We start from the raw sequence: 52,181 nt of genomic DNA, 5'->3' as shown, positions 1-52,181 counted from the left end.
AGTGATGTTCTACGGGCAGATCCAACGATGAGAGTTGATCCACCGCGCCGGGATCTAACGGATGGTTAGCGCGATAGGCTGCGAGTGCTTTATCTATAAATGAGAAACCATTGGTTTCAATGTCAAGAGCACGCTCTCTAGCATCCTGAGTGACAGCCAGCAAGTACTCGTACGCTTCGGTGAGTGGTGCGCTCCATAGGTCTGCGACGGGTACGGCGTTGGGGATGCAGTTTTTTTCTACAGGCACTCGTACGAACGTCGTGTGAGTGTTGGGATCTTGGAAAAGGCAACTCTTTGGAAGATTCGCGATCTCACCAACTCTCAAACCGAGCGCCATTCCAAAGCAGGTCGCCTCAAGTCGAATTCTATCGAAGCCCGCAGTTGGCTCCAAATGTGGGTTCTGCTTGATCAACCACCTGGCTTGTGCAATCCCTTTGTGCAAGTCAGAAGAGTATAGATTTTCTTCTCTTTGCTGAAACTCTCGTGATGTGAGTTCAAGCGCACTATGAGTCGGGTTGGGTATCCCAGTTTGCCATTTGATAAACCTATCGACGAATCGCAGCAGTACTCCATCGACCATTACGCTAAGTTGGTTGAGGAAATCAACAAATGCCTTGAGGGCATTTGCTCTATGGTAAATGGTAGAGTCTGAACGTCCATGCCTGATCGAGTCTACGGTGCGGTCGAAGACTTTGCGCGTTATGTCGCTCCACTCAATGTTTTCGCTATCCATTACTGCGGATAGATGCCTAATCGAGGCCATTCTGCCGATAATCAGCTCTGCTGACGGATGTGCCAGAATTTCTTTAACTATAAAGCAGCGCGCAAGCTTGCCAATCACTAGCGGGAGAGGGGGTTGGTCTTGATTTCGCCTGTTGAGAGGATCGAGTGATGTGAAGGGAATATTACTCGATCGATACTGCCATACCTTGCCCTCGAAATCTCCTGCTACTAATCCGTTGGCCTTGAGGTCATTAAATTGTTGCTCTGCATGTTTGTATCGGTCGTCTAAGACCATCATTGATATGCTCATTCTTTCAACTCCTTCACAGCAATGATTACTGACTTAGCGCCGTGAATTGCTGCTTCGACCTGTTGGGCCATAGCGCCAGTGGAATTGCTCCCGAGCATCTGCTGGAATTTAGTGATGTCTGCTAAAGCCCCTTCATGATTAGCATGACGGCTAGGTCTGAATTTAGGGCATGCATAGCAAGTGACCGTCGGGTGGTAAGGACATGGCTCTTCAGAATTGCATGATCCTAAGCCACTTATTGGCCTTAGCGCGGATCTGTCAGGGATTTCTTCCATGAATTTGCCGCACCACATCTGCACGGCTGCATTGATCTCCGGGCTTGCCATGTGGGTCGTATTTATGAACTCTTGCAGCTCAAGGTTGTAATGGAAGTAGTGCTTTATAGAGTTCAGATTTGAATGATCTAAAGCTTCAGCGACCTCTTCAGGGGATGCACCGGAAAGAACCATTGAAGTAGCCTTGGTCCTGCGCAGTCGGTACGCGGTGATCCGCATGAAGGGCTCTGTTTTTTGTATGGGTCGATGAGGGTCTGGTAACTGGAGTATCCAAGTGAGAGATGTTAGCGCATAACTTATTCTATGGTTGTCGAGATGTAATGTGAATGGTGTCAGCTTGGGGTTGGTGAGGAAGCGTAAAAGGCGGTTTTCGGTTGTGTACGCCGAGGGAAACAACGGCGTAGGAAGTACTGGAGTGCTTATTCCATGCCTGGCACATATCGCGTTGATTTCCTTCGATGCGGCATTGCATTGGGTCTCAGCTAAAGTGCACTGAAGTTCTACTGCCTCTGCAGTATCGTTAGCGATGTAACGTTTTACCAGGTTGCTCGGATGCCTCCTGAGCCTTGAACGTCTAATTCCTTTAACACTCGGCACCTTTACAAAGGGGCCGCCCTCATCGATCCCGAAGTCAGTAATCTGCATTAGGGCCAACTGTATAGGGCGAAGAGCCCAGTCGCGACAGAGCAAAAAAAGCGTGCGTTGGGCATGAGTGATGAGCGGATTGTTGGCAAGCTTCATCTCAATGTTCGCGAGTTGTACGCGAGTGAAAGGGCCAAAGTCATCATCTCGCATCGTGACTAAATGCCTGTTATCATGCGCCTTTACTGTAAGCTGTGATAGTTCAAGGCTGTCATGTTCGTTGAAGCCTGGGACTTCTTCATCCAAGCACCATCGATAAAATACTCGAAGAGCAACTAGCTCCTCATACCAGCTTGATGCTTTTAATCGAGTGCATTCACGTACAGCAAATGTCGATAACCTATTGCCAATAGTATCCGCGTCATTTCCCGAAAATTTATGCTGGGCCAGAAGCCGCTGGACGACAATCAGAGGCCTAAGGTCGATGTGGGTTTGGAGTCTGTCGATGAACCACCCTCTGAGTAGCCACTCAACTAACAAGTTAGAATGTAGGGGCTTGCTCCACGCAATATTCATCGGAGCACACCCGACAATCTCTACCGTTATTCTCTCAACCCACGCATCATTGTTGTGAATTGTTATAGCCTGACCGAAGGTGGATTTGACTGTGGAAGGAAAGGCATCGGCCTCGATGCCGAAGCGACATTCAATCTCGGCTACGAGTTCGGCAGGCGAAATTTTAATCATCTTCATTGCCTCGAAAATTTGAGCTGTCTGAGCTTCTGATTATTTCGCCGAGCCGATCAGATATGGCCTGTCGAGAGTAGCGCTGAACACTTTCGCTGCTGGGGCTCCATCCGCCCAGATACGCCAGAGCATCTTTTACATTAATGCTGTTGGCGCCACTTTTTTCAAACTTTTTGCGAGCTATATTTGCCCCTGTCGCCCTCAAGCCGTGCGGATGAATTCGTGTTGAAAAGTTTGGCAAGCCGAGGCTGGCTGCAACGGTACGAAGAATGGTGTTTACGGTTCGCGCAGATAGCCGTCTCCCGTCACGGGAACTCACGAATAGGGCTGTACAAGGTCTTTTTGGTTTGATCAGTTTAGGGCGATGATCGGAAATGTATTCGTTCAGAACCGCGGCTACCGATGCGGTTATGGGGACTATCCGACCGCGCGTCTTGAGACTAGCCCCGTCCAGTCTCCGCTCCCTGTTGATATCGCTTGGGCGCTTGATGCGTATTGTAGGTGAGGGACCAAGGTCAACGTCGTCGAGTTCTATGAGAACCACTTCGCCACGCCTGGCAAGTGTTTCAAGCATTACTAAGAACAGACAGTAATTGCGTGCCTGTATCTGTTTACTTTGGAATGGGTTCCTAAAGTCATCAGGACTGAGCACCCCTTTGAATAAGGCTTGTCCGCCGGAGTCAAGTGGCGTTGCTGGTAGCGGCGGTTCTGATTGATATGCAATCTTGGTGATTTTTTTTTGAAGATTTCGCAGATTCTTGGCTTTGTTTTTTTCCGCTTGGCTTTGCTCAAGTAGACCTAGTCGATTGAGCTCAACGTAGTGCTCGAAGGAGAAATCTATGAATGATTTGACAGCTTCGAGTCGTCGGGTGCATGTCGATTGGCTCGCACCCGCACCGCGTTTGGTGGAGCAGAGGCGTTCGGCCAGCGATGTCAGTTCCGCTGAGCTGAACACCGCTAGGCGCTCAAGCTTCGCTTCCAGTGGAGAACCTCGGCTGAGAGCCCACTCGTACGCGATAGCGATGTCACGTAGGTAATTTTCGACGGTATTGAGACGCGATCTGTGGAGCAAATCCTCCGCCCAGAGGTTTGCTAGGATCACTGGAACCCCCTGCACCAGCAGGTATGGCCTGAGGCCGCTGGAGGCAGTACGAATCATTCGGATCTCGCAGAAAGGGACGTCTGGCATCGGTAGCTCCAGATCTGCAACGTTTCCGAACATATACCATAATTGCCACAACCACCCCTCAGGCAACAGTGAACCGAGCCAGGACGATGTGCATTTGACCCTGTCGTTGAAGCGGGGACTGGGGCTGATCGATGTGCGGGTGCTGGATCACATCATCATCGGTGACGGGGAGCCGTTGTCGATGGTTGAGCAGGGGTGGGTTGTGGCTTAGGCAGGTCAATGCTGCCATGGCTGCTAGGTGCCTGTCTTGAGGGCTGTAGCGCCTGAGAGATCGAGCGCCGCCCGCGCGGCGCTCGATCTCCCAGGCGCCACCCCTTTCAAGGTAGGCACCTCCAGGGCTTACTTGGTCACCGACACCTTGCTCAAGTCCAGCCGCCCGAACGGGTTCACCTGGTATCCCTCAACCCCTTGGCGGAGCAGGGTGGCCGCCGTCGGGTGCGCCAGTGGCACCCACAGCGCCTGTTGCTGGATCAACGCTTGCGCCTGCTGGTACAACCGGCTGCGCACGCTCTGGTCGTTGGTGGTGCGCCCGGCGCTGATCAACTGGTCCAGGCGGTTGTCGCAGAACCGTGCGAAGTTGGTCCCCGACTCGACCGCCGCACAGGAAAACTGCGGGCTGAGGAAGTTGTCCGGGTCACCGTTGTCGCCTGCCCAACCCATGAACAGCAGGTCATGCTCGCCGGCCTTGGCGCGGCGTATCAGCTCGCCCCACTCGATCACACGGATTTCAGCCTTGATGCCGATCTTGGTCAGGTCAGCCTGCAGCATCTGTGCGCCGAGGCTGGGGTTGGGGTTGAGCAGGCTGCCCGACGGGCGGGTCCAGATCGTGGTGCTGAAGCCTTCACCCAAGCCAGCCTTGGTCAGCAACGCCTTGGCTTTCTTCAGGTCCAGCGGGTAGCCGGGCAGGTCCTTGGCGTAGCTCCAGGTGTTTGGCGGGTAGGGGCCGTTGGCGGCCACCGCGGAATCTTCGAACACGGCCTTGAGGTAGGCCTGCTTGTCGAAAGCCAGGTTGATGGCCTGGCGCACTTCCGGTTTGTCCAGCGGCGGGTGCTGGCTGTTGATGGCGACGAAGGCGGTCATGAACGCCGGAGTGCTGGCCACCTTGAGGTTGCCGTCCTTGCCCGCTTCGGCAATGTCCAGTGGCTTGGGTGACAGGGCGACCTGGCACTCGCCGCGCTTGAGCTTCTGCAGGCGCACGTTGGCGTCGGTGGTGATGGCGAAGATCAACGGGTCGACCGCCGGCTTGCCGGCGAAGTAGTCCGGGTTGGCGCGGTAGCGCACCACGGCGTCCTTCTGGAAGCGCTGGAACACGAAAGGCCCGGTGCCGATCGGCTGGCTGTTGAGCTTCTCCGGCGTGCCGGCCTTCAGCAGCTTGTCGGCATATTCGGCGGAATAGATCGAGGCAAAGCCCATGCTCAGGGTGGCCAGGAAGGTGGCGTCCGGGTGGCTGAGGGTGAAGCGCACGGTGTTCGGCGTCGGTGCCTCGATCGCCTTGATCAGGCTGCCCAGCTGCAGCGATTGGGCATGCGGGTAGCCGCCCGGTGCAGTCTTGTGCCAGGCATGGGCCGGGTAGAGCATGCGCTGGAAGCTGAATAGCACGTCGTCGGCATTCAGCTCGCGGCTTGGCTTGAAGTAGGGGGTGGTGTGGAATTTCACGCCATCGCGCAGGGTGAAGTCATACACCATGCCGTCGACCGACACTGCCCAGCTGGCCGCCAGGCTCGGCACCACCTTGCCCTGCGCCGCGTCGAACTCCACCAGGCGGTTCATCAGCACGTCAGCCGTGGCGTTGGTGGTGGTCAGCGAGTTGTACTGCACCACGTCGAAGCCTTCGGGGCTTGCCTCGCTGCAAACGCTCAGCGGGGCGGCCTGGGCAGCGCCGGCAGCGAACAGGGCGCCGGCGGCGAACAGAGAGTTGAACAATAAGGAAAGGGCGGCTACACGCATGGTGGCTCCTTGGCTGTCAGTGGCCCATCTGCCAGTGCAGTCTGGAAAAGGCTTACCCTAGTGCGCCTGCCGGCAAATGACCACACCCTTTTTTACAAATCTGGCGACGAGCGGTCGACGGCTGGCGGGGCCTGCCGTTATGCTGGCCCGGCGCGTTCTGGCTCGCGGTAATGTGCATCTACTGTTGTTGCAGCCAAGTCTTTCTGGTATAAAGCAGCGCTCTTTTCTAGGGGCTCGGCCTGTCGCATCAGCGGATCCGGTCGATAAGACCTCCAGAATCACGGCGCCCAAGGCGCCAAAGACTGAGAGATTAAGCGGCCAACCCATGCCGGGTTGGGCATGTGGTTTTAGAGGGCTGAGTCATGTCGAGAGTCTGTCAAGTTACTGGTAAGGGTCCAGTAACCGGGAACAACATTTCCCACGCAAACAACAAAACCCGTCGTCGTTTCCTGCCGAACCTGCAGCACCACCGTTTCTGGGTTGAATCCGAGAAGCGTTTCGTGCGTCTGCGCGTTTCCGCCAAAGGCATGCGTATCATCGACAAGCGCGGCATCGACGCCGTTCTGGTTGACATCCGTAAAGCTGGCGCCAAGGTTTAAGGGAGAACATCATGCGTGAATTGATCCGTCTGGTTTCGAGTGCCGGTACCGGCCACTTCTACACCACCGACAAGAACAAGCGCACCACCCCGGACAAAATCGAGATCAAGAAATATGATCCGGTTGTTCGCAAGCACGTGGTGTACAAGGAAGCCAAGATCAAGTAATTGATCGGCGACCTGAAAAAAACCCGCATCCGAAAGGACGCGGGTTTTTTTATGCCTGCATTACGCTCAACCGAAGTGGAAGCCCTGGATCAGCAGGTCGGTGCCGGCCTTGATCTGGATGCGCTCGACGTCGTACTCGCGGGTGCACATCTCGTTGGGGCCGACTACCCGGGTGCGGCCGGTGAGGGAGCAGATGGTGTCTTTGATTGCCGGCGCGTAGGGGGTGCCGACCAGGTGGGCGAGGGTTTTCAGAACGTCTTCGTTGGTCATGGTGATCTTCCTGTTGAAGTTGGATGGCCCGACATGGGCAGGGCCATCCTCACGCACGCCAGCAGGCTGCCTGCACTACATAGTTATTTCTGTTCGAACATCACATAGATCTTGCGGCACGGTTCCAGCACCTCCCAAGTACCTTTGAAACCGGCGGGAATCACGAACCGATCACCGGCACGCAGGGTTTTCGCCCCGCCGTCCTGGTCGCGCAGCACCGAAACGCCCTGGACGATTTCGCAGTATTCGTGTTCGGTGTAGTTCACCGTCCACTGGCCCACCTCACCTTCCCACACGCCTGCGGCAAACTGCCCGCACGGGCTGGAATAATGGTTATAGACAGCCTGGTCCGGCTCGCCCTTGAGGATTTTTTCCGCCGCCGGGCGGTAGCGTTCGGCCTCGGTGATGACCTGCGCGAAGTCGATGATGCTGTCTATTCTCATGGTGCGGCTCCTGTTCTTGTTTAATAAAATGAACATCAGTAGGCTTTTGAGCCCTGCGTGTCAAATATATTGATAGTTTACACCGGCTGGTTTAGGGTATCGCTTGCCCGTGTGCGCGCGTCGCCCGGCCAGAATTCTGACAACGCCTGTGAGTCCTCAGTGCGGCGTTGCACCTAAACAAGAGGAGGAGTTTCGTATGACCACCCTGACCCGTGCGGACTGGGAACAACGTGCCCAGCAACTGAAGATCGAAGGTCGCGCCTTCATCAACGGCGAATACACCGATGCCGTATCCGGTGAAACCTTCGAGTGCCTGAGCCCGGTCGACGGACGCTTCCTGGCCAAGGTTGCCAGCTGCGACCTGGCCGATGCCAACCGCGCAGTGGAAAACGCCCGCGCCACGTTCAACGCTGGCGTGTGGTCGCAGCTGGCCCCGGCCAAGCGTAAGGCCAAGCTGATCCGCTTCGCCGACCTGCTGCGCAAGAACGTTGAAGAGCTGGCGCTGCTGGAAACCCTGGACATGGGCAAGCCGATCGGCGACTCCTCCAGCATCGACATCCCGGGTGCGGCGCAAGCCATTCACTGGACCGCCGAAGCCATCGACAAGGTCTACGACGAAGTCGCCCCGACCCCGCACGACCAGCTTGGCCTGGTTACCCGTGAGCCAGTGGGTGTGGTCGGTGCCATCGTACCGTGGAACTTCCCGCTGCTGATGGCCTGCTGGAAACTCGGCCCGGCGCTGGCCACCGGTAACTCGGTGGTGCTCAAGCCGTCCGAAAAATCGCCGCTGACCGCCATCCGTATCGCCCAGCTGGCGATCGAAGCCGGTATCCCGGCAGGTGTGCTGAACGTGCTGCCCGGCTACGGCCACACTGTGGGCAAGGCCCTGGCCCTGCACATGGACGTCGACACCCTCGTGTTCACCGGCTCGACCAAGATCGCCAAGCAGCTGATGGTGTACGCGGGCGAATCGAACATGAAGCGTATCTGGCTGGAAGCCGGCGGCAAGAGCCCGAACATCGTCTTCGCCGACGCGCCAGACCTGCAAGCAGCTGCCGAAGCGGCTGCCAGCGCTATCGCTTTCAACCAGGGCGAAGTGTGCACCGCAGGTTCGCGCCTGCTGGTCGAGCGTTCGATCAAGGACAAGTTCCTGCCGATGGTGGTCGAGGCCCTGAAAGGCTGGAAGCCCGGCAACCCGCTGGACCCGGCGACCACCGTCGGTGCCCTGGTCGATACCCAGCAGATGAACACCGTGCTGTCGTACATCGAAGCGGGCCACCAGGATGGCGCCAAGCTGCTGGCTGGCGGCAAGCGTACCCTGGAAGAGACGGGTGGTACCTACGTCGAACCGACCATCTTCGACGGCGTGACCAACGCCATGCGCATTGCCCAGGAAGAAATCTTCGGCCCAGTGCTGTCGGTGATTGCCTTCGACACCGCTGAAGAAGCCGTGGCCATTGCCAACGACACGCCATATGGCCTGGCCGCCGGCATCTGGACCTCGGACATTTCCAAGGCCCACAAGACCGCCCGTGCCGTGCGCGCTGGCAGCGTGTGGGTCAACCAGTACGATGGCGGCGACATGACCGCGCCGTTCGGTGGCTTCAAGCAGTCGGGCAACGGCCGTGACAAGTCGCTGCATGCACTGGAGAAATACACCGAGCTGAAGGCGACCTGGATCAAGCTGTAATCGCCGGGGGCTGCAGAGCAGCCCCAACCTAAGCCGGGTCGGCTCACGCTGCCCCGGCTTTGTCGTTTTTGCTGTTCAAGAATTCTGCCTGGGAGGCTGCAATGCGTTGGGGTACCTATTTCGCCGTGCTGGCATCCGTACTCAGTGTCGGGCTGGCCCTTGGCGTAAGCATGCCGCTGGTATCCCTGCGCCTGGAGGCCTGGGGCTACGGCAGCTTCGCCATTGGCGTAATGGCTGCGATGCCAGCGCTGGGTGTTCTGGCCGGCGCCAGTATCGCCAGCCGCCTGGCCGGCTGGGTCGGCGTGCCTTCGGCCATGCGTTTGTGCCTGTGGGGCGGGGCGCTGTCGATCGGGTTGGTCGCGCTGCTGCCCAGCTACCCGCTGTGGCTGTTGCTGCGGCTGATGATCGGTATGTCCCTCACCGTGGTGTTCATCCTCGGCGAAAGCTGGATCAACCAGTTGGTAGTCGAGCAGTGGCGTGGCCGGCTGGTGGCCCTGTACGGCAGCAGCTATGCCCTGAGCCAGCTGGCCGGGCCGTTGGTGTTGGGTTTCCTCGGCTCGGATGACGACTTCGGCTTCTGGGCCGCGACCGGCCTGCTGCTGGCGGCACCGCTGGTGCTGTTGGGGCGTGGCGGAGCGCCGAGCACGGAGGCCTGCAGCGTTACCTTCCGCGACTTGTTCGCCTTCTGCCGGCGCTTGCCTGTGATTGCCTGGGCCATCGCCCTGTTCGCCTCGTTCGAGGCAATGATCCTTACCTTGCTGCCGGTGTATTGCCTGCAGCAAGGCTTTACCACTGAAATCGCCCTGTTCATGGTCAGTACCGTGGTGGTTGGTGATGCAGTGCTGCAGCTGCCGATCGGCGCGCTGGCCGACCATATGTCGCGACGTGCATTGTTCACGGGGTGTGCGGTGACGCTGCTGGTGTCCAGCCTGGCGATTCCGCTGCTGCTGCATACCCCGGTTGTGTGGCCGTTGTGGGTGCTGTTCGGGGCCAGTGCCGGTGGCTTGTTCACCCTGTCGCTGGTGCTGATCGGTGAGCGTTATCGCGATGATGAGCTGGTAAGGGCCAATGCCCATGTGGCGCAGCTCTGGGGTATTGGCTGCCTGCTCGGGCCGTTGCTGGCGGGGGCCGGCAGCCAGTGGATCAGCGGACATGCATTGCTGTTCCTGATGGCTGCCGGGGCTGCCGGGCTGGTGGTGTTGACCCAGCGGCGTGGGGCTTTCGAGGCAGTGTCTGCCTGATGGAATTTGGGGGCCGCTCTGCGGCCCCCAAAGATCGTTGCTACAACATCTTCTCCAGGCCAACGGCCTTGCTGATCCAGGCATTGAACCGCCGCCACATCCCGCCCGGCTCAGAGGTCAGCATATGCCGTTGGCCATTGTCCTCGGTCGCCCAAACCAATTTGTCACCCACCAGTTTCACCTGGTAACTCAACGCAGGTGCCATACCTTGCTGGGCCAGTTCGCGGGTGTATTCGGCCAGCTCCGGGCTGTCCACCAGCACGCCTACCTCGGTGTTCCACAGCACGGAACGCGGGTCGAAGTTGAACGAGCCGATGAAGGTCTTGCGCCGGTCGAACACGATCGCCTTGGTGTGCAGGCTCGAATCCGAGCTGCTGCCATGCAGGCTGAGGCGCGTGTGTACTGGCGCACCCGGCTGGCGGCGCAGCTCGAACAGCTGCACGCCATGCTCAAGCAAGGCCCGCCGATAGGGCGCATAGCCACCATGCACCGCCGGCACGTCGGTGGCTTCCAGCGAGTTGGTCAGCAGCCTCACCGAAGCACCGGCGTCGGCGCGGCCGGTGAGGTAGAGCAGGCCCGGTTCGCCCGGCACGAAGTAGGCCGACATCAGGATCAACTCGCGGTGCACGTTGGCCAGGTCCGGCGCCAGTTGCTGGCTCAGCAACAGCTGTGGGTCGGGTTCGTCATCGGCCAGCACCTTGCTCGGTGCATCCCACAACGCCTGGGCGTGGGCCCAGATCAGCTCGTTGCGCCAGACATCCAGGCGCGGCTGCGACTGGTAGGCCATCAGGCGGTCGTACAAGGCCTTGCGCCGGGTTCTGGCTTCGGCCAGCGACACCTCCAGGCGATGGCGGCTGGCGTGCAGGTCATTGGCATCCGGAGCACGCCAGAGGAAGTCGGTAATCGGCCGGCTCAGGGCGCTGTTCCAGTACTGGTCGAAACTGTGCCCAAGCTGTTCAGCCACCGGGCCTACACCCAGCAGGTCTATGTCGGTGAAGTTGAGGTTGGGCTCGGCATCGAAATACTCGTCACCCAGGTTGCGGCCGCCCACGATGGCCATGCTGTTGTCCACCAGGAAGAGTTTGTTATGCATGCGCCGGTGCTGGCGCGACAGGTTGAACAGCCGGCCCACGGCGCGCGTCACGCCGGTACTGCGGCCCAGGTGCAGCGGGTTGAACACGCGAATCTGGATGTTCGGGTGGGCATCCAGGGTGCCCATGATGGTGTCCAGGCCATCGCTGGTGGTGTCGTCCAGCAGGATGCGTACACGCACGCCACGGTCGGCGGCGCGTAGCAGTTCATGCACCAGTGCGCGGGTGCTGAGGCCGTCGTGGACGATGTAGTACTGCAGGTCGATGCTTGCCTGGGCGTTGCGGATCAGTTCGGCACGGGCGCGGAATGCCTCGTTGCTGTTGGGCAGCAGGCGAAAGCCCGAGCGCCCCCCGTAGGGCGCGGCCTGGCGCAGCACCGAGCGGCCGAAGGCCGAGTCGTTGGCGGGTAACGCCTGGCTGGTTTCGCGGGGCACACTGACGCTGGCGCAGCCGGTAAGGCCAAACGACAGTACCAGCAGCAGAGGCAAGGCTCGCTGGAGTCTCAAGGGTGGATCTTCCTGTGCAGCAAGGGCTTTGGGGGGTTGGACCGTCGCGGGCGGCGCAAAGTTACGCGTCGGCGCTTTCTTCATCCAGTAGACGAAGGGCGGTTTCACCTACCTTGCGCACGGCGGCTTCGATCTGCGGCGTTGGCCGCGCGGCGAAGTTCATGCGCAGGCAGTGGCGGAACTTGCCCGAGGCCGAGAAGATACTGCCGACGGCCACCTGAACGCCCTGCTCCAGTAAAGCTCGGTTCAGGCGCAGCGTATCGAAATGTTCGGGCAATTCTACCCAGAGCATGAAGCCGCCCTGGGGCCGGCTCACCCGGGTGCCCGCCGGGAAGTAGCGGGTCACCCAGTCGCTCATCAGGTCGCGGCCGCGTTGGTACTGGCTGCGCATACGCCGGACATGGGGTTGATAGTGCCCGGCGGCGATGAAGTCGGCGATGGCCAGTTGGGGCTGGCAGGCGGTGCTGCCGGTGCTGATGTATTTCATGTGCAGCACGCGCTCCAGATAGCGCCCAGGGGCCACCCAGCCTACCCGCAGGCCAGGGGCGAGGGTTTTGGAGAACGAACTGCACAGCAGCACGCGGCCATCGTCATCGAACGACTTGAGGGTGCGCGGGCGCGGGTAGGTGTAGGCCAGGTCGCCGTATACATCATCCTCCAGAATTGCCACGTCGTAGCGCTGGGCCAGGCTCAGCAAGGCCTTCTTGCGTGCCTCGGGCATGATGTAGCCAAGCGGGTTGTTGCAGCTGGGGGTGATCTGGATGAGCTTGATCGGCCACTGCTCCAGAGCCAGCTCCAGCGCCTCCAGGCTGATGCCGGTGACCGGGTCGGTGGGGATTTCCAGCGCTTTCATGCCCAGGCCCTTCAGGGTTTGCATGGCGCCGTGGAAGCTGGGGGAGTCGACGGCAACGATGTCGCCAGGATCGCACACGGCGCGGATGCTGCACGATAGCGCCTCGTGGCAGCCGGTGGTGATCACCAGGTCAGCCGGGCCCAGGCGGCAACCGGAATCGAGCACCAGCCGGGCAACCTGTTCACGCAGGGCCAGGTTGCCGTGGATGTTGTCGTAGTACAGGCCTGGCATGTCCTGCCGCCGGCTCAACTGCGCCAGGCTGCGCAGCAGCGGCTTGAGGGTGGGGCTGTCGATGTCGGGCATGCCGCGGCCGAGCTGGACCACATCCTTGCGTGGGGTGCTGCGCACCAATTCCAGCACCTGTTCCCACTGCGAGATGTCCACCGGGCGTTGGGCCGGGCGGCTGACGGCGGGCAGGGCTGGCAGCAGGCGGTGGTCACTGACGAAGTAGCCGGACTTGGGCCGTGGCGAGACCATGCCGCTGTCTTCGAGCGTGCGGTAGGCCTGCTGCACGGTGCTCAGGCTGACGCCATGCTCCACGCTCAGGGCGCGCACCGATGGCAGGCGCTGGCCGGGGCGGTACAGGCCCTGTTCGATGCGGGCGCCGAGCAGTTCGGCGAGGTTCAGGTAGAGGGTCACGGCATACTCCTGCGCTGCATTGGCATAGCGACCGGTACAGTTGGGTTGAAAATACAGCATTCAGTCGATCTTCAGCCAATTCTGTATGGGAATAATAAGGCTGTATTGGATCTGTATTGCCGGTGCTGCCGACGCGCATGCTTTCTCCACGGTATCAATCGAATGGGAGAATGCAGCGATGGGTGGCATGAGCGATGTGCGCTTGCAACTGTTGGCCAAGGAGCTGGAAGTCGGGCAGCAGGCCAAGGTATTCAACGCGCCGGAGGGTTTGGGGCGTTGGGGGCTGATGCTGCATCGCTGGCACACCCGCAGGGCGCTGCTGCAGTTGACGGATGACGAGCTGCGCGATGTCGGGCTGAGCTGGGAGCAGGCCCGGACAGAAGGGCGTAAGCCCTTCTGGAAAGATTGAGGCCTTAGACCAGTTCTTTAAGCCGGTGCCACAGCATCCCCAATGCCAGCAGCGGCGAGCGCAGGTGCTTGCCGCCAGGGAAGGTGATGTGTGGCACCTTGGCAAACAGCTCGAAACGCCCGCTCTCCTGGCCGCTGATGGCCTCGCCCAGCAGGCGTGCGGCCAGGTGGGTGGCGTTGAGCCCATGGCCTGAATAGGCCTGGGCGTAATACACATTCGGCTGGCTGGCCAGGCGGCCAACCTGTGGCAGGCGGTTGGCGCCGATGCCGATCATGCCACCCCACTGGTAGTCGATGCGCACGTCAGCCAGCTGCGGGAACACCTTGAGCATCTTGGGGCGCATGTAGGCGGCGATGTCCTTCGGGTCCCGACCTGAATAGTGACAGGCACCGCCAAACAACAAGCGGTTGTCGGCGGACAGGCGGTAGTAGTCCAGGGCCACGCGCTGGTCGCACACCGCCATGTTCTGTGGCAACAGCACGCGTGCGCGTTCTTCGCCCAGCGGCTCGGTAGCGATGATGTAGCTGCCCGCAGGCAGCACCTTGCCACCTAATTCGCGGTTGAGGTCGTTGTGATAGGCATTGCAGCACAGCACCAAGGTCTTGGCGCGCACCCGACCCTGGGCAGTATGCACCTGCACTTCGGGCCCGTAGTCGATGCGGGTAACCTCGGACTGTTCGAACAGCTTCACGCCCAGGCGGCTGGCCACGGCCGCTTCGCCCAGGGCCAGGTTCAGCGGGTGCAGGTGGCCGGAGCCCATGTCGACCAGCCCGCCCACATAGCAGTCGGCACCGACCACGCTGTGGATATCGTCCTTGCCGACCAGCCGCAGTTCATGCGCGTAGCCCAGGCTGCGCAGTGCTTCGGCGTCCTCGGCAAAACCCAGCAATTCGGCGGGTTTGTTGGCCAGGTCGCAGTAGCCCCAGGTCAGGTCACAGGCGATGGCATGCTTTTCCACCCGCTCGCGGACGATCTGCACAGCCTCCAGGCCCATCAGCTTCATGCTGCGTACACCTTCCTCGCCAATTACCGGCAGGAACTGTTCCAGGCCATGACCAACGCCACGGATCAACTGCCCACCATTGCGCCCACTGGCGCCCCAGCCCAGTTTGCGCGCTTCCAGCAGGATGACAGAGAAGCCGCGTTCGGCCAGCTCGATGGCAGTGTTCAGGCCCGAATAGCCGCCGCCGACGATGCAGACATCGGCGCTGTGGTCACCTTGCAGGAAGGCGTGGTCAGGGTGCGGCGCGCTGCTGGCGGCGTAGTAGGAGGCGGCGTGCTGCGCGCTGTGGATCATTGGCTCGTTCCTGAGGACTGGTGGGCTAGGGGGGGAGGATAAGCCCGGCCTTTGGGGTGGGCAACCGGCCTTCAGTCTGGCGCGGTTAATTGTAGGAGCGGCCTTGTGTCGCGAAAGGGGTGCGCAGCGCCCCCGAGGCTATCAGCTTCGCCGCAGATATTGCCGGGGCCGCTCTGCGGCCCTTTCGCGACACAAGGCCGCTCCTACACAGAGCCAGTGGGCCTATAATCCCGCCATTGTTTACGCTGAATATCGCCATGTCCTGCAACCGCCACAAGATCCATTTCCTGCGCGAACTCATCCCCTCATTCGAGTGCGAACCCGGCTGCCACGACTGCTGCGGCCCGGTCACCACTTCGACGGAAGAAATGGCCCGTCTGCCACGCAAGTCCCAGGCCGAGCAGGACGCCGCCCTGGAGCGCCTGGATTGCGTGCACCTGGGCCCCAACGGCTGCACGGTGTACGAAGAACGGCCCATGATCTGCCGCCTGTTCGGCACCACGCCGCGCATGGCCTGCCCGCGTGGCCGTGGCCCTGAACCGATGATCGACCCTGCCGCCGAGCAACTGGTCCACCAGTTCATTGCCACTACCCGCCAGGTGCTGGTCTAGCCTCAGTCCGGAATCGGCAGGCAGAGGCTCTCCTTCACCTCCTCCATCACGATGTAGCTCTTCGATTCGCGCACATGCGGCAGCTTCAGCAGGATGTCGCCAAGCAGCTTGCGGTACGACGCCATCTCCGAAATACGCGCTTTCACCAGGTAGTCGAAGTCACCCGACACCAGGTGACACTCCAATACATGGGGCAGCTTCAACACCGCGCGGCGGAACTCCTCGAAGGTGTCGCCCGATTTGTAGTCCAGGCTGATTTCCACGAATACCAGCAGGCTGCCCTTGAGGTGCTGCGGGTTCAGGCGTGCGTTGTAGCCCATGATGATGCCCTCGCGCTCCAGGCGGCGAACCCGCTCGGTGCAAGGGGTGGTGGAAAGCCCAACTTTCTCGCCCAGTTCGGTGAAGGAAATACGCCCGTCATTCTGCAGGATACGCAGGATGTTACGGTCGATCTTGTCCAGTTCACGCTTGCTCTGGTGCTGGGTTCTCATAGGGGATGCCCCTCCGTGAAAGGCGATTTTGCCGAGAATTCTCGCCAATAATAGGCTTTTATATAGTGAATTGCACTGGTCTCAAATTCCTATACTGCGCCCATTCATGCCATTTCAATAAAAGTCTGCGGCGTGCCGCGTGCGAGGGATATAACGATGCGAGTTCTGGTACTTGGTAGCGGCGTAATCGGAACCGCCAGTGCCTACTACCTGGCCCGGCAAGGTTTCGAAGTGACGGTGGTCGACCGCCAGCCGGCGGTGGCCATGGAAACCAGTTTTGCCAACGCCGGTCAGATCTCGCCCGGCTATGCCTCGCCCTGGGCCGCACCTGGCGTGCCGCTGAAGGCCATCAAGTGGCTGCTGGAGCGCCACGCCCCCCTGGCCATCAAGCTCACCGGCGACGTCGACCAGTACCTGTGGATGGCACAGATGCTGCGCAACTGCACCGCCAGCCGTTACGCGGTGAACAAAGAGCGCATGGTGCGTCTGTCCGAGTACAGCCGTGACTGCCTCGACGAGCTGCGCGCTGAAACCGGCATCAATTACGAAAACCGCAGCCTGGGCACTACCCAGCTGTTCCGTACCCAGGCCCAGGTAGACGCCGCGGCCAAGGACATTGCCGTGCTCGAACAGTCCGGCGTGCCTTACGAATTGCTCGACCGCGACGGCATTGCCCGCGTTGAACCGGCCCTGGCGGGTGTAAAAGACATCCTGGCCGGTGCCCTGCGCCTGCCTAACGACCAGACGGGCGACTGCCAGCTGTTCACTACCAAGCTCGCCGACATGGCGCTAAAACTGGGTGTGGAGTTCCGCTTCGGCCAGGACATCCAGCGCCTGGACTTCGCTGGCGACCGCATCAACGGTGTGTGGATCGACGGCAAGCTGGAAACCGCCGACCGCTACGTGCTGGCGCTGGGCAGCTACTCGCCGCAGATGCTCAAGCCGCTGGGCATCAAAGCCCCGGTTTATCCGCTGAAAGGCTACTCGCTGACCGTGCCGATCACCAACGGCGACATGGCCCCGACGTCGACCATTCTCGATGAAACCTACAAGGTTGCGATCACCCGTTTCGACAACCGCATCCGTGTGGGTGGCATGGCTGAAATCGCCGGTTTTGATCTGTCGCTGAACCCGCGTCGGCGCGAAACGCTGGAGATGATCGTCAACGACCTTTATCCTCGCGGCGGTGACCTGAGCCAGGCCAGCTTCTGGACCGGCCTGCGCCCGGCGACCCCGGACGGTACGCCGATTGTGGGTGCGACCGCGTTCCGCAACCTGTTCCTGAACACCGGTCACGGAACTTTGGGCTGGACCATGGCGTGCGGCTCCGGTCGTCTGCTGGCCGACCTGATTGCGCGCAAGAAGCCGCAGATCAGTGCCGAAGGCCTGGACATTTCCCGTTATGGCAACAGCCCGGAAGTGGCCAAGCACGGGCAGACTGCGCCGGCTCACCAGCAGTAAGTTCGCCAGTACCGGCGCTTTCGCGGGCTCGCCTGCTCCCACAGGTATTTCACAGGTTTTGAAAGCTGTGCAGTACATGTGGGAGCGGGCTTGCCCGCGAAGAATCCAACACCGATTTCAACCCGAACCACCATAAGGCAGCCGCCATGCGTCCCGCCCGCGCCCTGATCGACCTCCAGGCCCTGCGCCACAACTACCGTCTGGCCCGTGAACTGACCGGTGCCAAAGCCCTCGCCGTGATCAAGGCCGACGCCTATGGTCATGGCGCCGTGCGCTGCGCCCTGGCCCTGGAGGCCGAAGCCGACGGTTTTGCCGTGGCTTGCATTGAAGAGGCGCTGGAACTGCGCGCCGCTGGCATCAAGGCCCCAGTGCTGCTGCTGGAAGGCTTTTTCGAAGCCAGCGAGCTGGGGCTGATCGCCGAGCACGACCTGTGGTGTGTGGTGCATTCGCTGTGGCAACTCGAAGCCATTGAGCAGACCCAGGTGCACAAGCCGCTTACTGTCTGGTTGAAGCTCGACAGCGGCATGCACCGTGTCGGCCTGCATCCGAAGGATTACCACGACGCCTACCAGCGCCTGCTGGCCAGCGGCAAGGTGGCGCGCATCGTATTGATGAGCCACTTCGCCCGCGCCGACGAACTGGATGCCGACGCCACCGCCCAGCAGATCGCCGTGTTCGAGGCCGCCCGCCAGGGCTTGGCCGCCGAGTGCAGCCTGCGCAATTCCCCTGGCGTGCTGGGCTGGCCACAAGCGCCCAGCGACTGGGTACGCCCAGGCCTGATGCTGTATGGCGCCACCCCGTTCGAAGTGGCCCAGGCCCAGGCCGAACGCCTGCAACCGGTCATGACTTTGCAATCGCGGGTCATCAGCGTGCGCGAGTTGCCTGCCGGCGAGCCGGTGGGCTATGGCGCCAAGTTCGTCAGCCCGCGGCCAACCCGTGTCGGTGTGGTCGCCATGGGCTATGCCGATGGTTACCCGCGCCAGGCGCCCAACGGCACCCCGGTGCTGGTGGCCGGCCAGCGCACCCAGCTGATCGGCCGGGTGTCGATGGACATGCTCAGCATCGACCTCACCGATGTGCCGCACGCCACCGTCGGCAGCCCGGTGGAACTGTGGGGCAAGCAGGTGTTGGCCAGCGAAGTGGCCGCGCATGCAGGCACCATTCCGTACCAGATCTTCTGCAACCTGAAGCGCGTGCCGCGGGACTACATCGGCGAATGACACGCTGAAGCGGACAGGTTGAGGGGCGGTGTGTTGTAAATACTGAACGGCATTGCCATGATATCGTTCACATCCACCCCCCCATTCCACCGTTTCAGGAGGCTCCAGCTTTGGACGTCGGCGAACGACTGCAAGCCATCCGCAAGCTCAAGGGCCTGTCCCAGCGTGAACTCGCCAAGCGTGCCGGCGTGACCAACAGCACCATCTCGATGATCGAGAAGAACAGTGTGAGCCCCTCGATCAGCTCGCTGCGCAAGGTGCTGAGCGGCATCCCCATGTCCATGGTCGAGTTCTTTTCGGTCGAGCTGGAACCTGAAAGCCCCACGCAGATTGTTTACAAGGCCCACGAGCTGATCGACATCTCGGACGGTGCGGTGACCATGAAGCTGGTCGGCAAGTCGCACCCCAACCGCGCCATCGCCTTTCTTACCGAGGTGTACCCGCCGGGTGCCGACACCGGTGCCGAAATGCTCACCCATGACGGCGAGGAAACCGGCATCTTGCTGGAAGGCCGCCTGGAACTGGTGGTCGGCAACGAGATCTTCATCCTCGAAGAAGGCGACAGCTATTACTTCGAAAGCACCCGCCCGCACCGTTTTCGCAACCCCTTCGACCAGCCGGCGCGGTTGATCAGTGCAGCGACGCCTTCAAACTTTTGATCCAGCGCAGTGCATTGATTCGGCAATACCCCTTTCCTGTGTAGGGTCGTTTCACGGCCTCTGGGTTCCCGCTATACTTTTCAACGCTCGCCGTTCCGTGGCCGCGAGCGTGATTAGCCACCATGAGGGTGTTCGCGTGAACCAAATCAAGAAGATGCTGGCCGTACCAGCAGCCGTATTCGCCCTCTGGGCAATGAGCGCAACCGCTGCGACCAACGACGACATTGCCAAGCGCCTGGAGCCGGTAGGCCAGGTGTGTGTCCAGGGCCAGGAATGCAAAGGCATGGAAGTGGCTGCAGCGGCGGGGGGCGGGGGCGCCAAAACGCCGGATGACATCATCGCCAAGCACTGCAATGCCTGCCATGGCACCGGCCTGCTCGGCGCGCCGAAAATTGGCGACACCGCCGCGTGGAAAGAACGCGCCGACCACCAGGGCGGGCTGGATGGCATCCTGGCCAAGGCCATTACCGGCATCAACGCCATGCCGCCGAAGGGCACCTGCGCAGATTGCTCGGATGACGACCTGAAAGGGGCGATCAAGAAAATGTCCGGGCTGTAACACACAGCTGAATTGCACGAGGCCCGCCGTTGATGGCGGGCTTTGTTTTTGTATTGCCTGTGCCGGCCCTTTCGCGGCTAAAGCCGCTCCCACAGGTACTGCACAGGATTCAAGGGCTGTGAGATCCCTGTGGGAGCGGCTTTAGCCGCGAAAGGGCCGGCACAGGCAACCAATCAGTTCAGGCCTATGTCCAACCCCTGAACCCATGGATGTCTCAGGAGGCCCCGATGCACCTCTGCGCTATCGACCAGGCTGTCGAGCAGGTCCTGTCCCGGCTGCCAGCCCATATCCATATGGGCCTGCCCCTGGGCCTGGGTAAACCCAACGCTTTCGTGAACGCCCTCTACGCCCGGGTGCGCGAACTGCCCGAGCGACAGCTGACCATTTACACCGCGTTGTCCCTCGGCCGCCCGCCACTGGGCGATGGCCTGCAACGGCGCTTTCTCGAACCCTTCGTCGAGCGCGTTTTCGCCGACTACGAAGACCTCACCTACCTCGCTGACCTGCGCAACGACAGCCTGCCACCAAACATCCGCGTAGAGCAGTTTTTCATGCAGCCCGGCAGCCTCCTGCACAGCGAATCGGCCCAGCAGGACTACATCAGCAGCAACTACAGCCACGCCGCCCGTGACATCAACGCCAAGGGCCTGAACCTGATCGCGCAACTGGTCGCGGCCACGCCCGAGAAGCCCGTCCACCTCAGCCTGGCCTGCAACCCCGACATCACCCTCGACCTGCTGCCAATGATCGCCAAGCGCCGCGCGGCCGGCGAAACCATCCTCATGCTCGGCCAGGTACATACCGAACTGCCGTACATGCCCGGCGATGCGGAATTGCCCATCGATGCGTTCGACCTGCTGATCGATGAAGCCGAGCAGCGCCGGTTGTTCTCCACGCCGAACATGCCGGTCAACACCCAGGACCACTGCATTGGTTTGCACGCCAGCACGCTGGTGCGTGACGGCGGCACCTTGCAGGTCGGCATCGGTGCCATGGGGGATGCAGTCGCTGCAGCGTTGCTGGCGCGCCAGGGCGACAACGCAGGCTACCGGGCCTTGCTCGACGAGCTGGATATCGGCCCGTGGCAGGCGCTGATTGAGCGGGAAGGGGGGCTAAAGACTTTTGCCGAAGGCCTGTACGGCTGCAGCGAAATGTTCGTTAACGGTCTGTTGGTGCTGGCCGAAGCGGGCTTGCTACGGCGCTCTGTCGATGAGCAGGGGCCGGTGTTGCATGGTGGCTTTTTCCTCGGGCCTCATGCGTTCTACCAGCGGCTAAGGGAGATGCCGCTTGAGCAGCGCGCACGGTTTGCCATGACCCGTATCAGCTTCATCAACGAGCTGTACGGGCAGGAGGAACTCAAACGCCAGCAGCGACGTGATGCCCGCTTTATCAACACGGCGTTCGGCATGACGTTGCTCGGCGCCGGGGTGGCCGATCAGCTGGAAGATGGTCGTGTGCTCAGCGGCGTGGGTGGGCAGTACAACTTCGTCGCCCAGGCCCATGCACTGGAAGGCGGGCGCTCGATCCTGCTGTTGCGCAGCTGGCGCGAGGCGGGTGGGGAGGTGACCTCGAACCTATTCTGGACCTATGGCCACTGCACCATCCCCCGACACCTGCGCGATATCGTGGTGACCGAGTACGGCATTGCCGACCTACGCGGGCAGACCGACAGCGAGGTGATTGCGCGGTTGTTGGCGGTGTGTGATTCGCGGTTCCAGCAGGGGCTGATCGAGCAGGCTAAAGAGGCCGGCAAACTGGCCAGGGATTTCCAGCTGGATGCGCGGTTTACCGACAACACACCGCAGCGGCTGGAGGCAATTCGGGCACGGCATGCGCGGTTGTTTCCGGAGTATCCGATGGGAACGGATTTTACCGCCGAAGAGCGGGACTTGTTGCGGGCGCTGAACTGGTTGAAGAGCAAGTTCAAGCTGAGCGAGGTGCTTGAACTGGGCAAGGCAGCGCTGGATGCGCCGGGGCCGGAGGGGTATGAGGGGCATCTGGCGCGGATGCGGCTGGATCAGCCGAATGGGCTGAAGGAAGAGCTTTACCAGCGGTTGCTGCTGGCGGGGTTGGCGACAACCAAATGAACCCTAGGGGTTATTGGCCCCTGTGGGAGCGGGTTTACCCGCGAATGCTTGAGTGAGCGCACCATCGCATTCGCGGGTGAACCCGGCCCCACAGGGATCGCGTTGCGGCCTTACTCGATGAAGGACACCACTCCGCCTTCCAGCGACTTCACCCGGGCCAGCGATTCAACGCGGTAGCCCTGGCTGTCCAGCTCGGCACGGCCGCCCTGGAACGACTTCTCGATCACGATACCCAGGCCAGCCACGGTGGCGCCGGCTTGCTTGATGATCGAGATCAGCGCCTGCGACGCCTTGCCGTTGGCCAGGAAGTCGTCGATCACCAGCACGCGGTCGCTGCTGTTGAGGTGGCGCGGCGAGATGGCCACGGTGTTTTCGGTCTGCTTGGTGAAGGAATACACCGAGGCGGTCAGCAGGTTCTCGGTCAGGGTCAGCGACTGGTGCTTGCGGGCAAAAATCACCGGCACGCCCAGCTTTAGGCCCGTCATCACCGCCGGGGCAATGCCCGAGGCTTCGATGGTGACGATCTTGGTCACGCCCGCGTCAGCGAACAGGCGGGCGAACTCGTCACCGATCAGCTGCATCAGCGCAGGGTCGATCTGGTGGTTGAGAAACGCGTCGACTTTGAGAACCTGATCGGAAAGCACGATGCCTTCTTCGCGAATCTTCTGATGCAGTGCTTCCACTGTGGTATTCCTCGATGTAACAAAGGTGGCCGCTAAAAGCGGCAGAATTAAAGAGTAATGGTTGATCAGCGTTTGAGCATTGCCCGGATATCGGCCAAGGCGTTGTTGCCGCGTGCGGCTTTCACCTCGACCGGTGCATCGTCCAGGCCCTCCCAGGCCAGGTCGTCCGGTGGCAGTTCGTCGAGGAACCGGCTGGGCGTGCAGTCGATGATTTCACCGTACTGCTTGCGCTTGGCAGCGAAGGTGAAGGCCAGGGTCTGACGTGCGCGGGTGATGCCCACGTAGGCCAGGCGGCGTTCCTCTTCGATGGTGTCAGCCTCGATGCTGGAGCGGTGCGGGAGGATTTCCTCTTCCATGCCCATGATGAACACGTAGGGGAACTCCAGGCCCTTGGAGGCGTGCAGGGTCATCATCTGCACACCTTCGGCGTTCTCTTCCTCTTCCTGCTGGCGCTCGAGCATGTCGCGCAGCACCAGCTTGCCGATGGCGTCCTCGATGGTCATGTCACCCTCTTCATCCTTCTCGAGGGTGTTCTTCAGCGCGTCGACCAGGAACCAGACGTTGCTGATGCGGAACTCGGCAGCCTTGTCACTGGCGGTCTGCTGGCGGATCCAGTTCTCGTAGTCGATGTCGCGGATCATCTCGTGCAGCGCGGCAATCGGGTCTTCCAGGGCAACCTTTTGGCGCACCCCGTCCAGCCAATGCTTGAAGCGCTGCAAGCGCTCGGTGTAGCGGGCATCCAGGTGCTCGCCTAGGCCCAGCTCCTCGCTGGCGGCGTACATCGAAATACCGCGCTCGGTGGAATAGTTGCCGAGCTTTTCCAGGGTGGTGGAACCGATTTCGCGCCGTGGCACGTTGATGACGCGCAGGTAGGCGTTGTCATCGTCCGGGTTCACCAGCAGGCGCAGGTACGCCATCAGGTCCTTGACCTCCTGGCGACCGAAGAAGCTGTTGCCGCCCGACAGGCGATACGGCACCTGGTGGTGCTGCAGCTTCAGCTCGATCAGCTTGGCCTGGTAGTTGCCACGGTAAAGGATGGCAAAGTCGCTGTACGGGCGGTTGGTGCGCAGGTGCAAGGTGAGGATTTCCATGGCCACGCGCTCGGCCTCGGCTTCCTCGTTCTTGCAGCGGATGACGCGAATCTCGTCGCCTACGCCCATCTCGCTCCACAGTTGCTTCTCGAACGCATGTGGGTTGTTGGCGATCAGCACGTTGGCGCAGCGCAGGATGCGGCTGGTGGAGCGGTAGTTCTGCTCCAGCATGACGATCTTCAGGGAGGGGTAGTCCTCCTTGAGCAGCATCAGGTTCTCGGGGCGGGCACCGCGCCAGGCGTAGATCGACTGGTCGTCGTCGCCCACCACGGTGAACTGGTTGCGCATGCCGATCAGCATCTTCACCAGCAGGTACTGGCTGGCGTTGGTGTCCTGGTATTCGTCCACCAGCAGGTAGCGCACGCGGTTCTGCCAGCGCTCCAGCACCTCAGGATGCTCCTGGAACAGCTTGACCGGTTGCAGGATCAGGTCGTCGAAGTCCACCGCGTTGAACGCCTTGAGCGTGCGCTGGTAGTGGGTGTAGACGATGGCGGCGGTCTGCTCGCGCGGGTTGCGCGCCTTTTCCAGGGCCTCGGGTGGCAGGATCAGGTCGTTTTTCCAGGCACCGATCATGTTCTTGATCTCGTCGATGCCGTCGTCGCCGGAGTATTCCTTCTGCATGATGTCCGACAGCAACGCCTTGATGTCGGACTCGTCGAAGATCGAGAAGCCCGGCTTGTAGCCCAGTCGCTCGTGCTCCTTGCGGATGATGTTCAGGCCCAGGTTGTGGAAGGTACACACCGTAAGGCCGCGGCCTTCCCCCGGACGCAGCAAGGTGCCGACACGTTCCTTCATCTCGCGCGCGGCTTTGTTGGTAAAGGTCATCGCCACGATGTACTGGGCACGGATGCCGCAGTTCTGGATCAGGTGGGCAATCTTGCGCGTGATCACGCTGGTCTTGCCCGAACCTGCACCGGCGAGCACCAAAAGAGGGCCGCCGACGTAGTCACGGGCTTCCTGCTGCCGGGGATTGAGTCGGGACATGCTAGAAACCGGGGGTCGCCAGAAAATAGCCGCGCATTCTAACAGGCATGGGGCCGTTATGGCGCGACCGTCTGACGTCTGAGTCAGACTTTTGTCCGGCCTACTATTAGCGGGACTAATCCTAGTACCTGAAAAAATCATATTTGCCGGTTCGGCTCGTTTCGAGCAGGATGCACGACAAAATACGTCGGGATGCTACGCTCGTAAAAAAACATGTATAAAAGTGAAAATCATTTTCATTAAATGCAGTAGCATACCCGCCAGTTATCGTTGCACCGTGAAGCCCTAAGGAGTCCGCTTGTCCACGCCTGTCGAACCTTTGCGTTTGCTGCTGTTGGCTGATGAGCCGGAATGGGCCGCCTTGTTGCACGCTTGCATGCCTGCCCTGAGCGGCAGCGCCGTGCTGCTCACCGCCCCGAACTGGGAGTCCGTCGACAGCCTGTTCAGCAATGATCGCCAGGCTGTGGTGCTGGCAACCCCGGCTCAGCAGCCCGTGCCCGGGCGCTGCGACCTGCCGACCATCCTGCTGCTCGACCACGAGCCCGAGGTGGCGCCCACGGCCGTCAGCGACTGGCTGGTACGCGGCCAGCTCAATGCCGATACTTTGCGCCGCTCGCTGCGTCATGTCCGTGAGCGTGGTGTGCTGGTGGCCACCTTGCAGCGCCTGGCTGAGCAGGACCCCCTGACCGGCATCGCCAACCGCCAAGGCTTCCAGGCCTTGCTGACTGCGCGCCTGGCCGAAAACGAAGGCCGTGGCGTTGCCTTGGGCCACCTGGACCTGGACAACTTCCGCCACGTCAACGATGCCCTCGGCCACCAGAGCGGCGACCGGCTGATCCTGCAGGTGGTGGCGCGGTTGCAAAACCAGCTGGAGGCGGGTGACCAGCTGGCCCGCTTGGGCAGCGACGAGTTTGCCCTGCTGATCGACACCCGCCGCGACGCCAACCGCGCCGAATGGATTGCCGAACGTATCGTCGAAGCCTTGGCCGAACCCTACTTCATCGACGGCGAAAGCCTGCTGCTGGGCTGCAGCCTGGGCCTGGCCCATGCCCGCGCCCAAGCGGGGGCCGACCCTTTGATGTGGCACGCCCACATCGCCATGCGCCAGGCCAAGGGCAGCCAAGGCTGCACCTTCCATGTGTTCAACGAGCGCATCAACCGCAACGCCCGTAGCCTGGCCGACCTGGAAAGCGAGCTGCGCCGCGCCCTGCGCCGTGATGAGTTGGAGCTGCACTATCAGCCGAGGCTAGACCTGGCCGATGGCCGAATTGTCGGCCTGGAAGCGCTGGTGCGCTGGCGCCATGCCGAGCGCGGGCTGCTGCCGCCCAGCGAGTTCGTGCCGTTGGCCGAGCAAAGTGGCCTGATCGTGCCGCTGGGTTACTGGGTCATCTCCCGTGCCCTGCGTGACATGCAGGTGCTGTGCGAGCGCGGCCTGGAGCCGCTGCACATGGCAGTCAACCTGAGCTTCCGCCAGTTCCAGGACAGCCAGCTGCTGGCCACCTTGAGCCGCCTGATCCTCGAGCACGGTGTCGATGCCCGCTGGCTGGAGTTCGAACTGACCGAAACGGCAGTCATGCGCCGCAACGAGCTGGTGCGCCAGACCATGGACGCCCTTGGCCGCCTGGGTGTGCGTTTCTCCCTGGACGATTTCGGTACCGGGTTTTCTTCGTTCGTGCACCTCAACAGCTTGCCGATCACCTTGCTCAAGGTAGACCGCAGCTTTGTGGCCGAAATGGAAATGCGCGAGGAAAACCGCAAGCTGGTGCATGCCATGATCAACCTGGCGCACAACCTCAACCTCGAAGTGGTCGCCGAGGGGGTGGAGAGTCAAGAGCAGCTGGCATTGTTGCGTGGGTTTGGCTGTGACCAGGTGCAGGGCTTCTTGGTCAGCAAGCCGCTGCCGGTGGGGGAGTTGATCGATTTTCTGCTGAAGGTGCCTGGCCGTCAGCTGGATGCTGTGCGTTAGGGCCCTTTCGAGGGCACGCCCGCTCCCACAGGGGCCGCGCAATCCTGTGGGAGCGGGCGTGCCCGCGAAGAGGCCCTGACGTCAGGCCGAAGCAGCAGCCCCTGCACGCACCTCAGCCTTCACAAGCAACCGCTTCATCCGCCACTCAAAGCCAAACGTCAGCGCCACCGCCGCACACGCCAGCCCCAGCGCCAAGCCCCACCAGATTCCCACCGCACCACCGCCCAAGGTAAAGGTGAACAGCCACGCACTCGGCGCCCCCACCAGCCAGTAGCACACCAGCCCAATCAGGAAGGTGGTCTTGGCATCCTTCAGCCCGCGGATCGAGCCCATGGCAATCGTCTGCATGCCATCGAACAGCTCGAACCACGCCGCCACCATCAGCAACTGCACGGCCACCTGGAAGATCGCAGCAAAAGCCGGGTCGTTACGGTCGATAAACAGCCCCACCAGCGCCTCGGGCAGCAGCAGGAACAGCGCGGCGAAGGCAAACATGATCATGGCCCCGAAGCCAATGCCCACGCGCCCGGCGCTGCGCGCCGCCAGCAGGTTGCCAGCGCCGTAATACAAGCCCACCCGCATGGTCACTGCATACGACAGCCCCGTCGGCACCATGAACGCCGTGGACACGATCTGCAGGGCGATCTGGTGCGCGGCCAGCTCGGTACTGCCCAGCACGCCCATGCACAGCGCGGCGAAGGCGAACAGGCCCACTTCCACCATGTAGGTACCGCCAATTGGCAGCCCCAGCCGCCACAGCTCGCGCAGTGCTGGCAGCGACGGGCGCGACAGGCCCTTGCGCAGTGGGTAGGCGGCATAGGCCGAGTGCCAGCGGATATACAGCGCCAGCGCGATAGCCATGCCCATCGACACCACTGCGGTGACCAGGCCGATGCCCATCAGGCCCAGCTTGGGCAGGCCGAACATGCCCTCGATCAGCGCCACGTTGAACAGGTAGTTCAGCACCGTGCCGATCAGGCTGATGACCATCACCGGGGTCGAGCGCCCCAGCGCACTGGTGAAACCGCGCAACGCCATGAACGTCAGGTAGCCGGGCAGGGCCAGTGGCAGCAGCGTGAGGAATTCGGCCGCCGAGGCCACGTTCTCGGGCTTTTGCCCGAACAGTAGCAGCACCGGCTCCAGGTTCCACAGCACCAGCGCGGCGAACAGCGCCAGGCCCCAGGCCAGCCACAGGCCGCTCTGCGCCAGCCGGGTCGCACCTTCGATATCGTTGGCGCCCTTGCGAATCGCCACCAGGGTGCCGACTGCGGCGATCACACCCAGGCAGAAGATCGACACGAACGAGTAGCTGGCTGCACCCAGACCGCCACCGGCCAGGGCCTGCGGGCTGATGCGGGCCATCATCAGGGTGTCGGTCAGCACCATGAGCATGTGCGCCAACTGCGAGGCAATCAGCGGCCCGGCCAGGCGCAGCAAAGCCTTGAGTTCTGTGGTGGGCGCGACGTGCATGAGGGCTGTCCTTCTTCCTGAGGTGATGAACGAAGGGCGATTCTGAGGCTTTGGTCAACTTTGCACAAAAGGATAAAAGCGATCATTGGCATGAGTCTGACTCATGTATATATGCTTCTTGGTGATCCGCTCCACAGCCCCGTATGGCAGGTGCCTCATGTCTCGTCAGCTTCCTCCGTTGTATGCCCTTCGCGCATTTGAAGCCGCCGCACGGCTAAGTTCCTTCACCCGTGCCGGTGAGGAACTGTCGATCACTCAGAGCGCGGTCAGCCGGCATATCCGCACGCTGGAGGATCACTTCGCCTGCCGCCTGTTCGTGCGCAGTGGCCGCAACCTGCAACTGACCGAGGCCGCACGGGTATTGCTGCCAGGCGTTCGCGAAGGCTTCGCGGCGCTGGAGCGGGCCTGCGATACCTTGCGCGGTGAAGACGACATCCTGCGCATGAAGGCCCCCTCGACCCTGACCATGCGCTGGTTGCTGGCGTGTTTGAGCCGTTTCCGTCACCTGCAGCCAGGCAATGAAGTACAGCTGACCAGTGCCTGGATGGACGTTGACCATGTGGACTTCAACCAGGAGCCGTTCGATTGCGCGGTGTTGCTCAGCGACGGAGTGTTCCCGCCGGACTGGGAAGTGCGCAAGCTGTTCCCGGAGTTGCTGATACCGGTGGGGGAGCCAGATCTGCTGGAAAAAGGACCTTGGGACGAGCACCAGCTGGCCTCTATCGAGCTGCTGCACCCCACGGTGGACAAGCGCGACTGGCGGGAGTGGCTGGAGCGCATGGGGTTGAGCGACAAGGTTTCGCTCAAGGGCGGGCAGGTGTTTGACACCCTGGAACTGGGCATGATCGCCGCTGCGCGTGGCTACGGGATTTCCATGGGCGATTTGCTGATGGTGGCCGAAGATGTGGCGCAGGGGCGGTTGAGCCTGCCCTGGCCGACAGCAGTGCCCAGCGGGATGGACTACTACTTGGTATGGCCACGTACCCGGCCGGGTGGCGAGCGGTTGCGGCGGTTGAGTGATTTTCTGGCAGACGAGGTGGCGGCGATGGATTTGCCGGATGTGGAAATCCTGCCGTCCCTCTGATCACATGTACCGGCCTCTTCGCGGGTTTACACGCGAAGAGGCCGCAATGCCTTACATAGAGCCCAGGTTCAGTGCCTGAGCACAGGCCTGCAACGACCGGCGTTCACTTTGCGCATACAGCGCCAGCTCATCCTGCACCTGCAACCCCAACGCCGCCTCAAAGGCATCGCGGTTGGCATTGCTGCCATATTCGGCCTGCGCATCGTCGCCCAGGTTGGACTGGAAGATGCCCGCCGCGCTCACCGGCAGGAAGTCCTCGTACACCAGCGCCTCGAAGTGCACATGGCCTGCGTCGATCAGCCCTTGCAGGGTGGTCGGGCGGCCTTCCTGGTCACGCGCAGCCAGGCCTTTCTCGGTCGCGAAGTAGCGGAAGTATGCCAGGCCCTGTTCACGCATCTGCGCCAGGTCGTCCGGGAACTCGGCAAAGGTGTCTTTCAGTAGCGCCATGTAGCGCTCGGCATTGGCCTCGGCCGGTGCGCCACCCAGGGCCGCGCGGGTGGCATCGAGCAGCTTGTCGTACAGCTGGCGACCCTTCGGCGTCAGCGCCGCGCCGCGTTGTTCGATCTCGCCGAAACGGGCGGTGTGGCTGCCTTCGCTGCCCTGCTGGTCGCTGAATGCGACCTTTTCCTGCAAGGCCTTGAAGCTGGTCTGGCGCAGCAGGATCGGGTGACGACGGGTAGGCGGGCCTTCGACCACGGCCTTCGGCGGGATGCCTTTGGCCGGCATGCCGACCTGGATCGCATCGATGTCCAGGGTCCGTGGGGTCAGGTGGTTGATGTGCGGGCCCTTGAAGGCCACCACATCGGCGATCAGGCGGTGCTGGTCGTGCAACTGCTGGTACTGCTCGGCGGTGACGGTGGCGTCATGGTGCCAGCGGAAGGTGTGCAACGCTTCCTGCACGAACGCACCGGCATCTGCGGCGTTCAGCCCGCCATCGCGCTCGCTCTGGGCGATCAGTTCGAGGGCGCGGCTGGTGAAGATCTGGCGCTTGGCCAGGATGCCCTGTGCCAGCTCGCGCAGTTGCGGGTTGTCGATCAGCTCCAGGCGCAGCAGCGAAGTGAACACACGGAACGGGCTGACATGCAGCGACTGTTCATGCACGGCGCGGAAGGCGGTGGAGTGCACCGGCACGCCAGCAGAGCTCAGGTCGTAGTAGCCGACCGGCTCCATACCCATGACGGCAAACAGGCGGGCGATGGTGGCCAGCTCTTCGGCGGTGCCAACGCGGATGGCGCCATGGCGTTCCTGGTCCAGTCGCTCGATTTCCCCGGTCCAGCGCAGGGCCTCGGCAACCTTGGGCTGCTGGGCCATGACCTGCTGGTTGATTTCGCTCACCAGCTCCAGCAGCGTGCCGTACAGGGGCACTTCCTGTTTGTACATGAGCGACATGGCGGCAGAGAACTGCGCGCGAATGCTGTCTGGGCTGACGAAATCGTGGGCGGGCATCGCTAGCTTCCTGGTTGGGTTCGGACGCTTACATGAAAGCTGGGAATGCACTTGGCTCACAAGCGAAAAAAAGTGAGTGTGTCATTCCTTTTTTGATCGACCTTGAGAGGCCTTTCGCGGGTTCGCCCGCGAAGAGGCCCTCAAGCCTGAAGCTGCTCGTGAATCCACTCCACCAATGCCCTTACCTTGGGCACCTCCGCCGCATGCTCGGCATACGCCAGATAATGCGCTCCGGAACTGCGCATCGCATGGTTCCAAGGCACCACCAGACTCCCCTCGGCCAGCTCCTTCGCTGCCAGGTAACGTGGCACCAGCGCCACCCCGCACCCGGCCTGCGCCGCGCTCAAGGCCATATAGAACGTATCGAAGCGTGGCCCGTGGTAAGCGCTGACGCTTTGCAGGTCCTGCTCCAGGAACCACTCATGCCACGCCTCCGGCCGCGACGTGCTCTGCAACAGCACCAGGTCGGCCAGCTCTGCGGCATCGCCCAGCGTGCGCCCGGCCAGTAGCTCCGGCGCGCACACTGGCACCACCTCTTCGCGGAACAGCTCCACGCAGGTGGCACCCGGCCAAGTACCCTGGCCATAGAAAAACACCACGTCCGCCGAGCCCTGCAACAGGGCAAACGGCTCCATCTCGTTGCGGATATCGAGGTGAATATTGCTGTGCCGCTTACCAAAACCCTTCAGGTGCGGGATCAGCCAGCGCACGCCAAAACTCGGTTGAGTGGCTACCTTCAATATCTCGGTCTGCTCGCCGTAGGTGAGTACGTAGCGGCTGGACATGTCCACCTGGGTGAGGATCTTGTTGACCTCGGCCAGGTACAGGCTGCCGGCCGGCGTCAGTTGCAGGCGCCGGCGAATGCGCAGGAACAGGTGGTGGCGCAGCATGTCTTCAAGCTGCGCCACCTGCTTGCTGACCGCACTCTGGGTCAGGTGCAGCTCTTCGGCGGCACGGGTAAAGCTCAAATGGCGGGCTGCAGCTTCAAAGCACTGCAGGGCGGTCATGGAGGGCACAAGGCGTTTGGACATAGCGGTCTCTGCGGCTCAAATCATTACCTGACGGAATGATATGCGGAATAAAGGTCGTTTGTTGTACCTATGTGATCGGATTAATACTGATCCACATCATTTTTCCACCCCATCACCCGATGTAGGAGAAGCACAAATGGTTGCTGGATTGCTCGAGCGCCTTGGCGTTGCCGCCGAGGCTTACACCCAGGGCGACTACCCTGTTCACACGCCGATCGACGGCAGCCAGATCGCCTCGGTGAAACTGCTCGGCAAGGCCGAGACCATCGCCCGCATCGACCAGGCCCAAAGCGCCTTCGAAGCCTGGCGCACCGTGCCGGCCCCGCGCCGTGGCGAACTGGTGCGCCTGTTCGGCGAAGTGCTGCGTGAGCACAAGGCTGACCTGGGCGAGCTGGTATCGATCGAAGCCGGCAAGATCACCCAGGAAGGCCTGGGCGAAGTACAGGAAATGATCGACATCTGCGACTTCGCCGTTGGCCTGTCGCGTCAGCTGTACGGCCTGACCATCGCCTCCGAGCGCCCAGGCCACCACATGCGTGAAACCTGGCACCCGCTGGGCGTGGTCGGCGTGATCAGCGCCTTCAACTTCCCGGTTGCCGTCTGGGCCTGGAACACCGCCCTGGCCCTGGTGGCCGGTAACTCGGTGGTGTGGAAGCCTTCTGAGAAAACCCCGCTCACCGCCCTGGCTTGCCAGGCTCTGTTCGAAAAAGCCCTGAAAGCCTTCGGCGATGCCCCGGCTGGCCTGGCCCAACTGGTTATCGGCGGCCGTGAAGCCGGCGAAGCCATGGTCGACGACCCGCGCGTGCCGCTGGTCAGCGCCACCGGCAGCACCCGCATGGGTCGTGAAGTGGGCCCACGTGTTGCTGCCCGTTTCGGCCGCAGCATCCTCGAACTGGGTGGCAACAACGCCATGATCCTGGCCCCGAGTGCCGACCTGGACCTGGCCGTGCGCGGCATCCTGTTCTCGGCTGTGGGTACTGCTGGCCAGCGTTGCACCACCCTGCGCCGCCTGATCGTGCACCGCTCGATCAAGGACGAAGTGGTTGCCCGCGTCAAAGCCGCCTACGGCAAAGTGCGCATCGGCGACCCACGCAAGGACAACCTGGTGGGCCCGCTGATCGACAAACTGTCGTTCGATGCCATGCAAGGCGCGCTGGCCAAGGCCCGCGACGAAGGCGGCCAGGTGTTTGGCGGCGAGCGTCAGCTGGCCGACCAGTACCCGAATGCCTACTACGTGTCGCCTGCCATTGCCGAAATGCCGGCGCAGAGCGACGTGGTGCGCCACGAAACCTTCGCCCCGATCCTGTACGTGCTGGCCTATGACGACTTCGAAGAGGCCCTGCGCCTGAACAACGAAGTGCCACAAGGCCTGTCGTCGTGCATCTTCACCACCGACATTCGTGAGGCCGAGCGCTTCCAGAGTGCCTCGGGCAGCGACTGCGGCATCGCCAACGTCAACATCGGCACCAGCGGCGCCGAGATCGGCGGTGCGTTTGGTGGCGAGAAGGAAACCGGCGGTGGTCGTGAGTCGGGTTCGGATGCCTGGAAAGGCTACATGCGTCGTCAGACCAACACCGTGAACTACTCGCGCGAGCTGCCGCTGGCGCAGGGTATTGTGTTCGACTGATGGGTTGATGCTGCATGGCCGGGGGCTCAGCCCCCGGTTCGCGGGCAAGCCCGCTCCCACAGGTCCCCACAGAGTTCGAAACCTGTGTACCTCCTGTGGGAGCGGGCTTGCCCGCGAATGGGCCCTAACGCGGCCCCAAACAAGAACAAATTGCTGGAGCCGGGCCATGTCCGAACTGCGTCAAGAATGCTTGTGGGAATTCGTCAGCAAACCGACCGTAGCCGCCCAGGCCCTGGCCGGTGAGCACAAGGCCGATGTTTGCGTGATCGGTGGCGGCATTACCGGCCTGTCTGCAGCCATCCACCTGCTCGAACAGGGCAAGTCGGTGATCCTGCTGGAGGCCTGGAAGGTCGGCCACGGCGGCTCCGGGCGCAACGTGGGCTTGGTCAACGCCGGTACCTGGATCCGCCCTGACGACGTCGAGGCCACCCTCGGCCAGAAGCAGGGCAGCCGCCTGAACACAGTGCTCGGCGAAGCCCCGGCTGAAGTGTTCGCCATGATCGAGCGCCTGGGCATCGACTGCCAGGCCCAGCACAAAGGCACGCTGCACATGGCGCACAACGCCTCCGGCATCGCCGACCTTGAGGCCCGCCACGAACAATGGCGCCGCCGCGGTGCCGACGTGGAGCTGCTGACCGGCGCCCAGTGCCAGGAATACTGCGGTACCAACAAGATTTCCGCCGCGCTGCTCGACCGCCGCGCCGGCACCATCAACCCCATGGGCTACACCCAGGGCCTGGCGGCTGCCGTGGCGCGTCTGGGCGGCAAGCTGTTCCAGCAGTCTTCGGTCGAAGGCCTGGAGCGTGACGGCGATGCCTGGCGGGTGAAGACCGCACGTGGCTCGGTGCGCGCCGACAAGGTGGTGATTTCCACCGGTGCCTACACCGAAGGCGACTGGAGCAACCTTCAGAAGCAGTTTTTCCGTGGGTACTACTACCAGGTGGCGTCCAAGCCGTTGCAGGGCGCAGCAGCCGACAAGGTGCTGCCGCATGGTCAAGGCTCGTGGGACACCCGCACTGTGCTCAGCAGCATCCGCCGCGACGACCAGGGCCGTCTGCTGCTCGGCAGCCTGGGCCGGGTCGACAACAAGCCGTCGTGGTTCGTCCGCAGTTGGGCAGACCGGATCCAGAGCCACTACTACCCGGAGCTGGGCAAGGTCGAGTGGGAAATGCACTGGACGGGCTGCATCGATTTCACCCCCGATCACCTGATGCGCCTGTTTGAGCCGGCGCCGGGGCTGGTGGCGGTGACCGGGTACAACGGGCGTGGTAACACCACCGGCACCGTGATTGGCCGGGCGTTTGCCGAGTTCCTGCTGAAGGGGGAGGCGGATAGCCTGCCGATTCCGTTCTCGCCGATGAGCGGCGTGAGCGCGCCATCGCTGCGCACGGCGTTCTACGAGTCCGGCTTCTCGCTGTACCACGCGGGGCAATGCTTGAGAGTTGTGTTGTAGGTAATGGCCTCTTCGCGGGTGAACCCGCTCCTACAAGGGCTTTCACCGCCCGAGAGGGCAATGGTGGACATGTAGGAGCGGGTTTACCCGCGAAAGGGTCAGCACAGGCTTACTTGTGCAACCAGCTAAGGAAGCCGCCCTTCTTGATCAGCGCGGGCTTCTGCAGCAACAACGACTCCCGGCTCTGGCGCCGGAACCGCTGCAACTTGCTCAGCGCCGTCTGCACCTCGCCACGCTGCTGCAAACAGCTCTTCACCTGCTCCTTGTCGATCCGGTACAGCACGCAGCTGGTCAGCGTGCGGAACTCGGCCAGCGAATCCTCTTCATCGATGATTCCCTCGATCCCCAGCACCTCACCCGGCCCCATGCGCCCTGCTTCGACCAACTTGTCGCCATCGCGCACCGATGCCGAGATGACCCCGCTGCCAATCACCAACAGGTGATCGGAATGCTCGCCAACGCCCAGGATCACCTGATCCGCCAGGTACTCCACTGCCGTCATGCGCTGGCTCAGCGCATCACGCTCTTCATCGCTTAACGAGCGGAACACCCGCACCTCGTCCAGTACCTCGCGCTGACGGCTGCGCGGCGGCAGGGCCAGGTCCACGTTCCACATCACGCCGCTGGCCTCCAGGTGGCGGTGCGCAAGGTCGAACAGCTGGTTGCGTGCGTCGCCCTTGGCGCCTGCATCGGCCACGAAACCGCTGGCCTCGTACTCCACGGATTCCAGTGTCGAGGCCTTCACCGTCACTTTCGGCTTTGGGGTCTCAAGAATGGCACTGACGCCCTGCAGGGCCTTTTCCAGTGCATCGAACACCCGCTTGGGCCGCACCTTGGCCGGCACCACCACGCTGATCGATACCCCATGCACATCGGCCGGGCGGCTGTGGTTGAGCAGCCGGGCCTTGGCCGCCACCGAGTTGGGGATCACCGCCAGGCTGCCGGTGCCGGTCAGCAGGCGCGTGGCGCGCCAGTCGATGTCCAGCACCTTGCCTTCGGTGCCGTCGATAGAGATCGAGTCGCCAATCTGATAGGGCCGCGTGGTGTTCAGCACGATGCCGCTGAACACGTCGGCCAAGGTGCTCTGCAGCGCCAGGCCGATGACGATGGCCATCACCCCGGAAGTTGCCAGCAGGCCTTTCACCGGCAGCTGCATCACATAGCCGGCGGCAGCCACCACGGCGGCCAGGAAGATCAATGCCCCCAGCACATCCTGCAACAACCGCCCGCCATGGCTGCCACGGGCGACCAGCAGCAGGCCGAACACCACCGTGACCGTGCGTGCGCCAAACAGCCACCAGCCAATGGCCAATACCGTGGCCATGAGGTTGCGCGAGACATCGTCGGGCCAGGGTGGTGGTTGCAGCGGGCTCAAGCCGGCGGCTACCAGCACCGAGCTGAACAGCAGGAAGATCACCAGGCGCGTGCCGATGCGCCAGGCGCGGCGCTGGGTAGGGATGAGTTGCCAGAGCACGAGGTCGAGCAGGAGCAGGGCAGTACCGAGCAACAACGGGGACGACTGGATGAACGCCAGCATGGAAGTCTCGGGGGTGAGGGAGGGCTGTGGGTAGTAATAGAGCAGGTTTGCCGGGCAAGCAATGAAAGCCTGTACCGGCCTCTTCGCGGGCTTGGCCGCTCCCACAGGTACTGCGCTGGTTTTGAATCTGGTGCGATCCCTGTGGGAGCGGGCGAGCCCGCGAAGAGGCCAGCAAATCCAACACCAATCTATCGTTCTTAAAACAGAACGCTAAAGCCAAAAACCGCTATCTACCGCTCCAAAGGTGATGGTTTTAATCTTCTCCCATCAACGCGAAACACCCCACTTACTGAACATCAAAACCCTTAGGAGCTACCCCATGAACAACTTCAAATACAACCGCCTGAACAAAGACGACGCCGCTGTCCTGCTGGTCGATCACCAGGCTGGCCTGCTGTCCCTGGTCCGCGACATCGAGCCGGACGCATTCAAGAACAACGTGCTGGCCCTGGCCGACCTGGCCAAGTTCTTCAACCTGCCGACCATTCTCACCACCAGCTTCGAACAAGGCCCCAACGGCCCGCTGGTTCCCGAGCTGAAAGCCCTGTTCCCGGACGCCCCGTACATCGCCCGCCCAGGCCAGATCAACGCCTGGGACAACGAAGACTTCGTCAAGGCCGTGAAGGCCACCGGCAAGAAGCAACTGATCATCGCCGGCGTGGTGACTGAAGTGTGCGTAGCCTTCCCGGCCCTGTCGGCCCTGGAAGAAGAGTTTGACGTGTTCGTGGTTACCGATGCCTCCGGCACCTTCAACGCCATGACCCGCGACGCCGCCCACGACCGCATGAGCCAGGCCGGCGCCCAGCTGATGACCTGGTTCGGCGTGGCCTGTGAGCTGCACCGCGACTGGCGCAACGACATCGAAGGCCTGGCCGCGCTGTGCTCCAACCACATCCCGGACTACCGCAACCTGATGACCAGCTACAACGCCTTCAACGCTGGCAAGTAAGCCAAACCGCCCCGGGCACCGGCAGTCGGTGCCCGCCAAGGGCAGCACACCCATCCAATCCTCCGCCCGTTCACCGTTGCACAGTGGATGCGGGCAAGCTCATCCCAAGGAACGCCGATGAACACCGCAACCCAAGACAACCGCGACGTGGTGACCGTATGCCTGCAACACCAGGTGATCGACACCGCTTCGAGCACCCCGGTTTCACAACCGCCTCGCTGGAAGCAGGCGCTGCTGACCTACCTGGTGATCTGCCCGATGACCATGGTCATTCCGCAACTGCTGGCGCCGCTGTTCGCACGCTTCCCGCAGCTGGGCGGCCCGATCACCGGCAACCTCATCGTCAACCTGTTCGTCATCCTGCCCGTGGTGTTCTACATCATGCCTTGGGTTACCCGCCGCTGCGCCAACTGGCTGCGCGGCTGAGCCACGCCTTCACCTCGACACCTTCAAGGAGATACCGACATGAGCACATTTGTTACCCACGATGGCACTTCGATCTATTTCAAGGACTGGGGCAGCGGCAAGCCCGTGCTGTTCAGCCACGGCTGGCCGCTGGATGCCGACATGTGGGATTCGCAGATGGAGTTCCTGGCCAGCCGCGGCTACCGCACCATCGCCTTCGACCGCCGGGGCTTCGGCCGTTCGAGCCAGCCGTGGAACGGTTACGACTACGACACCTTTGCCGACGACATTGCCCAGCTGATCGAACACCTCGACCTGCGTGATGTGACCCTGGTGGGCTTCTCGATGGGTGGCGGCGATGTCAGCCGCTACATCGCCCGCCACGGCAGCGAGCGGGTGGCCGGGCTGGTGTTGCTGGGGGCTGTGACGCCGGTATTCGGCAAGCGCGACGACAACCCTGAGGGTGTCGACCTGTCAGTGTTCGAGGGTATCTGTGCCGGCCTGCGTGCCGACCGCGCGCAGTTCATCGCCGACTTTGCCACGCCGTTCTATGGCCTGAACCATGGGCAGCAGGTGTCCCAGGGCGTGCAAACGCAAACCCTGAACATCGCGCTGATGGCCTCGATCAAGGGCACCCTGGATTGCGTGACGGCGTTCTCCGAAACCGACTTCCGCCCGGACATGGCCAAGGTCGATGTGCCGACGCTGGTGATTCATGGCGACGACGACCAGATCGTGCCGTTCGAAACCACCGGCAAGCAGGCGGCAGAGCTGATTCGCGGGGCTGAGCTGAAGGTGTATGCCGGTGCGCCACACGGGTTTGCGGTGACCCATGCGCAGCAGCTGAATGAGGATTTGCTGGCGTTTCTCCAGCGGTAATTGCGGGAGGCATTCGGGGGTTTACCCGCGAAGAGGCCAGCCCTGGCAGCACAAATGTTGATCAGGGCTAACCTTCTACAGCTCACCGCACATCCATCCAAGCCCTGACCCAGCGTCAACCGGCATGCTCCGCAGTTGCGCCTGCTGCTGCCGAACCCAGAGACGGAGAACACCATGTCCCAGGACCGCAACGACAAGACCCGTCGCCAGTTCCTCGCCACCAGCACCGTGCTCGGTGCCGCCGGCGCGCTCTGGTCCGCATTGCCCTTCACCGGCCAAGCCGGTTCCGCTCACGCATCCACCCAAGGAGGTTCCATGACCGCCGACCTGATTCTGTTCAACGGCAAACTGCACACCGTTGACCGCGAAAAGCCTACTGCGACCGCCGTTGCCATCAAGGATGGCCGCTTCATCGCCGTGGGTAACGACGCCGAGGCCATGGCCCACAAGGGCGCCACCACGCAAATCGTCGACCTCAAGCAGCGCACGGTCATCCCCGGCCTGAACGACTCGCACCTGCACCTGATCCGCGGTGGCCTGAACTACAACCTGGAGCTGCGCTGGGAAGGCGTGCCGTCGGTGGCTGATGCCCTGCGCATGCTCAAGGACCAGGCTGCGCGCACGCCAACCCCGCAGTGGGTACGTGTGGTGGGAGGCTGGAACGAGTTCCAGTTCGCCGAAAAACGCATGCCCACCCTGGAAGAAATCAACCAGGCTGCACCCGATACCCCGGTGTTCCTGCTGCACCTCTACGACCGCGCCTTGCTCAACCGCGCAGCGCTGAAGGCCGTCGGCTACGACAAGAGCACCCCGAACCCGCCGGGTGGCGAGATCCAGCGTGACAAGTTCGGCAACCCGACCGGCATGCTCATCGCCCGCCCCAACGCGATGATCCTCTACGCCACCCTGGCCAAAGGGCCGAAGCTGCCGCTGGAATACCAGGTCAACTCCACCCGCCAGTTCATGCGTGAACTCAACCGCCTGGGCCTGACCAGCGCCATCGACGCTGGCGGCGGCTACCAGAACTTCCCCGACGACTACTCGGTGATCCAGGAGCTGGCCGACAATAACCAGCTGACCGTGCGCATCGCCTACAACCTGTTCACCCAGAAGCCCAAGGAAGAGCTGGACGACTTCAAGAAGTGGACCTCCAGCGTCAAGCTGCACAGCGGCACCGATTTCCTGCGCCATAACGGCGCCGGCGAAATGCTGGTGTTCTCCGCCGCCGACTTCGAGGACTTCCTCGAACCGCGCCCGGACCTGCCGCAAACCATGGAAGAAGAACTGGAACCGGTGGTGCGCCACCTGGTCGAGCAGCGCTGGCCGTTCCGCCTGCACGCCACCTACAACGAATCCATCACGCGCATGCTCGACGTGTTCGAGAAGGTCAACCGCGACATCCCGTTCAACGGCCTGCCGTGGTTCTTCGACCACGCCGAAACCATCACCCCCCAGAACATCGAGCGCGTGCGTGCCCTGGGCGGTGGTATCGCCATTCAGGACCGCATGGCCTTCCAGGGGGAATACTTCGTCGACCGTTACGGCGCCAAGGCGGCAGAACAGACCCCGCCGATCAAGCGCATGCTCGACATGGGCGTGCCGGTCGGTGCCGGTACCGATGCCACCCGCGTGTCCAGCTACAACCCATGGACTTCGCTGTACTGGCTGGTCAGCGGCAAGACCGTTGGCGGCATGGAGCTTTACCCGGAAGGCCTGAGCCGCGATACCGCGCTGCAACTGTTCACCCAGGGCAGTGCCTGGTTCTCCAGCGAGCAGGGCAAGAAAGGCCAGATCAAGGTGGGGCAGCTGGCTGACCTGGCGGCGTTGTCGCTGGACTTCTTCAGCGTTGATGAAGAGGCGATCAAGGGCATCGAGTCGGTACTGACCATTGTCGATGGCAAGGTGGTGTACGGCGCTGCCGAATTCGACAAGCTGGGCCCGCCACAGGTGCCGGTACTGCCGGAATGGTCGCCGGTGGCCAAGGTGCCAGGGCACTGGCGCGTGGGTACGCCATCGCTGGCGGCAGCCGTGCATCAGTGTTCGGGGCCGTGCGGGGTACATGCGCACAGTCATGACAAAGCGCGTAAATCGAGTGTGCCGGTCAATGACTTCCAGGGCTTCTGGGGGGCGCTGGGCTGTTCCTGCTTTGCTTTCTAAGCTGAGCTGATGTGAAGAAGGGGCCAGTTTCTGGCCCCTTTTTTTACTCCTTCAGTACTGGCCTCATCGCGGGCTTGCCCGCGAAGAGGCCGGAAAAGCCAACATCAGTGGTGAGCCTTGTGCTCCCCGCCTGCCAGCAGATGCCGAATTTTCACTTCAACCCCATCCGTCTGCAGCATCCGCACCCGCGCCTCGATCTTCAGCTCACCCCGGGTCACCCGATGGTGATGCCGCAAATGCTCCAGCCACGACTCTTCGAAGAAAAACTCCAGCCAAAGCGCCGGGTCTGCACTGTCGCGCATCAATCCCCAGGACAGTGCCCCATTGCGCTTGCGCATGGCTTCCAACTCCCGCGCCGCCAGCTGGAAGGCTTCGGCCTTGGCCGGGTCGATGTGATACTCCACCGTCACCATCACCGGCCCGCTTTCCTTGTCCATGTCATCGTTCAGCACCGGCACGGGCCAATGCAACGACGGTGTCAGCTCTTCGGCTTCGGTTTCCGGCAGGGTCACCTTGCAGGTCAGCAATGTACCCAGGGCCAAGCCACCCGCCGCCAGCAGCAGGCTCAAGGTGATCGACGCATGGCTGGCCAGCGTGCCCCACAGCAACCCGCCACACGCCATGGCACCAAAGAAGATCAGGATGTACACCGACAACGCCCGCGCCCGCACCCAGGCCGGCACCGAGGTTTGCGCCGCCACCTGCAGGTTGGACAGCACCGCGATCCACGCCGCCCCGCTGAGCAGCATCGCCGGCAGCAGCACATAGAAGTTGCGCACAAGCGCCAGCGCCAGCAGGAACAGCGCATACAGCAGGCTGGCGAACAGCACCAGGCGGTCGCGGCTGATGCGTTCGCGCAGGCGCGGCAGCAGGGTGGCGCCGGCCACCGCGCCAATGCCGATGGCCGCCAGCAGCAGGCCGAAGTCGGCAGCAGTGCCGTGCATTTCGCCGCGCACGATCAGCGGCAGCAGCGAGGTGCCGGCGCTGGCACAGAAGAAGAACGCCACGGCCCGCAACAGCACAGCCTGCAAGGGTTTGGCACTGCGCGCGAAGCGCAGGCCGGTGCGCATGGCGCCCACGAAGCGCTCGGCTGGCAGCAGCGGCTCCTTCACCTCGCGCTTCCACAGGAACAACACCAGGATCACCCCGGCGAACGAAATGGCATTCAGGGCAAAGGTCAGCCATGGGCCGACCAGGCTCACCACCACGCCGGCCAAGGCCGGGCCGATGGCGCGGGACACATTGATGCCGACACTGGAGATGGCCACCGCGTTGGCCAGGTCTTCCTTGCCTACCAGTTCCGGCGTCAGCGCACTCCAGGCCGGCATCATCAGCGCCGTGCCGATGCCCAGTGCCAGGGTCAGCACCAGCAGCAAGGTCACGTTCATCAGCCCGAGCAGGGTAAGGGTTGCCAGCACCACGGCCACGGCAGACATCCACAGCTGCACCAGCAACAGGTAGCGGCGCTTGTCGACGATATCCGCCGCTGCGCCCGCTGGCAGGGCCAGAAAGAACATCGGCAGGGAGCCGGCCACCTGGATCAGCGCCACGTGCAGCGGGCTGGCCGACAGCGTGGTCATCAACCAGCCGGCGCCCACCTCGTGCATCCAGGTGCCGATGTTGGAGGCGATGGTGGCGATCCACAGCATGCGAAAGGTGGTATTGCGCAACGGGCTCCAGGCGCCTGAAGGGGATGTGCTCATGTCAGAAGCTGCCTTTGAGTGGGTATTCGATGATCAGGTAGATGCGGTCGATGTCATCGCCGGCCTGGGCCTGGTTGGCACGGTGGCTGACGTGGGAGAACGACAGGCTCAGGTCCTTGGCGGCGCCTGACTGCACCACGTATTTCAGGTCGATGTCGCGTTCCCAGTGTTTGCCGCCATCGCCGTACTGGCCCACGTAGGCGCCACCCGTGGGTGCATGGCTGCCGTCGATGCCACGGCCGCTGACGTAGCGGCCCATCAGGCTCAGGCCGGGGACGCCGAGGGTGGCGAAGTTGAGGTCGTAGCGCAGTTGCCACGAGCGCTCGCCCGGGCCGTTGAAGTCGGCGTACTTGATCGAGTTGGCCAGGTAGATGGAGTCGCCGCCGACGAAGTCGAACGGGGTGTCGCCCTCGACCTTCTGGTAGGCCAGGCTCAGCGCCTGGGCGCCGAAGCTGTACTTGGCCAGCAGGCTGTAGGCGAGAGTATCGATGGCTCCGGCGCTGGCACTGCCGGTGTCGCGGGTTTTGTAGAGGTTGCCGTCCACGCGCCAGTTGCCTTCGGCCAGGTTCAGGTTGAGGTAGGCCTGGCGCCAGGTGTCCTCCAGCTGCCCGGCATACAATGCCGCGCCGAACGGCCCGTCGGGTGCGAAGGAGGCACCGGCCACGCTGATGGCCCGGTTGTGCGTGGTGGCGCCGTAGCCGCTGAAGTCGTCGTGGGTGGAGCTGTTGTCCTGGTTGTTGAAGGCGGTGAAACGCCCGGCTTGCAGGCGCCAGTCGGGCAGGTCGGTGTTCTGCACGAACCAGCCGGTGGCGTACTCCGGGTGCAGTCGCTTGTCGCCGGTGTCGAACACCGGTGTTTCCACGTTCATTTCGCCGTAGCGCAACTGGGTGTTGCCCAGGCGCAGTTTGAGCGCCGCGCCGGCGCTGGAGTAGTCGGATTCGGCACGGCCATTGCTGTCGCGTGGCAGCAAACCGGTGCCGGCATGGCCACGGCCGCCGTCGAGCTTCAGGCCAAGAAAACCGTGGGCGTCGATGCCCACGCCAACCGTGCCTTCAGTGAAGCCCGAGCGGACCTCGCCGATGAAGCCTTGGGCCCATTCCTGGCGGTAGTTCTGGCCGCTGGCAGAGGGCGAGCGGAAGTCGCTGTGCAGGAAGTAGTTGCGGCTGAGCAACGACCAGCCGGGTTCGTCGGCCTGGCTGAGTGCGGGGCAGAGGGCGAGGGTGGCGAGCAGGGCGCGGCCTGGTCCGTGAGTGGCGCGGATCATGGGGGGCTCCGGGGGATGATCCGGGACTGTGGAGCAAGGATAGGCCAGGGGTCTTGTAAGGGTGTGCTGGGATCTGTTTTGGCTGTTCCGGCCCTTTCGCGGGCCAACACTCAAGCCATGTCGCTGATGGCAAACTCCTCAGCCAGATGATCAATCAATGCCCGTACCGAAGGCAGCAACCCCCGCCTCGATGGAAAAATGGCATGCACGATGCCGCAACGCGGATGCCAGTCGGGTATCAACTCCACCAACCGCCCCGCAGCCAGGTCTTCGCGCACCGCCACTCGCGGCAAATGCGCAATCCCCACCCCAGCCACCACGAAATGGCGCAGGGCAAACAAATCGTCAGTCACCATGCGCGGCCTATGCGGGATGACAATGCTGCGGCTGCTGTCTTCACCCTGGAACAGCTCCCACTGGTACTCACGCTGTGCGCTGCCCCAATGCAGGCTCGGCAGCGTGCCGAGCAGCTGCGGATCGAAGCCCTTGGGCAATTGCTTCAGGTACTGCGGCTGGCCCACCAGGCACTGGGTACTGTTGCTCAGTACCTTCATCACCATGTCGGTGTTCTCCAGCGGTGGAAAGCGCACCCGCAGGGCAATGTCGAAGCCCTCATGCAACAGGTCGACGCGGCGGTTGGTACTTTCGATGAACAGCTCCACCTGCGGGTACTTGAGCATGTAGCGGGTCAGCATCGGCCCGACCCAGGAGTTGAGCAGGGTGGTGGGGCAGCTGATACGCACCAGCCCGCGCGGCTCGCTGCGGTTGCGCTCGATGATCTCCGCCGCGCCCTCGGCCTCCACGCGCATGGCCAGGCAGCGGTTGTAGTAGGCCTGGCCGATTTCGGTGAGCGAGCAGTGGCGGCTGGTGCGGTGCAGCAGGCGCACGCCCAGGCGGTCCTCAAGGTCGGCGATGCGCCGGCTGAGCTTTGACTTGGGCATGTCCAGCGCTCGGCCTGCCGGGGCGAAACCACCGTGCTCTACAACCTGGGTGAAGTAGTAGAGGGAATTGAGGTCTTCCAATGATCGTTCTCCAAACGGAACGCTAAGGGCGGTTTTCGCAGTCTAGTGCAGCAAAGGTGATGATTTTAATCTGTGCCCATCAACGCGAAACACCCCGAATAGCTGAAAAATTCAAAAACCTTAGGAGCACAGACCATGAGCAAATTCACCTACAACCGCCTGAACAAAGACGACGCTGCCGTACTGCTGGTAGACCACCAGGCTGGCCTGCTGTCGCTGGTGCGCGACATCGAGCCGGACAAGTTCAAGAACAACGTGCTGGCCCTGGCTGACCTGGCCAAGTTCTTCAACCTGCCGACCATTCTCACCACCAGCTTCGAGCAAGGCCCCAACGGCCCACTGGTGCCAGAGCTGAAAGCACTGTTTCCGGATGCGCCGTACATCGCTCGCCCTGGCCAGATCAATGCCTGGGATAACGAAGACTTCGTGAAGGCGGTGAAGGCCACCGGCAAGAAGCAGCTGATCATTGCCGGTGTGGTGACTGAGGTTTGTGTAGCCTTCCCAGCGCTGGCTGCCCTGGAAGAAGAGTTCGATGTGTTTGTGGTGACCGATGCGTCCGGCACCTTCAACGAGATGACCCGCGATGCAGCCCATGACCGCATGAGCCGGGCGGGTGCCCAGCTCATGACCTGGTTTGGCGTGGCCTGTGAGCTGCACCGCGACTGGCGCAACGATATCGAAGGGCTGGCGGCGCTGTGCTCCAACCACATTCCGGATTATCGCAACCTAATGACTAGCTACAACGCGCTGACTGCGGGTAAGTAATTAATCAGTAGCAGTACGCATAAAGGCCGGTTCCCTCTGTAGGGAGCCGGCCTTTTTTGTTTGCTGTACCGGCCTCTTCGCGGGTAAACCCGCGAAAGGGCCGGCACAGGCAACATCAATTCATGGGCTGTGACTCAATCCCATCCAGCAATGCCTCAACCAACCCTTCTGCCATTTCGAGTGCATTCAGGTTGCTCCAGAACAGGCTTTTGCCCGTGTCATCCAGATGCTCCAGGGCTTTATAGCCACAGTCATAGGCACCGCGCAGGTACTGGGCGACATGTACCAAGGCGTCGTGGGCGGAGACGCCTGGGTTTACGGTGAACAATGGGGGATGGCCGGCATCGCAGCGGCTGAAAGGGCGTTGTGTGGTGTCGGGGAGGGGGGGATCCGGAACAATCTTTTTCATAGCCAAACTCCGATAGAGGTTGGCCAGCACCATCCGTTTCCACGCGAAGGGTGGCGGCTGCACGCGGGGTGGAAAGCCGGGCTATCGGAACCCCGGCAGGCCATACGGCCTCCCGCGTGCAACTGCCATGACGACAGCTGTTCCGATTACCTGCCGGGTTTCCACACCCGATCGCTGAACCGACAGCGACCCGGTCAGCCTAGAGAGCAGGGCTTCCACGGATAATCAGACGGGCGTCGACACGGTGTGTAGGATAAATCCTCGGAGGCGGCGGTAACGTAGGAAATGGTTGGCCGGGAAGTAGGACCTTGCTGAGAATCGGACGATTCTGTGATGTTTTTGGGTGCGCGTAATGGCGGCGAGGTGATCGTCAGGAGGTTGCAGGATGGCCTCCAGGTGCCAGGCGATAGGTTTTTGGCGCCTGTGAGATCGAGCGCCGCCCGCGCGGCGCATCGCGAGCTACGCTCGCTCCTACGTTTGTTTCGGGCCAGAAACGCCTGCGGCAGACGCGCGCGACCGTCTTGTTTGTACGACGCGATATTGCGCCATGTGCCAAGGCGTACGCGCGCAAATTCCCCAGGAATAATTGGCCCGAAACAAACGTGGGAGCGAGCGCAGCTCGCGATGCGCCGCGCGGGCGGCGCTCGATCTCATAGGCGCCACCCCCCTCAAGGCGTACGCCAAAGGCCTTCAATCCGCATCCGAATCAAACAACCGCTCCAACTCCACCCGCGCCTCCTTGGCCGTCTGCATCACCTTGGCCCTGTCATCGCGCACCTGCCCCTGGGCCACCAGCACTTCCTCGTCATGCTGGGTAAACCGCGCAATCCGGTCCGCCGCCTGTTCATCGCTCAAGCCCAACCCTACCAATGCCCGGCGGGTCATCTCCAGGCTGGAGTAGAACATCTCGCGAATCGGCTCTGCACCCACATCCACCAACTTGTGCACATGCTGGCGGTTACGTGCCCGGGCCAGCACTTTCAGGTGCGGGTACAGGCGCTTCACGCGTTCAGCCGTATGAATGGCAGCTTCCGGGTCATCGATGGTGATGATGAAGTACTCCGCCTCACCCACCTTGGCCGCATGCAGCACTTCGGGGCGCAGCGGGTCGCCGTAGAACACCGGTACCTGTTCGAACATGCGGGTCATTTCGATGGTGTCCACCGAGGTTTCCAAGGCGATGAACGGGATCTTCTGTGCCCGCAGGATGCGCGCAACGATCTGGCCCATGCGGCCCATGCCGACGATCACCACCCGCGGCGTATCCGTCTGGATCTGCTTGTACTGCTCAGGCACTTCCCGCACAGGCTGCGGGCGCTTGAGGGCGCGGGCGCAGCCCAGCATCAGCAGTGGGGTGATGGCCATGGACAGGGTGATGGTCATCAGCAGCAGGTCGTAAGTCTGGGTGTCGAACAGCCCCTGGTCCTTGCCCAGCTTGAACACCACGAAGGCGAACTCGCCGCCGGCAGCCAGCACCATGCCCAAGCGCAGGGCGCTGGCGCTGTTCAGGCCACCGGCCAGGCGGCCGACGCCAATCAGCAGCACCAGCTTCACCGCCACCAGCAGCAGGGTCAAACCCAGCAGCACCAGCGGCATTTCCAGCAACAGGCGCAGGTTGGCGCCCATGCCGACGCTGATGAAGAACAGCCCCAGCAGCAGGCCCTTGAACGGTTCGATCTGCGATTCCAGCTCGTGGCGGTACTCCGAGTCGGCCAGCAGCAAGCCGGCGAGGAACGCCCCCAAAGCCATCGAAACACCGGCTTCTTCCATCAGCCAGGCGGTGCCGATCACCACCAGCAACGCGGTGGCGGTGGACACTTCGGGCAGGCCGGTGCGGGCCACGGTGCGGAACACCGGGCGCAGCAGGTAGCGGCCGCCGATGATGACCACGGCGATGCTGGCGAATACCTTCAAGCCGTGTTGCAGGCTGTCGCCGTGGCTGGTGTCCGGGCCACTGGCGGCCAGTAATGGAACCAAGGCAATCAGCGGGATGGCGGCGATGTCCTGGAACAGCAGGATGGCGAAGGCAAGGCGGCCGTGTGGGGCATTCAGCTGCTTGCTCTCAGCCAGACTCTGCAGACCGAGGGCTGTGGAGGACAGCGCCAGGCCCAGGCCAAGTACGATGGCTGCTGGCAGTGTCTGGCTGAAGCCGAACAGGGCGATGGCGCCGATCAGCGCGCCGGTCAGCAGCACTTGGGCGGTGCCGACGCCGAACACTGATTTGCGCATCAGCCACAGGCGCTTGGGTGACAGTTCCAGGCCGATGATGAACAGCAGCAGCACCACGCCCAGCTCGGAAATGTGCGCCACGCTTTCGGTGTCGCGGATCAGGCCCAGTGCCTGCGGGCCAATGATAACGCCTGCGAGCAGGTAGCCGAGTACGGCGCCTAGCTGCAGCCGTTTGGCCAGGGGGACGGCGAGGACTGCGGCGAGCAGGAAGATGACGGCGGTTTGCAGAAGGCTGCCTTCGTGTGGCATTGGCTCGTACTCCATGAGCTGCCGGGGCAGCGTTTGAACAGTTTGGCCGACAATTCTGGGGAATGAGGGGGTGGTAGACAATCTGCTTTCAGGGAGAAAGATTGTCCCGAAGAATGAGACAACCTGTGTCGGCCTCTTCGCGGGCGCGCCCGCTCCCACAAGTACGGCACAACCCTTCAGGCCTGTGTTATCTCTGTGGGAGCGGGCATGCCCGCGAAGAAGGCAGCGCAGATCTAACTATCCATCGCCACCAAACTGCGCCCGATACTGCGCCGGCGTCATGCCAATCCGCTCGCAGAACACCTTGCGCATATGCCGGTCACTGCCAAACCCGCACTGCGCCGCCACCACCTTCAACGGCAGGTCGCTGCCTTCCAGCAGCTTGCGCGCCCGGTCGATCCGCGCATTCTGCAGGTACTGCAACGGCGTTATCCCCACCTCGCGCTGGAACGTGCGGGCGAAATTACGGCTGCTCATGGCCACCAGGTCGGCCATCTTCTGCACGGTAAACGCCTGCTCGATATGGTCGACGATGTGCGCCTGTACCCGGGCAATCGGCGAATCATCACGCGGCACCGCCGCCAGCAACGGCCCGTACGGGGTCTGCCCGCCTTGGCGATGACGGGCGACCAGCAGCACCTTGGCCACTTCCAGGGCCAGCGCCTTGCCGTGGTCCTCGGCCACCACCGCCAGCGCCAGGTCGATACCCGCAGTGATCCCGCCCGAAGTAATCAGACAGCGGTCGATCACATAGATCTGCTCGGTCTCGACCTTGGCCTGAGGAAATGCCCGCGCCAGGCGCTCCACGTAATTCCAGTGGGTGGTGCAGCGGTAGCCGTCCAGCAACCCCGCCCGGCCCAGCAGGAACACCCCGGTACAAATGGCACCAAAGCGCTTGGCGCTGTGCACCGCCCGTGGCAACCAGCGCTCCAGCGCTGGCAAGGCAATGTCATACGCGCCAGGGCCGCCGGGCACCAGCAACAGGTCGACGGCGTCCGGCAAGTCTTCCAGGCGCAGGTCGGCCACCACTTTCAGACCACAGGAGCCGCGCACCGCTGCTTGCCCTTCGGCCAGGGTGAGCAGCCGGTATTGCCGCTCTGCCGGCAAAAAACGGTTGGCGATGGCGAACGCATCCATGGGCCCGGTCACATCTAGCAAGAGCACATCGTTGAACAGCACCATGGCCACGGTGCGGTGAGCATTTACCTGCATGCTTCTTCGCTCGGTAGCTGAATACAACGTGCATCTTACGGTATACCGCCGCGCACAATTAAGAATAATTCAGGTTTGGCTCAGGACTTTGTCATGTGCCGGGGGCGAGACTTTCTGCATTCAACAGGAGAGTCGCCATGCACCCCGGCATGCCCCAAGCGCCGCTGCAAACCCCCGGCGCACTGACGCCCGCGCGGTTGCGCCAGGCCAAGGAACTGATGCTGCGCAGTTCGCTGTCGATCATCGAGATCGCCAGCGTATGCAACCTCACCCGCAGCCACTTCTCCCGCGCCTTCAAGGTCAATACCGGCCTTTCGCCCCAGGCCTGGCGCCTGCTGGCACGCATGGAAAAGGCCAAGCGTCTGCTCGTCACCGAAGCGCCGATAACGCATGTGAGCCTGGAATGCGGCTTTTGCGACCAGGCCCATTTCACCCGCGCCTTCAGCCGCCTGGTTGGCCAGCCGCCCAAGGCCTGGCGACAGGCGCAGGCCATTTCTTAAGCCGTATCTATCCACCGGTATAGCCCCTTGCGGACAGTGCCGGCCCGTCATCCCAACCCAAGGAGTCACCCCATGAGCCAACCTGATTACAAGCGCTTGAACAAAGACGACGCCGTGGTCCTGCTGGTGGACCACCAGACCGGCCTGATCTCGCTGGTGCAGGACTTCTCGCCCAACGAGTTCAAGAACAACGTGCTGGCCCTGGGTGACCTGGCCAAGTTCTTCGGCCTGCCAACCATCCTCACCACCAGCTTCGAGCAAGGCCCGAACGGCCCGCTGGTGCCCGAGCTGAAAGAAATGTTCCCGGATGCGCCCTACATTGCCCGCCCCGGCCAGATCAACGCCTGGGACAACGAAGACTTCGTCAAGGCAATCAAGGCCACCGGCCGCAAGCAGCTGATCATTGCTGGCGTGGTAACCGATGTGTGCGTGGCATTCCCGACCTTGTCGGCACTGGCTGAAGGCTTTGAGGTGTTTGTGGTGACCGATGCTTCGGGTACCTTCAACGAAACCGTGCAACAGGCAGCGTGGGTACGCATGACCCAGGCGGGCGCGCAAATGATGAACTGGTTTTCGGTGGCGTGTGAGCTGCACCGTGACTGGCGCAACGATATCGAAGGGCTGGGTAACCTGCTGTCGCAGCGCATTCCCAACTACCGCAACCTGATGAACAGCTATGCGGCGTTGACCTCGCGTTAATGTAAACCTGTACCGGCCTCTTCGCGGGTAAACCCGCTCCCACAGGAGTGGTGCGTAACCTGAGGGCTGTGGGGTCCCTGTGGGAGCGGGTTTACCCGCGAAAGGGCCGGTACAGGCTGTTAAGGATTCACAGGCAGAGTGAAGCGAATCCGGCAACCACCCAGCTCGGATGCCAGTGCCTGCAACTCCCCACCATGGGCCTGCACCACCGAACTGCAGATCGCCAGCCCCATCCCCATACCACCGCTCTTGGTGGTGTAGAACGCCCCGAACACCTGCTCCCGTTCTTCAGGCGCAATTCCCGGCCCGTTGTCGTCCACGCAAATCTCCACCGCATCCCCGACGACCGCCGAAGCAATCCGCAGCACCCCATCGCCGCGATACCCCGCCAGCGCCTCCAGCCCATTGGTAATCAGGTTGAACACCAGTTGCTGCAACTGCACCGGGTCGGCCATCACGCTCACCCCTGCCTGCAAGCGTGTCTGCACGTCCACCGTGCCCTTGGCGGCTTCGGCCGAGGTCAGACGCACGACCTCACGGATCAGCTCATCCAGCTTCACGGCCTTGAGCTGCACCGGCGATTGTTTGGCCAGCGAACGCAGTGCACGCACGATGTTGGCAGCACGCTCGCTGTCGTTGCGGATGTCTTCCAGGCCGGCAATCGCTTCTTCCAGGTCGGGCTTGGCGCGCTTGAGCCAGCGCAGGCTGGCGGCGGCGTTGGAGGCAATCCCCAGCAACGGCTGGCTGATCTCATGGGCGATGGACACCGACAGCTCGTTCATCACCTGCAGGTGCGCACTGCGGGCCAGCTCTGCACGAGAGCGGCGCAGCTCGGCCTCTATCTGGGCGCGGCTCTGGTTGTCTTCGGCCAGGCGCGTATAGAACTTGGCGGTTTGCAGCGACACCGCCGCCTGCGAGGCGAGGATCTCCAGCATGGCCAGGCGCTGGCTGCCGAACAGATTGGGCACCAGGCGGTTTTCCAGGTACACCAGGCCGATCAGCACGCCCTGGATCACCAGCGGCAGGCACAGCACCGAGCGGGCATTGCGCGCCTGCAGCTCATGGCGAAAGGCTTCGGGACAGTCGCTTTGGGCATCGTTGAGCACCAGTGGCTTGCGTGTGCGCATGGTGGCGTTGATGACCGACAGTGGTGCTTGGGTCATGAACTTCTGGCAGTTGTCCATGCTCACGTGCAGCCCGGCATCGTCGATGTAGGCGAGGGCAGCCATCTGGAATTCGGCACCGCTGACGATCAGCAGCGCGCCATGGTCAGCACCTGAATGCTGGGTCAAATGGCCCAT

Annotated in this window: 45 protein-coding genes and 1 pseudogene (1 of these 46 running past the window's edge); 23 read left to right on the top strand and 23 right to left on the bottom strand. The window is 62.3% G+C overall.

The annotated features are described in order from the left end of the window. The 3 genes from ACF8MI_RS23855 to ACF8MI_RS23845 form a co-directional block, all read right to left on the bottom strand. Positions 1-1,033 (bottom strand): hypothetical protein (locus ACF8MI_RS23855; protein ID WP_392517908.1); only part of this gene is annotated, 1,033 nt, incomplete at its 3' end. Continuing rightward, the gene (locus tag ACF8MI_RS23850) at positions 1,030-2,637 is read right to left on the bottom strand and encodes a site-specific integrase (protein WP_200928900.1); all 1,608 of its coding nucleotides are present in this window, start codon (positions 2,635-2,637) and stop codon (positions 1,030-1,032) included. The genes ACF8MI_RS23850 and ACF8MI_RS23855, both read right to left, overlap by 4 nt. Beyond that, complete coding sequence (locus ACF8MI_RS23845; protein WP_223817826.1) at positions 2,630-3,796, bottom strand: tyrosine-type recombinase/integrase; 1,167 nt, start codon at positions 3,794-3,796, stop codon at positions 2,630-2,632. Before ACF8MI_RS23845 ends, ACF8MI_RS23850 begins: the two co-directional genes overlap by 8 nt. 73 nt (positions 3,797-3,869) lie before the next feature. Here ACF8MI_RS23845 and ACF8MI_RS23840 point away from each other — a divergent pair. Beyond that, a pseudogene (locus tag ACF8MI_RS23840) lies at positions 3,870-4,037 on the top strand (JAB domain-containing protein); the annotation flags it as partial. Positions 4,038-4,165: 128 nt separating this feature from the next. Here ACF8MI_RS23840 and ACF8MI_RS23835 read toward each other — a convergent pair. Continuing rightward, entirely contained in the window at positions 4,166-5,773 is a 1,608-nt protein-coding gene (locus ACF8MI_RS23835) for an ABC transporter substrate-binding protein (protein ID WP_200928899.1), read from the bottom strand. 362 nt (positions 5,774-6,135) lie between these two features. On the opposite strand from ACF8MI_RS23835, the gene rpmB reads away from it, so the two are divergent. After that, on the top strand, positions 6,136-6,372 hold the full coding sequence (rpmB, locus tag ACF8MI_RS23830) for a 50S ribosomal protein L28 (protein WP_003253504.1): 237 nt from the start codon (positions 6,136-6,138) through the stop codon (positions 6,370-6,372). 11 nt (positions 6,373-6,383) lie between these two features. Next, positions 6,384-6,539: a 50S ribosomal protein L33 gene (rpmG, locus tag ACF8MI_RS23825; protein WP_003253507.1), complete on the top strand. Its 156-nt coding sequence runs from the start codon at positions 6,384-6,386 to the stop codon at positions 6,537-6,539. A 66-nt stretch (positions 6,540-6,605) separates the two neighbouring features. Here the strand turns inward: rpmG and ACF8MI_RS23820 are convergent, their stop codons facing one another. Further along, complete coding sequence (locus ACF8MI_RS23820; protein ID WP_060498204.1) at positions 6,606-6,809, bottom strand: hypothetical protein; 204 nt, start codon at positions 6,807-6,809, stop codon at positions 6,606-6,608. Positions 6,810-6,892: 83 nt separating this feature from the next. Beyond that, positions 6,893-7,252: a cupin domain-containing protein gene (locus ACF8MI_RS23815; protein WP_012274818.1), complete on the bottom strand. Its 360-nt coding sequence runs from the start codon at positions 7,250-7,252 to the stop codon at positions 6,893-6,895. 196 nt (positions 7,253-7,448) lie between these two features. Between ACF8MI_RS23815 and ACF8MI_RS23810 the strand changes: the two genes are divergently transcribed. Next, complete coding sequence (locus tag ACF8MI_RS23810; RefSeq protein WP_104833746.1) at positions 7,449-8,942, top strand: aldehyde dehydrogenase; 1,494 nt, start codon at positions 7,449-7,451, stop codon at positions 8,940-8,942. Between the two features lie 101 nt (positions 8,943-9,043). Beyond that, complete coding sequence (locus tag ACF8MI_RS23805; RefSeq protein ID WP_016712688.1) at positions 9,044-10,183, top strand: MFS transporter; 1,140 nt, start codon at positions 9,044-9,046, stop codon at positions 10,181-10,183. Positions 10,184-10,223: 40 nt separating this feature from the next. Here ACF8MI_RS23805 and ACF8MI_RS23800 read toward each other — a convergent pair whose 3' ends face one another. After that, positions 10,224-11,780: a phospholipase D family protein gene (locus ACF8MI_RS23800; protein WP_104833747.1), complete on the bottom strand. Its 1,557-nt coding sequence runs from the start codon at positions 11,778-11,780 to the stop codon at positions 10,224-10,226. 61 nt (positions 11,781-11,841) lie between these two features. After that, positions 11,842-13,272 (bottom strand): PLP-dependent aminotransferase family protein, encoded by a 1,431-nt coding sequence (locus ACF8MI_RS23795; protein ID WP_164525201.1) that lies wholly within the window; start codon positions 13,270-13,272, stop codon positions 11,842-11,844. 178 nt (positions 13,273-13,450) lie between these two features. On the opposite strand from ACF8MI_RS23795, the gene ACF8MI_RS23790 reads away from it, so the two are divergent. Further along, positions 13,451-13,681: a DUF1127 domain-containing protein gene (locus ACF8MI_RS23790; RefSeq protein ID WP_060498197.1), complete on the top strand. Its 231-nt coding sequence runs from the start codon at positions 13,451-13,453 to the stop codon at positions 13,679-13,681. Between the two features lie 4 nt (positions 13,682-13,685). Here ACF8MI_RS23790 and ACF8MI_RS23785 read toward each other — a convergent pair whose 3' ends face one another. Beyond that, complete coding sequence (locus ACF8MI_RS23785) at positions 13,686-14,978, bottom strand: FAD-binding oxidoreductase (RefSeq protein WP_060498196.1); 1,293 nt, start codon at positions 14,976-14,978, stop codon at positions 13,686-13,688. A gap of 257 nt (positions 14,979-15,235) precedes the next feature. Here ACF8MI_RS23785 and ACF8MI_RS23780 point away from each other — a divergent pair, with 257 nt between their 5' ends. Then, positions 15,236-15,589 (top strand): YkgJ family cysteine cluster protein, encoded by a 354-nt coding sequence (locus ACF8MI_RS23780; protein ID WP_060498195.1) that lies wholly within the window; start codon positions 15,236-15,238, stop codon positions 15,587-15,589. A 2-nt stretch (positions 15,590-15,591) separates the two neighbouring features. On the opposite strand, the gene dadR is transcribed toward ACF8MI_RS23780, so the two are convergent. After that, positions 15,592-16,080 (bottom strand): transcriptional regulator DadR, encoded by a 489-nt coding sequence (gene dadR / locus ACF8MI_RS23775; RefSeq protein ID WP_003258963.1) that lies wholly within the window; start codon positions 16,078-16,080, stop codon positions 15,592-15,594. 156 nt (positions 16,081-16,236) lie between these two features. On the opposite strand from dadR, the gene dadA reads away from it, so the two are divergent. The 5 genes from dadA (at position 16,237) to ACF8MI_RS23750 (ending at position 22,066) form a co-directional block, all read left to right on the top strand. After that, complete coding sequence (dadA, locus tag ACF8MI_RS23770; protein WP_016712682.1) at positions 16,237-17,541, top strand: D-amino acid dehydrogenase; 1,305 nt, start codon at positions 16,237-16,239, stop codon at positions 17,539-17,541. 146 nt (positions 17,542-17,687) lie between these two features. Next, positions 17,688-18,761 (top strand): alanine racemase, encoded by a 1,074-nt coding sequence (gene alr / locus ACF8MI_RS23765; protein WP_060498194.1) that lies wholly within the window; start codon positions 17,688-17,690, stop codon positions 18,759-18,761. A 110-nt stretch (positions 18,762-18,871) separates the two neighbouring features. Continuing rightward, complete coding sequence (locus ACF8MI_RS23760) at positions 18,872-19,420, top strand: cupin domain-containing protein (RefSeq protein ID WP_012274808.1); 549 nt, start codon at positions 18,872-18,874, stop codon at positions 19,418-19,420. A 154-nt stretch (positions 19,421-19,574) separates the two neighbouring features. Continuing rightward, positions 19,575-19,979 (top strand): cytochrome c5 family protein, encoded by a 405-nt coding sequence (locus ACF8MI_RS23755; RefSeq protein WP_033693936.1) that lies wholly within the window; start codon positions 19,575-19,577, stop codon positions 19,977-19,979. A 227-nt stretch (positions 19,980-20,206) separates the two neighbouring features. Continuing rightward, positions 20,207-22,066: an acetyl-CoA hydrolase/transferase family protein gene (locus ACF8MI_RS23750; protein WP_200928898.1), complete on the top strand. Its 1,860-nt coding sequence runs from the start codon at positions 20,207-20,209 to the stop codon at positions 22,064-22,066. 110 nt (positions 22,067-22,176) lie between these two features. Here ACF8MI_RS23750 and ACF8MI_RS23745 read toward each other — a convergent pair whose 3' ends face one another. Together ACF8MI_RS23745 and rep are read right to left on the bottom strand one after the other, a co-directional pair. Then, a complete protein-coding gene (locus ACF8MI_RS23745; RefSeq protein ID WP_003253535.1) occupies positions 22,177-22,749 on the bottom strand; it encodes a xanthine phosphoribosyltransferase in 573 nt (190 codons plus the stop codon). 65 nt (positions 22,750-22,814) lie between these two features. Continuing rightward, the gene (gene rep / locus ACF8MI_RS23740; protein ID WP_060498192.1) at positions 22,815-24,824 is read right to left on the bottom strand and encodes a DNA helicase Rep; all 2,010 of its coding nucleotides are present in this window, start codon (positions 24,822-24,824) and stop codon (positions 22,815-22,817) included. A gap of 298 nt (positions 24,825-25,122) precedes the next feature. Between rep and ACF8MI_RS23735 the strand changes: the two genes are divergently transcribed. Further along, positions 25,123-26,790: a bifunctional diguanylate cyclase/phosphodiesterase gene (locus tag ACF8MI_RS23735; protein WP_060498191.1), complete on the top strand. Its 1,668-nt coding sequence runs from the start codon at positions 25,123-25,125 to the stop codon at positions 26,788-26,790. An 81-nt stretch (positions 26,791-26,871) separates the two neighbouring features. On the opposite strand, the gene ACF8MI_RS23730 is transcribed toward ACF8MI_RS23735, so the two are convergent. Further along, positions 26,872-28,260 carry a NorM family multidrug efflux MATE transporter gene (locus ACF8MI_RS23730; RefSeq protein ID WP_060498190.1) on the bottom strand — a complete coding sequence of 463 codons (1,389 nt, stop codon included), beginning with the start codon at positions 28,258-28,260 and terminating at the stop codon, positions 26,872-26,874. Positions 28,261-28,417: 157 nt separating this feature from the next. Between ACF8MI_RS23730 and ACF8MI_RS23725 the strand changes: the two genes are divergently transcribed. After that, positions 28,418-29,344 (top strand): LysR substrate-binding domain-containing protein, encoded by a 927-nt coding sequence (locus tag ACF8MI_RS23725; RefSeq protein ID WP_060498189.1) that lies wholly within the window; start codon positions 28,418-28,420, stop codon positions 29,342-29,344. Positions 29,345-29,395: 51 nt separating this feature from the next. Here the strand turns inward: ACF8MI_RS23725 and ACF8MI_RS23720 are convergent, their stop codons facing one another. Both ACF8MI_RS23720 and ACF8MI_RS23715 read right to left on the bottom strand, forming a co-directional pair. Continuing rightward, the gene (locus tag ACF8MI_RS23720; protein ID WP_060498188.1) at positions 29,396-30,790 is read right to left on the bottom strand and encodes a VOC family protein; all 1,395 of its coding nucleotides are present in this window, start codon (positions 30,788-30,790) and stop codon (positions 29,396-29,398) included. Positions 30,791-30,930: 140 nt separating this feature from the next. After that, complete coding sequence (locus ACF8MI_RS23715) at positions 30,931-31,821, bottom strand: LysR family transcriptional regulator (RefSeq protein WP_156866872.1); 891 nt, start codon at positions 31,819-31,821, stop codon at positions 30,931-30,933. Between the two features lie 136 nt (positions 31,822-31,957). On the opposite strand from ACF8MI_RS23715, the gene ACF8MI_RS23710 reads away from it, so the two are divergent. Together ACF8MI_RS23710 and ACF8MI_RS23705 are read left to right on the top strand one after the other, a co-directional pair. After that, positions 31,958-33,448, top strand: coding sequence for an aldehyde dehydrogenase family protein (locus ACF8MI_RS23710; protein ID WP_016712672.1), 1,491 nt, complete (start codon positions 31,958-31,960; stop codon positions 33,446-33,448). Positions 33,449-33,614: 166 nt separating this feature from the next. Beyond that, complete coding sequence (locus ACF8MI_RS23705) at positions 33,615-34,901, top strand: FAD-binding oxidoreductase (RefSeq protein ID WP_060498186.1); 1,287 nt, start codon at positions 33,615-33,617, stop codon at positions 34,899-34,901. A gap of 109 nt (positions 34,902-35,010) precedes the next feature. On the opposite strand, the gene ACF8MI_RS23700 is transcribed toward ACF8MI_RS23705, so the two are convergent. Then, positions 35,011-36,438: a mechanosensitive ion channel family protein gene (locus ACF8MI_RS23700; RefSeq protein ID WP_060498185.1), complete on the bottom strand. Its 1,428-nt coding sequence runs from the start codon at positions 36,436-36,438 to the stop codon at positions 35,011-35,013. A gap of 319 nt (positions 36,439-36,757) precedes the next feature. On the opposite strand from ACF8MI_RS23700, the gene ycaC (ACF8MI_RS23695) reads away from it, so the two are divergent. From ycaC (ACF8MI_RS23695) to ACF8MI_RS23680, 4 genes are all read left to right on the top strand, one after another. Further along, positions 36,758-37,387, top strand: a complete 630-nt coding sequence (ycaC, locus tag ACF8MI_RS23695; protein ID WP_060498184.1) for an isochorismate family cysteine hydrolase YcaC — start codon at positions 36,758-36,760, stop codon at positions 37,385-37,387. Between the two features lie 117 nt (positions 37,388-37,504). Continuing rightward, positions 37,505-37,813, top strand: a complete 309-nt coding sequence (locus ACF8MI_RS23690; protein ID WP_060498183.1) for a hypothetical protein — start codon at positions 37,505-37,507, stop codon at positions 37,811-37,813. Between the two features lie 39 nt (positions 37,814-37,852). Next, positions 37,853-38,671: an alpha/beta fold hydrolase gene (locus ACF8MI_RS23685; protein ID WP_060498182.1), complete on the top strand. Its 819-nt coding sequence runs from the start codon at positions 37,853-37,855 to the stop codon at positions 38,669-38,671. Positions 38,672-38,986: 315 nt separating this feature from the next. After that, positions 38,987-40,828 (top strand): amidohydrolase, encoded by a 1,842-nt coding sequence (locus ACF8MI_RS23680; protein WP_177337091.1) that lies wholly within the window; start codon positions 38,987-38,989, stop codon positions 40,826-40,828. 104 nt (positions 40,829-40,932) lie between these two features. Here the strand turns inward: ACF8MI_RS23680 and ACF8MI_RS23675 are convergent, their stop codons facing one another. From ACF8MI_RS23675 to ACF8MI_RS23665, 3 genes are all read right to left on the bottom strand, one after another. Further along, on the bottom strand, positions 40,933-42,531 hold the full coding sequence (locus ACF8MI_RS23675; protein WP_156866868.1) for an MFS transporter: 1,599 nt from the start codon (positions 42,529-42,531) through the stop codon (positions 40,933-40,935). Between the two features lies 1 nt (position 42,532). Beyond that, entirely contained in the window at positions 42,533-43,795 is a 1,263-nt protein-coding gene (locus ACF8MI_RS23670; protein WP_060498179.1) for an OprD family porin, read from the bottom strand. A gap of 110 nt (positions 43,796-43,905) precedes the next feature. Next, positions 43,906-44,817 carry a LysR substrate-binding domain-containing protein gene (locus ACF8MI_RS23665; RefSeq protein ID WP_060498178.1) on the bottom strand — a complete coding sequence of 304 codons (912 nt, stop codon included), beginning with the start codon at positions 44,815-44,817 and terminating at the stop codon, positions 43,906-43,908. A 135-nt stretch (positions 44,818-44,952) separates the two neighbouring features. Between ACF8MI_RS23665 and ycaC (ACF8MI_RS23660) the strand changes: the two genes are divergently transcribed. Beyond that, a complete protein-coding gene (gene ycaC, locus ACF8MI_RS23660; RefSeq protein WP_019096456.1) occupies positions 44,953-45,582 on the top strand; it encodes an isochorismate family cysteine hydrolase YcaC in 630 nt (209 codons plus the stop codon). A 115-nt stretch (positions 45,583-45,697) separates the two neighbouring features. Here ycaC (ACF8MI_RS23660) and ACF8MI_RS23655 read toward each other — a convergent pair whose 3' ends face one another. The 3 genes from ACF8MI_RS23655 to ACF8MI_RS23645 all read right to left on the bottom strand — a co-directional run bounded on the left by ACF8MI_RS23655 (position 45,698) and on the right by ACF8MI_RS23645 (position 49,681). Then, on the bottom strand, positions 45,698-45,991 hold the full coding sequence (locus ACF8MI_RS23655; RefSeq protein WP_104833754.1) for a hypothetical protein: 294 nt from the start codon (positions 45,989-45,991) through the stop codon (positions 45,698-45,700). A gap of 690 nt (positions 45,992-46,681) precedes the next feature. Continuing rightward, complete coding sequence (locus ACF8MI_RS23650) at positions 46,682-48,469, bottom strand: monovalent cation:proton antiporter-2 (CPA2) family protein (protein ID WP_060498174.1); 1,788 nt, start codon at positions 48,467-48,469, stop codon at positions 46,682-46,684. 237 nt (positions 48,470-48,706) lie between these two features. After that, positions 48,707-49,681, bottom strand: a complete 975-nt coding sequence (locus tag ACF8MI_RS23645; RefSeq protein WP_060498173.1) for a GlxA family transcriptional regulator — start codon at positions 49,679-49,681, stop codon at positions 48,707-48,709. Positions 49,682-49,818: 137 nt separating this feature from the next. On the opposite strand from ACF8MI_RS23645, the gene ACF8MI_RS23640 reads away from it, so the two are divergent. Both ACF8MI_RS23640 and ycaC (ACF8MI_RS23635) read left to right on the top strand, forming a co-directional pair. Continuing rightward, positions 49,819-50,181 carry an AraC family transcriptional regulator gene (locus tag ACF8MI_RS23640; RefSeq protein ID WP_060498172.1) on the top strand — a complete coding sequence of 121 codons (363 nt, stop codon included), beginning with the start codon at positions 49,819-49,821 and terminating at the stop codon, positions 50,179-50,181. Positions 50,182-50,253: 72 nt separating this feature from the next. Beyond that, positions 50,254-50,880: an isochorismate family cysteine hydrolase YcaC gene (ycaC, locus tag ACF8MI_RS23635; RefSeq protein WP_060498171.1), complete on the top strand. Its 627-nt coding sequence runs from the start codon at positions 50,254-50,256 to the stop codon at positions 50,878-50,880. A 119-nt stretch (positions 50,881-50,999) separates the two neighbouring features. Here the strand turns inward: ycaC (ACF8MI_RS23635) and ACF8MI_RS23630 are convergent, their stop codons facing one another. After that, positions 51,000-52,181: the 3' portion of an ATP-binding sensor histidine kinase gene (locus tag ACF8MI_RS23630; RefSeq protein WP_104833756.1), read on the bottom strand. Its footprint extends 3,864 nt past the window's final position; only the last 1,182 of its 5,046 coding nucleotides appear in the window; the start codon falls outside the window, past its right edge; it ends in the stop codon at positions 51,000-51,002.

The sequence above is a fragment of the Pseudomonas sp. yb_9 genome (assembly GCF_043103635.1).
In the GTDB taxonomy this organism is placed as follows: domain Bacteria; phylum Pseudomonadota; class Gammaproteobacteria; order Pseudomonadales; family Pseudomonadaceae; genus Aquipseudomonas; species Aquipseudomonas monteilii.
Note: the sequence above shows the minus strand (reverse complement) of the source record. Positions and strands in the feature narration are given on the sequence as shown.

Bases quoted from the DNA above. Each gene is read 5' to 3' on its own strand.
- ACF8MI_RS23850 (WP_200928900.1), bottom strand. From the start codon at position 2,637: ATGATTAAAATTTCGCCTGCCGAACTCGTAGCCGAGATTGAATGTCGC.
- ACF8MI_RS23845 (WP_223817826.1), bottom strand. From the start codon at position 3,796: ATGATTCGTACTGCCTCCAGCGGCCTCAGGCCATACCTGCTGGTGCAG.
- ACF8MI_RS23835 (WP_200928899.1), bottom strand. From the start codon at position 5,773: ATGCGTGTAGCCGCCCTTTCCTTATTGTTCAACTCTCTGTTCGCCGCC.
- rpmB (WP_003253504.1), top strand. From the start codon at position 6,136: ATGTCGAGAGTCTGTCAAGTTACTGGTAAGGGTCCAGTAACCGGGAAC.
- rpmG (WP_003253507.1), top strand. From the start codon at position 6,384: ATGCGTGAATTGATCCGTCTGGTTTCGAGTGCCGGTACCGGCCACTTC.
- ACF8MI_RS23820 (WP_060498204.1), bottom strand. From the start codon at position 6,809: ATGACCAACGAAGACGTTCTGAAAACCCTCGCCCACCTGGTCGGCACC.
- ACF8MI_RS23815 (WP_012274818.1), bottom strand. From the start codon at position 7,252: ATGAGAATAGACAGCATCATCGACTTCGCGCAGGTCATCACCGAGGCC.
- ACF8MI_RS23810 (WP_104833746.1), top strand. From the start codon at position 7,449: ATGACCACCCTGACCCGTGCGGACTGGGAACAACGTGCCCAGCAACTG.
- ACF8MI_RS23805 (WP_016712688.1), top strand. From the start codon at position 9,044: ATGCGTTGGGGTACCTATTTCGCCGTGCTGGCATCCGTACTCAGTGTC.
- ACF8MI_RS23790 (WP_060498197.1), top strand. From the start codon at position 13,451: ATGGGTGGCATGAGCGATGTGCGCTTGCAACTGTTGGCCAAGGAGCTG.
- ACF8MI_RS23785 (WP_060498196.1), bottom strand. From the start codon at position 14,978: ATGATCCACAGCGCGCAGCACGCCGCCTCCTACTACGCCGCCAGCAGC.
- ACF8MI_RS23780 (WP_060498195.1), top strand. From the start codon at position 15,236: ATGTCCTGCAACCGCCACAAGATCCATTTCCTGCGCGAACTCATCCCC.
- dadR (WP_003258963.1), bottom strand. From the start codon at position 16,080: ATGAGAACCCAGCACCAGAGCAAGCGTGAACTGGACAAGATCGACCGT.
- dadA (WP_016712682.1), top strand. From the start codon at position 16,237: ATGCGAGTTCTGGTACTTGGTAGCGGCGTAATCGGAACCGCCAGTGCC.
- alr (WP_060498194.1), top strand. From the start codon at position 17,688: ATGCGTCCCGCCCGCGCCCTGATCGACCTCCAGGCCCTGCGCCACAAC.
- ACF8MI_RS23755 (WP_033693936.1), top strand. From the start codon at position 19,575: ATGCTGGCCGTACCAGCAGCCGTATTCGCCCTCTGGGCAATGAGCGCA.
- ACF8MI_RS23750 (WP_200928898.1), top strand. From the start codon at position 20,207: ATGCACCTCTGCGCTATCGACCAGGCTGTCGAGCAGGTCCTGTCCCGG.
- rep (WP_060498192.1), bottom strand. From the start codon at position 24,824: ATGTCCCGACTCAATCCCCGGCAGCAGGAAGCCCGTGACTACGTCGGC.
- ACF8MI_RS23730 (WP_060498190.1), bottom strand. From the start codon at position 28,260: ATGCACGTCGCGCCCACCACAGAACTCAAGGCTTTGCTGCGCCTGGCC.
- ACF8MI_RS23725 (WP_060498189.1), top strand. From the start codon at position 28,418: ATGTCTCGTCAGCTTCCTCCGTTGTATGCCCTTCGCGCATTTGAAGCC.
- ACF8MI_RS23720 (WP_060498188.1), bottom strand. From the start codon at position 30,790: ATGCCCGCCCACGATTTCGTCAGCCCAGACAGCATTCGCGCGCAGTTC.
- ACF8MI_RS23715 (WP_156866872.1), bottom strand. From the start codon at position 31,821: ATGTCCAAACGCCTTGTGCCCTCCATGACCGCCCTGCAGTGCTTTGAA.
- ACF8MI_RS23710 (WP_016712672.1), top strand. From the start codon at position 31,958: ATGGTTGCTGGATTGCTCGAGCGCCTTGGCGTTGCCGCCGAGGCTTAC.
- ACF8MI_RS23705 (WP_060498186.1), top strand. From the start codon at position 33,615: ATGTCCGAACTGCGTCAAGAATGCTTGTGGGAATTCGTCAGCAAACCG.
- ACF8MI_RS23700 (WP_060498185.1), bottom strand. From the start codon at position 36,438: ATGCTGGCGTTCATCCAGTCGTCCCCGTTGTTGCTCGGTACTGCCCTG.
- ycaC (WP_060498184.1), top strand. From the start codon at position 36,758: ATGAACAACTTCAAATACAACCGCCTGAACAAAGACGACGCCGCTGTC.
- ACF8MI_RS23690 (WP_060498183.1), top strand. From the start codon at position 37,505: ATGAACACCGCAACCCAAGACAACCGCGACGTGGTGACCGTATGCCTG.
- ACF8MI_RS23685 (WP_060498182.1), top strand. From the start codon at position 37,853: ATGAGCACATTTGTTACCCACGATGGCACTTCGATCTATTTCAAGGAC.
- ACF8MI_RS23680 (WP_177337091.1), top strand. From the start codon at position 38,987: ATGACCGCCGACCTGATTCTGTTCAACGGCAAACTGCACACCGTTGAC.
- ACF8MI_RS23675 (WP_156866868.1), bottom strand. From the start codon at position 42,531: ATGAGCACATCCCCTTCAGGCGCCTGGAGCCCGTTGCGCAATACCACC.
- ACF8MI_RS23670 (WP_060498179.1), bottom strand. From the start codon at position 43,795: ATGATCCGCGCCACTCACGGACCAGGCCGCGCCCTGCTCGCCACCCTC.
- ycaC (WP_019096456.1), top strand. From the start codon at position 44,953: ATGAGCAAATTCACCTACAACCGCCTGAACAAAGACGACGCTGCCGTA.
- ACF8MI_RS23655 (WP_104833754.1), bottom strand. From the start codon at position 45,991: ATGAAAAAGATTGTTCCGGATCCCCCCCTCCCCGACACCACACAACGC.
- ACF8MI_RS23650 (WP_060498174.1), bottom strand. From the start codon at position 48,469: ATGCCACACGAAGGCAGCCTTCTGCAAACCGCCGTCATCTTCCTGCTC.
- ACF8MI_RS23645 (WP_060498173.1), bottom strand. From the start codon at position 49,681: ATGCAGGTAAATGCTCACCGCACCGTGGCCATGGTGCTGTTCAACGAT.
- ACF8MI_RS23640 (WP_060498172.1), top strand. From the start codon at position 49,819: ATGCACCCCGGCATGCCCCAAGCGCCGCTGCAAACCCCCGGCGCACTG.
- ycaC (WP_060498171.1), top strand. From the start codon at position 50,254: ATGAGCCAACCTGATTACAAGCGCTTGAACAAAGACGACGCCGTGGTC.